The sequence below is a fragment of the Nocardia jiangxiensis NBRC 101359 genome, from assembly GCF_000308615.1.
GTDB classification, from domain to species: Bacteria; Actinomycetota; Actinomycetes; order Mycobacteriales; family Mycobacteriaceae; genus Nocardia; species Nocardia jiangxiensis.
In genome coordinates this window covers 1-47200 of the sequence record NZ_BAGB01000073.1, presented here as the reverse complement: position 1 = coordinate 47200, position 47200 = coordinate 1, and the positions used below count along the sequence as shown (strand labels likewise).

Below are 47200 nucleotides of genomic sequence, written 5' to 3'. Positions count from 1 at the left end.
TCGTGGTCGGCTGGCTCGTCGGGGTGAGATCCGAACGGGCGTCGGGCACCGTCGGCGTCGGCGTCGAATCGCCGCCGCCCAGCAGCAGCGCCACCGCGATGCCGCCGAGCAGCAGGCCGATGGCGGCGGCCGCGGCGATCAGCAGCGGGATGCGTTTGGCGTCGGCGGGGGCGGGGGGTGTGACGACGGCCGGAGCCACCTTGGTCGCGGTCGGCTCCGCGGCCGGGGCGGGCGGCGGTACGGCCGCGGCCGACCGGTCGACCGGGATGGCCGCGGAATACGCCTGCGCCATCGGATCGGGAGTGCGGATCGCGGGCAGCACGTCGGTGGCCTCGAGCGGGTTCTCCGCGTGACTGGGATCCGGCGGGGTGGTGCCCGCCGGGGTGGACAGCACCGCGTCCAGCGCACCCTGCGCGGCCGCGGCCGCGATCTCCCGGCCGGTCTGCGTGCCGGGCAGGATCGCCTCGCTGATCAGCACCACCGACCGCAGGCCCAGATAGTCCAGGGCATCACGCAGCGCCAGGACCTGCGCGGCGGGCCAGTCCGCGGGATGGACGGCGTAGAACTCGGCGGGACCGCTCAGATGCTCGGCCGCCAGATCGATCAGGCAGAACAGGGCCGTGGCCATCAGGTCCTCGCCCCGATAGGCCTCGCCGTCGTCGACGCTGATACCCGCCGGATCGCCGACCGCCGCGGTGAAACCGGTGATGGAGTGCGCCGGTCCGGCCGGGGGCTCACCGCCCAGCGCGGTATCGCCGTCCTCGGACATGTGCAGGACCGATTCACGCACCACGAAATACGGCTCGGACGGCTCGTCTCCGGGTTCGCCGCCTCCGCCTGTGACGATGGCCGCCAGGCATTCGTCGTCGGCGATTCGCAGGCCCACCCCTGTGGCCATCCTCGTTACCTCGCTCTGGTCCAATCCGGTTCGTACTCGCACCGCCTACACGAGCAGCGAACCGTGCCCCATGGCGCGAAGCATCGACAATAGCTCCGAACGCGACCCGGCCCCGATCCGACGTCGGATGCGCGCGACATGATGCTCCACCGTCTTCGCCGAGATGTACAGCCGAGCGCCGATCTCGCGGTAGGTCATCCCGAGCAGGACCAGCTCGGCGACCTCGCGTTCCCGGTCGCTCAACACCGGACCCGGGGTGGTGGTCACGGGTTCGGGGCGTTCGGTCCGGGCCGGGACCGCCGGATCGATCGGGCGTTGCGGCGGACGGGCGTCGGCGCGGATGGTGCGGGCCAGTTTGAGCAGTGCGGTGGAGGCCGCCGGATCACTGCCCGCCAGCGCCGCCTCGCTGGCCAGCCGGGCGGCATCCCAGCTCAACCCGATCTCGGCGAGTCTGCGCACCGCGGCGGTGACCCGGTCGCGGTCGACTTCCCCGCGCAGCACCAGGATCCAGGTGCGGCCCGCGTCGGCCAGGATGGCGGCGTGCGGATCGCCGGTCTCGGCAGCGGCCTTGAGCTGCTGGGCCGGGGGCAGCAACTCGTCGGGGCACATCCGGGCGATCGCCGCCTGAATCGCGTACCAGTGGAAGGCATTCGCCCACGCGGGCGGATTCCCCGAGCGGCACAACAACTCCCGCGCCCCCTCGACCAGTGCGGCGATCCGGCCCTCGTCGTTCAGCCGGATACCGGCCAGCCACAGTTCGCCGATCGGCAACAGCGCCAACAGATCCGCGCCGACGTCGTCGAACAGCGGGTGGGCGGCCTGCCAGGCGAGCGTCAGGGCGGTGTGATCGCCGCCGCGACGGGCCAATCCGACCCGAACGCCGTGTGCGAGCAGACGTTCCCGCGGCGGGAGTGCGGTGAGGTCCACCTGGGCGATCAGCGTCGCGGCGGTTTGTTCGTCGCCGCCGAGCATCGCGGTCCACGCCGCGAGGACCGGGTAGGCGTGGGCGGTGTTGCTCAGCGCGTCCGCCGCGCGCTGCGGTTCGCCCATGCTCAGGCACAGCAGGGTGGCGATGGATGTCGCAGTATAGGGGACCAAGCGGTCGGGGTCGGGGGAGGCGTTGTCCGCGCGGGCGGCCTGGATCAGTGACGATGCGGCGGAAACCGCTGCGGCGCGGCCGGAGTCGCTGATCGTGCGGGACAGGGCGTCGGCGATCAGGCTCGAGCGGGCGGTGGCCTCGGTCGGCGGCCACTGATCCGCCGAGGCCGAGAGTGCCCCGGCGGCTTCGGGATCGCCGGACAGGTACTGCACGCTCGCGCCGAGCGCCCAGTCGACGCCCACCCGGTCCGGTCCGAGCCAGCTGTACAGCCGGGCGGCGCGTGCGGCCAGGCCGCGGCGGGTCCACACTCCGGCGCAGATCCGCACCGCCGCAGCCAGATCCGTGCGCGGCACGGCCGGATCGGCCAGGATCGGTTCGGCCAGTCGCAGTGCGGTGTCACCGTCGCCGGTGCGGGCGGCGGCCTCGGCCCAGCGGATCGCGATGGATCGCCGGTCCGCGCCGCTGCGTTCGGCCGCGGTGTAATAGCGGACCGCCTCGTCGCCCGCCTTTTCCGCTGCGGTGCAGAGGAATTCGGTGAGCCGGGGGTCGTGGACGCCGGATTCGGCGAGCAGCAGGGCGGTGTGATCGCGCAGCAGACCGGCATCCAGACGGGCCTGCAGCAACCGTCGCTGTACGGTGAGGTAGCGGCGGTCGCCGACCAGCGTGCGCAGCGGGGCCTCCGCCGCGGCCAGCAGCAGATCGGCGTCGGTCACCAGTGCCGTCGCCCGTGCTCGATCGATGAGATCCCTTGCGGTGGAATAGTTCTTGCCCAGGATCTCGGAGAGTTCGTCGGGGTCCAGGCCGGTGCCGGTGGTGGCGACGACGAAGACGTCCAGCAGATCCGGATCGGCGTCCTCGAGCATCGAGCGCGCCCAGGCGGCGACGGCCCGGTCCACCGCGGCGATCCCCGCGTCGAGCCGGGTGGCGCTGGCCGCGGACAGCGTGGCGACCACGCCGCCGTGGATTCCGGCGGTCCGGCGATGCACGTGTTCGACGATCGCGCGCGGGGCCATCATGCCCAGCTCGCGGGCGAACGGCGCGATATCGCTCACGCCGAGCGGGCGCAGGTCGGTCACCCGGCCACGACGGGACACCGCGTCGGCGAGTGTGCGCAGGGCGGTGTCGTGCGGACGCGGGCGGGTCGCGACGATGATCGTGCCGCAGTCCGAACCTATTGCCGCGCTGAGCTTTTCCAGCTCGATCGGATCGAGGGTGTGCGCGTCGTCGAGGATCAGCACGGGCCGGGCGCCGGGCGCCAGTGCCTCGGCGACGGTGTCGCAGGTGGGGATGCCGCGGGCGCGTAGGCGCGTGCGCACCGCGCCGAGCAGAGTGGATTTGCCCGTCGCCGCGCGTCCGCGGATCAGGTGGACGAACCCCTCGTCGTCACCGGATTCCAGTTCGCGCAGGATATCTCGTGCCCCGGGCAGCGACTCGATCGCGACGGGGGGATTTCCGACCACCTGTTGACCGCCTTTCACTTGCCCGTCTGTGGAAGTATTCGACTCGGTGCCTGCAGGACGGTGCCGAGCGTGCTGCCCGCCTGGTTCAGCGGGTTGGTACCGGAATTGCCCAGCGGTGCACTGGGAACGGTCGGTGCGGCCGGGACCGTCGGTGCGGCCGGCGGCTGGATCGCCGGGACGGTGATCACCGTGACCGGTTGTTGCGCAGCGGTACTCGGCGACTGGGCCGAATTCGCCGGGGCCGCCGGGGATTGCGATCGGGGAGCGGCCGTGCCTGCCACCGGTGCGGCGTTCGCGGAGGCAGGGGCTCCGATTCGGGTGGTGGCCGAATTCGCCGCCGGTGCCGCGGAGGCGACTGCTCCCCCGGATGCCACGCTGGGCGCCGAGCTGCCCGCGGGGGCGTTGGTGCTGGTCGTGCTGCTCACGGTGGCAGGGGAACTCGTCGTCGGGGTGGTGGTGCCCAGTGCCAGCGTCCCGGTGGCCAGCGCCGCTGCCGCGATCGCCGCGACGGCGATCAGGATCACCCGACGTCGCGAGCCGGATCGGTCGTCGGTGGTGTCTTGCGGAAGTGCGGGTAGGACGGGGGTTTTCGTTGCCGCGGGGAGGTCGGGGACGGCATCGACCGATCCCTCGGGTGTGGGCCGCGCCGCTGCCGCGCTGTGCAGGACCGCATCGCCCGAGGCCAGGGCGATGGTCTGCGGAGCCGCCGACTCGGCGAGCAGTTCGGCCGCCAGCAGCGCCGCGCCCGACGCACTGGTGTGTGCCGGATCGTCGGCGGCGACCACCGGGATGCCGAATTCGGTCGAGATCAGCTCGGTGACCAGAGGAATCGCTGCGCCGCCGCCGGTCAGCAGAATCCGGCCGACCGAATCGCGATCCACCCCGGCCCGGTGCAGCACCTCGTGGATCAACTCCAGCGAGGTCGACAGGGGGCGGCGGAGCAGATCCTCGAGTTCGTCGCGGACCAGGCGGACGTCGCGGGCGATGCCCGGCAACCGGACCGGGATCGATGTGGCGGTATTTCCGGACAGTACTTCTTTGGCATTTCTGCTGCGCTGCCGGACAATGGCCAATTCCTGCTCGGCCGCCGGATCGAACGGATCGAAATCGTTATCACCCACGGCATTTGCCAGCACGTAGCGCATGATCAACTGATCGAATTCGTCGCCGCCGACCGCGGTGGAACGCACCGATTCCGCGCGCGGTCCGCCACCCGGGCCGGTATCGGCCACCGAGACGGTCAGGCCGGTCGCGCCCAGGTCGTAGACCACCACGATCGTGCCATCGGCGAGATCGTGTGCGGTCTCGAGCCAGCGCACGGCCGCCGCGGGTTCGGGAACCAGGACGACATCGCTGCGGCCCGCGCGGTCGAGCGCCTCGCGCTGGGTCCGCACCGCGTGCGGCGACCACCAGGCCGGAAATGCGGCCACCGTGCCGGCGGGGTCGATATCGCGCACCGCCGCGCCGATGGCCTCGGCGAGCAGATCGGCCGGGGCGAGGGCCCGCCCGTCGTCGGTGCGGATGTCCACCGGATCCCCGACCCGCGCGGGCAGGGTGCGTGCCAGATCCGGCGCCAGCCCGGGGGCCGTGGGCCGGGTGCGGGCGGTGAATCCGCTCGTCCGGCCGGAAGCCGCCACTGTCACGGCGACCGTCTGTGACGACCCGGCGGTGAGGCCGAGCGTCAGGTCCTGAGTCATCGGAGAACCCCTGTCGTTCTGAGCACGTTGTGCGGTGAATCGGCGAGTTCTGCGGTCTGCCGACCTAACGAGCCTTTCGGCCGCCGGGGAGCCCCCGTTACCGGTGTTCGGGGGATTGCGGGGAAATTCCCCTAATCGGCGACATACCCCCAACGCGACCGGTGTCGATATGAGGGGGTTTCACCCCGTTTCGCGTTGTCGCGGGGGTTTCTAGCGTCGAAGGCAATTCGACTACCGCGGATCACCAGGGTCCGCCGATCCAGGAGACGCGATGACCCCGAACGCCATTCTCGAATTCATCCTCGCCCTACTCCGCGACCACGAGGCCGCCACAGGCTACTGCATCAACCCCACCGAGGCCCTCAGCGCCGCCGGACTCGGCGCGGTCACCCCCGAGGACATCGCCGCCGTCGCGCCCATGGTCGCCGAATCGGCCCTGGTTTCCGGGGGCGATCAGCTCGCGGCGATCATCGCGGCAGGTTCCGGCGCGCAGGTTGGTGGGAGCGTGGGTGCCGGTGCCGGTGTTGGGGCTGGTGCTGGTGTCGGGCTCGGCACTGGTGTCGGAGTCGGCGCGGGACTCGGTGGAGCTCTCGGCACCGGTGCTGACCTCGGTGCGGGACTTGGTGCCGAAATCGGTGCAGGCCTCGGAGCAGCCGCAGGTCTGGGCACCGAAGCCGCCGCCGGACTCGGTGCTGCCGCTGGACTCGGCACAGAAGCCGCACTCGAGGTTGGCGCAGCTCTGGGCGCAGCCGCCGCCGGCCTCGGTTCGGGCCTCGGAGCAGGTGCCGGTCTCGGGGCTGGTGCTGCTGCCGGTCTGGGCGCTGAAGCTGCTGCCGGACTCGGTGCGGTCGCCGGTCTCGGGGCTGAAGCTGCTGCCGGACTCAGCGCCGAAGCCGCACTCGCCGCGAACGCCGCCGCGCAGTCCGCCACCGCCCTGCAACTGGGCCTCGGCGTCGACACCGCCCTCGGAACCGCCGCCGACCTCGGCACGCAAGCAGCGGCCGGCCTGACCTCGGCAACCAACCTGGTCTCCACCGGAGATCTGACCGCTGCCGTCGACACCGGCCTCGAGTCGGCTGCGAACCTGGGCACTGAGCTGGGTGCCGGGTTGGGGTCGGTTGCGAACCTGGGCACTGAGTTGGGTGCCGGGTTGGAGTCGGCCGCGAACCTCGGCGGTGCGCTGGGTGCCGGTCTCGGGACGGCCGAGAATCTCGGTGCCGGGTTGGATTCCGCCGCGGGTCTCGGCGGCGAGTTGAGCACCGAGCTGGGCGCCGGTTTGGAGTCGGCTGCCGGAGCGGATGCGACTGCGGCGCTCGCAACCGGTCCGACCGGCGGAATCGGTGCTCTGGCAGGTGGCGCGGCAGCACTCGGCGGTGCGGTGAACGGAACCACCGGTGCGCTGGCCGATCTGCGGGGAGCGGCCGATACCGCGGCTCAGATCGGTGCAGGCGCGAATGCGACTCTCGACGCGGCGAATGCATTGAACATGGGACTCGGTGCGGACGCGACCGCATCGACCACCGGCCTGACCACAGCCGCGGGTGATATCGCCGAGCTGGGCGCGCAGGTCGGAACGGGACTGGCGAGCGGGCTCGCATCGCAGGTCGGCGGTGCTGTGAACGTCGGAAGCGAGCTGTCCACAGGTCTGTCGGCTGCGGCGAATTCGGTACTGCAGGCTGGGGATGATCTGTCCACAACCTTGTCGTCGAGTGCGGATTCGGCATTGTCGGCGGGGACCGGGTTGTCCACCAGCCTGTCGACCGGTGTGGATGCTGCGGTGCAGGCGGGGACGGAGTTGTCGTCCGGAGTGGATTCCGCTCTTTCTGCCGGGAGTGATCTGTCCGCAGCGTTGTCGGCGGGCGCGAATTCCGCGGTTGCCGCCGGTACGGATCTGTCGACGGCGGCCGAATCCGCGGTGCAGGCCGGTGGTGGACTCTCCACGGCGCTGTCGGGTGGCGCTCACTCCGCGCTGCACGCCGAGAGTGGGCTTTCCGCAGCGTTGACGGGGGCCGGCGATTCGGGATTGCAGGTCGGCAATGGGCTTTCCGAGTCCCTGTCGTCCGGGGTGGGCTCTGCGGTGCAGATCGGAAGCGGTCTGTCCACAACGTTGTCGACCGGTGCGGACTCGGTGCTGCACGCGGGTGATGGCCTTTCGGCCACGTTGTCGGCTGGTGCCGAGTCGGCCGCGGACGCGGGTGGCGGGCTTTCGACGACGTTGTCGTCGGGCGCGGATTCGGCGTTGCATGTGGGCAGTGGATTGTCCACGACGTTGTCGACGGGTGTGGATTCTGCGGCGCACGTTGGAAGTGGTTTGTCCACAACGCTTTCGACCGGTGCGGATTCGGCTGTGCATGCCGGGAGTGATCTGTCCACAGTTGTGTCGTCGGGAATGAATTCGGCGGTTTCGGCTGGGACGGGGTTGTCCACAGGGCTGTCGGGTGCGGGTGGGGCGACTGTGCACAGCGGTGGAGATCTGGGGGTGTCCGATACGGCGGGGACGGCGCTGCATGCGGGGACCGGGCTCGGGGCGACCGTGGGCGGCGCGACCGACAGTGCGGTGCACAGTGCGTTGGGAGTCGGTGGAACCACCACTGCCGCGGCGAATCCCTGGACGAGTGTGGATGTTTCGCATGCGTTCGGGAACGGCGTCGATTCGGCTCTGGGCGCCGCGACGCACAGCACGATCGACAGCACGCTGAGTGCCGGTGGGAACGGCTCCCTCGGTGGCGGGCTGGATTCCACGCATACCGCGGGCACGGGGTTGTTCGGCGATACCACCGCCGCGACGACGACCGAGACGCATCCGGGTGTGGATATCACCGGCGGATTGCTGCACTGAGCGGAATACGGCGAGGAGAGCGGGCAGCAGATATGGGAACTGTGGTGGTGGACGAATCAGCATCCGGCACAACGGCATTGCCGTTGCGGAACCTACTGGCGGAGACGATCGCGGCCGCGCGGGCCGCGGATCGGGGCGATCTGGTCGGACGGCTGGAGACGCTGGCCGAGCGGGTGCGCGATCCGCGGCGCCGGATCGTGGTGGCGGGCCTGGGAAATCAGGGCAAGAGCCAGTTCGTCAACGCGCTGTTGAATCTCGAGATCAGCCCGGTGGGTGATGACGCCACCACCACGGTTCCGCTGCTGTTCGCGCACGGGCCGCAACCGCAGGCCGAGGTCGTTCTGACCGGGCCGGACGGGAGTCCCGCGCAGGAACAGCGAGTTCCGGTGCCGCTCAGCGAAATTCACACCGTCACTCCGCATTCGCACGGACGGGCGGCGAGGCTGGAGGTTCAGGCGCCCAATCCGCTGCTCGCGGAGGGCATCGTCCTGGTGGACACCCCGGCCGTCGGCGGCCACGGAAGCTTCGGCGCGGCAGCGGTACTCGCGATGGCCCCGGCCGCCGACGCGGTACTGGTCATCTCGGACGCGTCCACCGAACTCACCGAACCCGAGGCCGACCTGCTGCGGCAGGTCGCCGAGCTGTGTCCGGCCACGGCCCTGCTGCTGGGCAAGATCGATCTGTATCCGCACTGGCGGCAGATTCTCGAGGCCGATCGGGAACACCTGCAGCGCAACGGTATCGACGTGCCGATTCTCCCGGTGTCCGCGCTGCTGCGCAGCCACGCCCTGCGCCTGCAGGACGAACAGCTCGGCCGCGAGTCGGGTTTCGGTGAGCTCTACGACTTCCTGCGCGAACAGGTGGTCGCGCGCGGACGCGAAGCCACCCGGCGGGCCGTCGCGCTCGACATCTCCGCTGCCGCAGAGCATCTGGCCCTGGCCCTGAGCAGTGAACTGGTCACGCTGAAGGATCCCGAGCGCGGCGAACTGGCCGTGCGCGAACTGCGCACGGCCAGGACCCAGGCCGAGGAACTCTATCGACGCACCGCGGCCTGGCAGCAGACCCTCGGCGACGGCATCACCGATCTGACCGGCGATATCGACCACGACCTGCGCGAACGTCTCCGGAATATCGGCCGCACCGCCGAGGACTGGATCGACGAGAACGATCCGGCCCGGCACTGGGACCGCATCGAGGAGTGGCTCACCGCGACGACCGATACCGCCATCGGTGACAATCTGCTGTGGACGCACGCGCGGGCGGTCCAGCTGGCCGAACGGGTCGGCGAACATTTCCTCGAATTCGGCGGCGTGGAACTGCCCGCCTTGCGTCAGGGCCTGAATCCCACGGACGCGGGATCGGTGACGCTCGCGGATCTCGAACCCGACCTCGGCCTGGGCCACAAACTCCTGGTCGGCATGCGCGGCTCCTACGGCGGCATGGTGATGATCGGCCTGGCCAGCACGGTCGCCGGGCTGGCGCTGATCAACCCGTTCTCCCTCGGTGCGGGTGTTCTGCTGGGCGGCAAGGCATTCCGGGACGACAAGCGCGAACGCCTGACCCGCCGCCGAGGCGAGGCGAAGACGGCCGTGCGCCGCTACCTCGACGACGTCAGCTTCGAGGCGGGCAAACAGTCGCGCGACCGCCTGCACCGCATTCACCGCCTGCTGCGCGACCACTTCACCGGGATCGCCGACCGCAGCCTCCGCTCGATCAACGACTCCCTGCAGGCCACCCAGGACGCTGCGGGCATGGAGAACGCCCGCCGCGCCGCCCGCTGCACCGAATTGGAACAACAATTGCGGACCGTCGCACAGTTGCGCCGCAATGCCGACGCGCTGCTCCCGCCGGGATGACCTACCTGCTGCCGCGCTCGGGACCGCGACAGCGGCTCGGGTGCGGGTACGCCGGTGTGATCCCTAGGATGATTTGTGTGGTTCGTAGCGAATTCACAGCGGCGCTGGTTACTGTGACCGCGTGAATGACGAGGTCGAAGGCGTGCGGCAGGGGATCGTGCCGGAGGCGCGGGCACTGCTGGCGGCCGCGCGACGGGCGTTCGGGGGGCAACCGCACGTGGCGGGGCTGTTGGACGACTGTGCGCGGCGGCTGGATCAGCCGTTGCGGGTGGCGTTGGCGGGACAGCTGAAGGCGGGCAAGTCGACGTTGCTCAATGCCCTTGTGGGACAGGACATCGCGCCGACCGACGCGACCGAGTGCACCCGCATGGTCACCTGGTATCGGCACGGTTCCACGCCGCGGGTGGGCGCGATATCCGCGGACGGGGCCCGTGCCGACGTCGTGGTGCGCCGCCGGCCCGGCGCGGACGGGCTGCCGGGCGCACACGGCCTGACCTTCGATCTGTCCGCACTGCGCTGGCCCGCCGGTGCGCAGCGCGAGGTCGACCATCTCGCGGTCGAGTGGCCCGCCGCAACGCTGGCTCGCACCACGATCATCGACACCCCGGGCATCTCCTCGCTCTCCCGGGCGGTCTCGCGCCGGACAGAACGACTGCTCGCCGACGAGACGGCCGATGACACGCTGCCCGCCGCGGACGCCGTGGTCTATCTGCTGCGTCGGCTCGACGCCGCGGATATCGGTTTCCTGGAGCAGATCGGCACGGGCGAACACGGCCCGCTGGGCGTGATCGGCGTGGTCTCGCGCGCCGACGAGATCGGTTCCGGCCGCATCGACGCGCTGCATTCCGCGCGTGACGTGGCGTCCCGATTCGCCGGTGAGCTGGAGCGAACGGGCTTGTGCCAGGAGGTCATTCCGGTCGCCGGGCTGCTCGCCTTCGCCGCGGCCACCTTGCGTCAGCGCGAGTTCGACGCGTTCGAGGCATTGGCCGCGGTTCCGGCGGACGATCTCGGACTCGCCCTGCTGTCCGCGGACCGATTCGCCGGTTCGGATCTGCCGCTGCCCGTGCCGCCCCCGCTGCGCGCCCACCTGGCCGCGCGATTCGGACTGTTCGGAATTCGCCTGGCGGTCACATTGATTCGTCTCGGCGCACGCGACTCATCGTCACTGGCAACGGAATTGACCAAACGAAGTGGTCTCGAAGAACTACGCACCGTACTCGATGTGCAATTCGCCCAGCGCGCAGATCAATTGAAGGCGCATTCGGCCTTGACCGGACTGGCTCGAGTGCTGACCGCACATCCGGGCACCGCCGCCGATCAACTCCTGCCCCGCGTCCGCACACTGCTCGCCGACGTGCACGGCTTCGCCGAACTCCGCCTCCTGGGTCACCTCCGCACCGACGAATTACCCTTGCCCCCAGAGGATCTCACCGAACTCCACCGCCTCATCGGCGGCACCGGCGTCGCCGCCCACCTCCGCCTCGGCCTCCCCCCGGATGCGACCTCCCGCCAACTCCGCGACCAAGCCCTGTCCGCGGTCCGCAAGTGGCGATCCCGCGCTGCCCACCCCCTCGCCGACCAATTCACCGCCACCGCTTGCCGCACCGCCGCCCGCAGCGCAGAGGGCCTACTCGACCTCCTGCAAGATCCGCCCACCACCCCGTTCGCCCGAATCACCCCACCCCGCTGATCCGAACACGCTCACGAAGCGGCGGGGTCGATCAGGATCTTGGCGTGCTGGTCCGGGTGGGCGAGGGCGGTGAAGGCGTCCTGGACGCCGTGCAGGCCGACGGTTCCGGTGATCAGGGGCGCCGGATCGACCTTGCCGTCGGCGATCATGTGCAGGGTGTCGCGGAATTCGCCGGGGTCGTAGCCGAAGGCGAACTGCAGGTCGAGTTCCTTGTTGATGGCCATGGCGGGGCGGAAGTGGTCGGTCTGCATGCAGACGCCGACGACGACGATCCGGGAGCGCGGCGGGGCGGCGGTGACGATCTGCTCGATCATGCCGGGAACGCCGACGCATTCGAACACCACCGGACCGGCCGGGTCCAGACGGAGTGTGTGCGCCATCCGGAACAGGTGCCACCAGGGCAGATTCGGGACGCGACGCAGTTTCCCCATGGCGTCGAAACCGAGGTTCAGAATATCGGTGACGCCCTCGATCCGGCCGGTGCGCGGGCCCGCGGTCCAGGGCTGTTCTATCTTGGGATCGACCACCGCGTCCGCACCGCAGCGCGCGGCCAGTTCGCGGCGGCGCGCGGAGAAGTCGCTGGCGACGACGGTGTGCACGCCCGCCGTCTTCAGCATCGAGATCACCGCGAGACCGATTGGACCGCAACCGATCACGAAGGCAATTTGCTTCCTGCCGATCCGGCTGCGGCGCACCGCGTGCCAGGCCACGGCCATGGGTTCGGTGAGGGCTGCCAAGTCGTCGGACAGGCCGTTCGGGATCGGGAAGGCCATCGATTCCTGTACCAGAACCTGTTCGGCGTAACCGCCGGGCGCGGCCTCGGACAGTCCGGTCAGCTGCGGCTGCCGCCCGGTGCGCAGGATCGGCAGGGCGACCATCCGGGTGCCCGGCTTCCAGCGATTGCGGCAACCGCGACCGTAATCGACTATCTCCCCGCAGAATTCGTGCCCGAGCACGACCCGCTGATCGGACCGCATGAACCCGTCGTACCCGGTCGCGACGGCCAGGTCCGCGAGTTCGTCGCAGTGCACCCGAGCATGCAGATCCGATCCGCAGATCCCACACCGCCGCACGGCGATCACGGCTTGCCCCGGACCGGGTTCGGGCGCGGGGATTTCGGCGACTTCGAGCTCGCCTCGGGAACAGACCACCGCCTTCATACCCGAACCGTACCGCGCAGCCGCGCGGGCGAGGTCGACTTCGCGCTACCCGCGGACCGATCCGCTGCCGGTGCAGCTCATCGACGTTCTACCATCCAATGGTGAGTTCGCGATCGTCCGAGATGCCGGAAACGCCGAATGCGGCCTCGGGTGCGATGCGAGCTCGCGATGTGGACCGGGTTCGGGCCCGCACGCTGCTCGACGCGGCCTATGAAGAAGGTCAGCTCTGGGCGGAGGAGTATCACGATCGTTCCGACCGCGCCGGGACCGCTCGCACCATCGGACAGTTGCGGGGACTGGTCGCGGATCTGCAGCCCCCGGCGGGTGTGGCGGGCTGGTCCGATCCGCCCCGGCCGAATCCGGCACACCGGATCGGACGGTATCCGGACCACATCCGGGCTCGCGACGAGGATCGTGATCTGACCTGGCGCGCCCTGGACGTGGCCTTGGCCGACGGGCAGCTCTCGACCGAGGAACACCGCACCCTCACCGAGCTGACCGCCGAGGCCAAGACCCTGGGCGACCTCGCCGGACTGACCGAAGACCTGCAGAAACCCGCGCCCGCCCCGATCGATCCGCGATCGAAGATCCGCCCGCGGGCGGCCTGGTTCGCCGGTGCGATGGTCGTCGTCGCCATCGCCGCGGCGGTCGGCGGTTATCGGCTGACCCATCGATCCTCGCCGCCGCTCGCGCCGGTGTCGGCTCCGGTGCCGCAGGCCGTGCAGCCGCTGGTGATCGAGACTCCTGATCTGACCACCGCTGCCGGATTCGACAAGTTCCGGAGCCTCTACCGGGCGAAATTCGGCGATACCGCGGTCGACCAGGTGAGCTTGTTCCCCGAGTACGCCTCGATCGATCGCACCACCCTCGCGCAGCCGAATCGGGTTGCCGACTACGACTATCGGGGCGGCTTCCTGGCCACGAGCGCGATGACGACTCGGGAGAAGGACAAGCCGATCCTCGATCTGGCCACGGTGAACGTGGCCGCGCTGGGTGATCTGATCAACCGCTCGGTCGCGCTGACGAAGGTCGAGGGCGGCGCCGTGAGCCACATCATCATGGATATCGACAGCATCACCGAGGCGCCGACGATCAGCGTCTACGTCGGCAACAAGTTCAACGAGCGCGGATATGTCGAGGCCACGCCCGCCGGGCAGCTCATCCGCGTGTCCCCCTTCGGCGATTAGGCGAAGCTGATGCAAACCTCCCGTTCCGCGACGTCCGGGCGTACCGGTTCGTCTTCGGGAACCGTGAACGGCGCACTGCGCGTTCGCGATTCGGATCGTGTGGATGCCTGTGCGGTCCTGGATGCCGCGCGTGCGGACGGTCAGTTGACCGAGTCCGAACACGCCGAGCGCACCCGATCCGCGATGCGCGCACGCACCTTCGCCCAGTTGGACGCCGTACTCCACGATCTGCAGATCCCGGCGAATCTGGTCGATACGCCGGTGGCCAGTCCGGCCCGACGCCGCTCCTCGCGACGATGGCTGCCGGCGACCGCCGTGGTGGTGGCCGCGGCGCTGATCGGCATGCTGTGCGGCTGGGCGAGCAGCGACGACGGACCCGTCGCGAGTCACAAGACGCCGGATATGACGACCGCCGCCGGAATCGAAGCCTTCCTCGCCGCCTACCGCGCCCATTTCGGCGACCTGCGCGCGGACGAGATAGTCCTGCACGCGAACACCGCGTCGATCGAGCGGCCTGCCGCGAACGACCCGTCGAAGTCCGAAAGGATCTCGTACCGAGGGAATTTCGACAGCTGGACGACCACCGGACGCGAGCCGGATCTGCAGCCGATCGATCTGGGCAAGCTCGACACTCCGAAGCTGGCCGCCCTGCTGGCCGGTGCGGCGCAGTCGGTCGGCGCGCCCGGGGCATCGATCAGCCACGTGATGATCGACCGAACCACGCTCGGCGAGGGGAAACAGCCGGCCGTGACCATCTACATCCAGGGCCCGCACAGCGGATTTCTCATGGTCGACCTCACCGGCGAGCCGCTGTACATCTCCAAGGCGCACGCCTAGAGGGCGGTCCATCGCGGCCTAGCAATATGTGATGTACATCACTTGAAAGCTCTGTCACGACGACGTCGGAGGACGTGTCCAACCCGGTGTAAGCACTTCTACCGGAAGGATCCGCGATGCCTGCCATCGACGTTCTCGACTCGTTCATGAACTACTCCGACACCGGCGAGGGTGGCGTGCCGGTGGTTTTCCTGCACGGCAATCCCACGTCTTCGTACTTGTGGCGCAATGTGATTCCGCATGTGAGCGGTGCGGTGCGGACGCTGGCGCCGGATCTGATCGGGATGGGGGAATCGGGTAAGCCCGATATCGACTATCGGTTCGCCGACCACGTGCGCTATCTGGACGCCTGGTTCGATGCGCTGGGGCTGGACGAGGTCGTGCTCGTCGGGCACGACTGGGGTGGGGCGCTGGCCATGGATCGGCTGGCGCGGTATCCGGAGCGGGTGCGCGGGATCGCGGTGATCGAGACCTTCCTGCGCCCGCTGAGCTGGGCGGAGATGCCGCCGCAGGGCGCGGAGCTGTTCCGCCGGTTCCGCTCGCCGGAGGGTGAGCAGCTGATCCTGCAGGAGAACATGTTCATCGAATTCAACCTGCCCTTCGGCGCGAAGAGTCTGACCCCGGCCGATCTGGACGTCTACCGCGCGCCCTACCCGACGCCCGAGTCCCGTCGTCCGATGCTGATGTGGCCCAGGGAGATTCCGTTCGACGGCGAGCCCGCTGACGTCGCCGAGATCATGGTGAACTACGGCCGTGCGATGGCCGACACCCCGCAGATCCCGAAACTGCTGATGGCCGTCGAGAACGGCATCGGTATGGGCGGGAACGAGACTATCGACTGGGCGAGAACCACATTCGCCAACATCGAGACGGTCGGCATCGGCCCCGCGGGACACCACGCGCCCGAGGATCAGCCCGATGCGATCGGCACGGCGGTGGCGCGGTGGCTGCGCGCGCACGACCTGTCCGGAGCTGCCACATCGGCCGAGGTGATTTCGCACTGAGTGGGCGTCCCCGTGCTTGCGTGACCGGCCGATCCGTCGAACCATGGTGGGGTGAGCATCGGATCGGCCGCAGCGCCGTTCACGCAGGAGCCCGTCCCCGGCGAGGCGGATCTGGTCGCGCGGGCGGTCGCCGGTGACGCGGCCGCGGTCACCGAGGTGGTCCGGCTGTTGCAGGATCCGCTGTACCGGCTGGCGCTGCGGATGACCGGCCGCCCGCCCGACGGCGAGGACGCCACCCAGGAGATCCTGCTGCGCGTGCTGGACAATCTGTCCACTTGGCGCGCCGAGGCCCGGCTGCTGACCTGGGCGTATCGCATCGGCGTGAACCATCTGCTGAATCTGCGCCGCCGCAGCCCGCAGGAACGCGCCCAGCTCTCCCTGGACGAATTCGCCACCGATCTGCGTGACGGCCTCGCCGAACAGGATCACCGCGGCCCCGAGGCGACCCTGCTGACCCGCGAGGTCCGCCTGACCTGCAGCCAGGCCATGCTGCAGTGCCTGAGCCGGGACGAACGCGTCGCCTTCGTGCTGAGCGAGGTCTTCGAATTCGACTCGTCCGCGGCGGCGTGGATTCTCGGCACGACACCGGTCGCCTATCGAAAACGTCTGCAGCGAGCCAAGAAACGCCTCGGCGACTTCCTGAACTCCACCTGCGGCCTGGCGAATCCGAAGGCCGCGTGCCGTTGCGCCCGCCGGGTCGACAAGGCCGTCGAACTCGGGCGCGTCGACCCGCGCCGCCCCGCCTACGCCACCCACTCGATCACCCCCGGCGGTCGCACGGCCGCCGCGGCCGAACAACAGATGGTCGGCCTGCACGACGCCGCGGCCGTATTGCGCGCGCATCCGGACTATGCCGCGCCCGAGGTGCGCAGGGATGTGGTCGCCGCCCTGCTCGATTCGGGACGTTTCCCGATGCTGGAACCTCCACGCGACTGAGTCGACGCGCGGTGGTGAGTGCCACGGTTCCGGGTAGGCCGATCGAAGGAAAGGCAGGTACACCCGATGAGCAGAACGGATATCGTGCGGGCGCTGCTGGATCGCGCCGGTACCAGCTATGCCCGGCAGGCCGGGATCGAACCGGCCGACGAACCCGCGCCGCTGTTCCAGCTGCTGATGCTCGCGGAATTGCTGAGTACCCGCATCGCCGCGGATATCGCGGTGGCCGCGACCCGGGAGCTGATCGACTCCGGCTTCACCACCCCGCGACTCGTCGCCGAGGCGGACTGGCAGGACCTGGTCGATGCGCTGGGGCGCGGGCACTACCGGCGCTACGACGAATCCACGGCCACCCGTCTCGGCGGCAACGCCACCTTCCTGCTCGAGCGCTATCACGGTGATCTGCGCCGTCTGGCGAGCGACGCGGACGAGGATCCGGGTCGGCTGGCCGAGCTGCTACAGCAGTTCAAGGGCATCGGCCCGGTCGGCGCGGATATCTTCCTGCGGGAGATCCAGGACGTGTGGACCTGGGTGCGGCCGCATTTCGACGATCGGGCCAGGCAGGGGGCCGAGCGGCTGGGCCTGCCGGTCGATCCGGCGAGTCTGGATCGGCTGAGTCCGTCGGGTCGCGATGCGGAGTTCGCCGCCGCACTGGTGCGCGTCACCCTCGACCGCGATCTCGCCGATGCGGTGCTCGCCGAGGCCGGGTAGTCCGGAACCTCGTCTACCAGGTGGTTTCGGTCGCCGAGGCGGTCTGGGAAAATAATTCGGCCGGGCGGGAATGGATGAGGCGGGCCGCTCGTTGGACTGGATCGACGCAAAGTTGAGCGCCTAAGACTCAAGTTACTGGTTGACTCGGACCCCGAGTGGATGCAAGATTGAGTCGACCACGCTCAGTATTGCTGAGGACCGTGCTCCAGGCGGTGTCGGGGTGAGGTCCGGTGGTTGCCGTCCGGCAGCCGCGGCAGGCGTCTGCCCTGCATCGCCACATATAGGTACGTCACATAGGAGGAACACAATGGCTCGTGCGGTCGGTATCGACCTCGGGACCACGAACTCTGTCGTCGCCGTTCTCGAAGGCGGCGAACCGGTCGTCGTCGCCAACTCGGAAGGATCGCGGACGACTCCGTCGATCGTCGCGTTCGCGAAGAACGGCGAGGTGCTCGTCGGCCAGCCAGCCAAGAACCAGGCCGTCACCAACGTCGATCGCACCATCCGCTCGGTCAAGCGCCACATCGGCACCGACTGGAGCGTGGACATCGATGGCAAGAAATACACCCCGCAGGAGATCAGCGCGCGCGTGCTGATGAAGCTCAAGCGCGACGCGGAGTCCTACCTCGGTGAGGAGATCACCGACGCGGTCATCACCGTCCCGGCGTACTTCGAGGACGCACAGCGCCAGGCCACCAAGGAAGCCGGCCAGATCGCCGGTCTGAACGTGCTGCGCATCGTCAACGAGCCCACCGCCGCGGCTCTGGCCTACGGCCTGGACAAGGGCGACAAGGAACAGACCATCCTGGTCTTCGACCTCGGTGGCGGCACCTTCGACGTCTCGCTGCTGGAAATCGGCGAGGGCGTCGTCGAGGTCCGCGCCACCTCCGGTGACAACCACCTCGGTGGTGACGACTGGGACGAGCGCGTCGTGCAGTGGCTGGTCGACAAGTTCAAGGGCTCCAGCGGCATCGACCTGACCAAGGACAAGATGGCGATGCAGCGGCTGCGTGAGGCCGCGGAGAAGGCCAAGATCGAGTTGAGCTCCTCGCAGAGCACCTCGATCAACCTGCCCTACATCACCGTGGACGCGGACAAGAACCCGCTGTTCCTGGACGAGCAGCTGACCCGCTCGGAGTTCCAGAAGATCACCTCCGATCTGCTGGACCGCACCCGTCAGCCGTTCCAGTCGGTCATCAAGGACGCCGGCATCTCGGTCTCCAATATCGATCACGTTGTGCTCGTTGGCGGTTCGACCCGTATGCCCGCCGTTTCCGAGCTGGTCAAGGAACTGACCGGCGGCCAGGAGCCCAACAAGGGCGTGAACCCGGACGAGGTCGTCGCCGTCGGCGCCGCACTGCAGGCCGGTGTGCTCAAGGGTGAGGTCAAGGACGTCCTGCTGCTCGATGTGACCCCGCTGTCGCTGGGCATCGAGACCAAGGGCGGGGTGATGACCAAGCTCATCGAGCGCAACACCACCATCCCGACCAAGCGCTCGGAGACCTTCACCACCGCCGACGACAACCAGCCGTCGGTGCAGATCCAGGTGTTCCAGGGTGAGCGCGAGATCGCTTCGCACAACAAGCTGCTGGGCTCCTTCGAGCTGACCGGCCTCCCGCCGGCCCCGCGCGGCGTGCCGCAGATCGAGGTCACCTTCGACATCGACGCCAACGGCATCGTGCACGTGACCGCGAAGGACAAGGGCACCGGCAAGGAGAACAAGATCAAGATCCAGGACGGCTCCGGCCTGTCCAAGGAGGAGATCGACCGGATGGTCAAGGACGCCGAGGCGCACGCGGCCGAGGACAAGACGCGTCGCGAGGAGGCCGAGACCCGCAACCAGGCCGAGTCCCTGGTGCACCAGACCGAGAAGTTCATCAAGGACAACGAGGACAAGGTGCCCGCGGATATCAAGGGCAAGGTCGAGTCGGCCATCACCGAGGCGAACGAGGCCCTGAAGGGCACCGACATCGCGGCCGTCAAGACCGCGGTGGAGAAGTTGGCCGCCGAGTCGCAGGCCCTGGGTCAGGCGATCTACGAGGCGTCGTCGGCCGATGCGGCAGCATCGGGCAACGGTGCTGCTCCCGAATCCGATGACACGGTCGTCGACGCGGAGGTCGTGGAAGAGCCGGAGAAGAAGTGACGGAAAACAATCCGGAATCCGAACCGGTCACGATCGTGGACAACCGCAAGGTCGATCCGGTCACTGGTGAGGTTCGCCAGGCCGCGGCGTCGCAGGACGCCGCGGCCGAGGGTGGAGCCGAATCGGCGGCCGAGGCCGAGGTGCACGCCGATCCGGTCCATGCCGAATTGGCCGAGCGCACGGCCGATCTGCAGCGCCTGACCGCCGAATACGCCAACTATCGGCGGCGGACCGAACGCGACCGCAAGGCCGCGATCGACACCGCCAAGGCGTCGGTCGTCACCGAACTACTCGGTGTGCTGGACGATCTGGATCGCGCTCGCGCACACGGCGACCTGGAATCCGGGCCGCTGAAGTCCGTGGCGGACAAGCTGTCCGAGGCGCTGCAGAAGCAGGGCCTCGAGCAGTTCGGCACGGAGGGCGAGTCGTTCGACCCGACCCTGCACGAGGCCGTGCAGCACGAGGGCGAGGGCCACGATCCGGTGATCGGTGTCGTGATGCGCAAGGGGTACCGCTTCGGCGACCGGGTGCTGCGGCACGCGCTTGTCGGGGTGACCGATGGGGTAACAGATCTGGTGACAGGAAATGCTGGCACCGATGACGACGACCATTGAGCAGCGGACATCTGAGCTGAGGAAAGGAGGAGATGCCTGGTGAATCGTGAGTGGCTCGAGAAGGACTTCTACAAGGAGCTGGGTATTTCCTCCGGCGCCACCCAGGACGAGATCAAGAAGGCCTATCGCAAACTGGCCCGGGACCTGCATCCGGACAAGAATCCGGGTGACGCGAAGGCCGAGGAGCGGTTCAAGGCCGTCAGCGAGGCGCATGCCGTGCTGTCCGATCCGGAGAAGCGCACGGAGTACGACGAGGCCCGGAAGTTGTTCGCCAGCGGCGGTTTCGGTCGTGGCGGCTTCTCACCCGGTGGTGGCGGCGGCTACGGACAGGGTGGATTCAACGAGTTCAACCTGGGCGACATCTTCGGTGGCGCAGCCGGTTCCACCGCGGACGGCGGGCTCGGCGATATTCTCGGCGGCCTGTTCAACCGCGGCCCCGGCGGTACGACGCGCACCTCGACCCGGCCGCGGCGCGGCAGTGATGTGGAGACCGAGACCAATCTCGGCTTCCGCGAGGCCGCGCAGGGCGTCACCGTGCCTCTGCGGATGACCAGCCCGTCGCCGTGTACGACCTGTCACGGCAGCGGCGCGAAGCCCGGTACGAGTCCGCGAGTCTGCCCGCACTGCAACGGAACCGGCGTCATCAGCCGGAACCAGGGTGCGTTCGGATTCAGCGAACCGTGCGAGGACTGCCGCGGCACGGGGTCGATCATCGACGATCCGTGTGTGGACTGCCGCGGTACCGGCATCCAGAACCGGACCCGCACCATCACGGTGCGGATTCCGCCGGGTGTGCGGGACGGTCAGCGAATTCGCCTGGCGGGCCAGGGCGAAGCAGGTCTGCGCGGTGCGCCCGCGGGTGATCTGTTCGTCACCGTGCACGTCAGCCAGGACAAGGTCTTCGGCCGCAACGGCGACGATCTGACCCTGGTGCTGCCGGTCAGCTACAGCGAATTGGTGCTCGGCACAACGGTGTCCGTGCCCACGCTGGAGGGCCGGGTCGGCGTGAAGGTGCCCGCGGGCACCGCCGACGGCCGTACCCTGAGAGTGCGCGGGCGCGGTGTGCCCAAGCGCTCCGGTGGTGCGGGCGATCTGCTGGTGACGGTCAAGGTCGCGGTTCCGCCGAAGCTGGACGACGAGGCCTCCGAGGCGCTGCGGCGTTACGCGGAGGCGGAGAAGGCCGGTGGGTTCGACCCGCGAGCTGGATGGGCAGGTGCGTAATGTCCGGTCATGCAGGGGCTTCACCCCCACAGCCGCCCGGTAACGACCGGGGTGGAGCAGGCGCCGAGTACTTCGTGATCTCGGTTGCCGCCCAGCTGGCCGGTATGCACGCGCAAACGCTGCGCACCTACGACCGGCTGGGTCTGGTCACCCCGCACCGCACCTCGGGCGGGGGCCGGCGCTATTCGAACCGGGATGTGGAGTTGCTCCGCGAGGTGCAGCGCCTGTCCCAGGACGAGGGCGTCAACCTGGCCGGTATCAAGCGCATCATCGAACTGACCAACCAGGTCGAGGCGCTGCAGCAGCGGGTCGGCGAGCTCTCCGACGAGGTCGAGCGCCTGCGTTCGGCCTACCGCCCCGATCTGACTCCGCCGCAACGCAGCACCGCACTCGTGGTCTGGCAGCCGCGCAACAAGCGCCGCTAGATCGCGAAATATCCACCGAGACAGCGCCCCTGGTGACAGGGGCGCTGTTTTCGTAGCTGGGGGAGCGGCCTCCCGGCAGTGCACCGCACGGTGATTGGTTGCGAGAGGTGTGCTGTGTCCGCGGGGCGAGCATTGTGTGATGTGGCACTGGGGCGGCTGCGCCGGAATCCGCGATCGGGTGGCGAGAATGTTGCCGGAGCGGTGAACCCGGGCGGTCCGGTGGTCGAGATCGAGTGGTGATCGATTGCAGGGAGATCGCTGTAGAAGTGAGTCTTTCAAAATGAATCATGTTGATTCGGTGACGACCGGGCGGGGAATGACCGAATTTACTGGGCAAACGGTTGGTTTATCGGTGGCGACACCTGCGTTGAGCAGGTTCGGGGGGAATTACACGTGGGTTGTTCGGGCGGTTTGGTCCGTTGCTGGCAAACCTCGCCTACACTCTGATCGCATCGGCTGCTGCCGGGTTTCTGGACGGCGTGCTACTCGTGGCCGTGCTCGTATTCGAGTGCGAAATGGGGTTGTGAGACAGATGGATTCGCGTGCCGCCGCCTTGGTCAGGACGACGTTCAAAGCGGTTGCTGCGGAGGAGGCGGGGCCTGAGGAAGTGGCGGGATCGTTCTTCGCGATCCTGTTCAGCGCGCAACCGCAGCTGCGCGAGTTCTTTCCCGCATCCCTGGACACTCAGCGTGAGCGCCTGGTCTCCGCGCTCGCCCATGTGGTGGATCGGCTCGAGGAGCCCGACGAGCTGCTGCCGTTCCTCGCGCAGCTCGGACGCGATCACCGCAAGTTCGGCATCGCGCCGGAACATTATCCGGCCGTGGGGAAATCGCTGATCACGGCGGTGCGTGCGCATGCGCGCACGGAATTGTGGACCGAGGAGGTGGAGCACGCCTGGCAGGAGTGCATCACCCTGATCACGCGCACCATGATCGTGGGGGCGCAGGATTGCGGCACGCCCGCGGTGTGGACCGGCACGGTGGTCGAACATCACCGGGTGCTGGACGATCTCGCCGTCGTGCGGGTGCGGTTGGATCAGCCGATGCGGTACGCCGCCGGTCAGTACCTGAGCGTGCAGGTCCCGTCCCGGCTGCGGATGTGGCGGTATCTGTCCCCGGCCGGTCCGTCGAATGCCGAGGGGGAGATCGAATTCCACGTGCGCGCCCGCACCGGCGGCTGGGTCAGCCCGGCCCTGGTCGGGCACACCGCGGTCGGCGACCAGTGGCTGTTGAGTGCGCCGATGGGCGGGCTCGGCATCCCCCGCAACACCCGGCGCAAACTGCTGATGATCGGCTGCGGCACCGGAATCGCCCCGCTGCGAGCGCAACTCGTGGCGATGGCGCGTCGCCGGTCCAATCCGCGGGTGCATCTGTTCGTCGGCGGGCATCACCCGTGCGACCTGTACGACCTCGTGACATTGAGTGAATTGGCCGCGGCCAACAAATGGCTGACCGTCACGCCGATCGTCGAGAGCGAGGAAAACCCTTGGTGGTACTTCGATTCCGGTGATCCGACCCCGGACCTGCCGGGTCTGGACCCGCGCCGCACCGGCCAGATCGGCGCTGTCGTAGCGGGTTACGGCCCGTGGGCCGATCGTGACGTGCAGATCTCGGGCTCCCCGTCGATGGTGCAGACCACCAAATTCCGCCTGATGGCCGCGGGTACACCTGCCGTCAACATCCGCCACGACCCGTTGTTCTGAGAGACCTCAAACCCCTTCGTAGCGAATGGCTTCCGCGGGGGTGCCGGTCTGGATCAGGCGATCGATGGTCGCCGTGGTCATCCCCGGCGAACCGCACACCAGGATCTGGTGGTGCTCCAGCGGCCCCATCTCCCCGACGACGTCCGCGAGAGTGCCCTCCAGCATCTCGTCCACATCGAACCCCACGTCCACCCGGCAGCTCTCGTACCAGGGGTCTTCCCAGGTCGGATCGTCGGGACTCTCCACCACGGGAACGACCGTCAGCCAGGGCAGTTCGCCGGTCAGCAGGTAGAGCATGTCCGAGGCGTACAGGTCGCGGGGTGAGCGGCCGCCGATGAACAGGTGGGTGCGGGGCGGTTCCGGGCGACGGGAGATCTCCAGCAGGATCGAGCGCAGCGGCGCCAGACCCGTACCGCCGGCCAGCATCACCACATCGGTCGCGTCGTTGTCGACCGACAGCCAGCCCGCCGGATCGGTGATCCGCCATTCGTCGCCCGGCTGGGTGTCCGCGACGATCGATCCGCTGCACCACCCGCCCGGCACGGTCCGGACGTGGAACTCCAGCTTGCCGTCCCGGGAGGGCGCCAGGGCGGGCGACAGGCGCCGCCGCAACCCGGGATGCTGCGGAATCTGCACCTCGACCGACTGGCCCGCGACGAACGGCACGTAGTCACCGATCAGCCGCACCACCGCGATGTCGTGCCGCAGACGGTGGTGCCCGACCACCGTCGCGGCCCATTCGGTGGGCGCGCCGAGGTGGATCTCGCCGGTCTCATCGGGGCCGAGGGTCATACACCATCCCTGTTCGTCGAAATACCTTGTCCTGCGGTCGAATCGATCGGCTGCGGATCACACCGGATCCGCGGTGATGGCCCATTCCGGTGTGCCGACCGCCACCAGTGCCCGGGTGGTGGCCGCGATCATCCGGGGCGATCCGGCGATCTGGATCTGCCGATCGGACCAGGAACCGAAGCTCGCCACCACCGCACCCAGATTACCGATCAACCTGCGGTGCATGCCGAACGGCGGGTCGGCCGGGGGATGCGGATACCACCAGGGGTTGGATGCGTTCTCGCACACCGGAATCACGGTCAGCCACGGATTGCTCAGCGACAGCTGCCACATGTTCTCCACGTCGTACAGATCGCACGGATACTGCCCGCCCATGAAGAAGTGCACCCGCGGATTGTCACCGCGCCTGCCCATCTCGATGAGCTGCGCGCGCAGCGGTGCGATACCGGTGCCCGAACCGATCATCAGCACATCGGTGCCGCTGTCGCGGTCCACGTGCAGCCCGCCCAGCGGCCCGGCGATCTGCCAGACGTCCCCCGCCTCGGTCTCGGCGACGATGGCCGGGCTCACCCAGCCGTTCTCCACCTTGCGGACGTGGAATTCGATCTCCCCGTAGGGATTCGTCGGAATCGCGGGCGAGAGGTACCGCCACATCTTGGGCCGCTGCGGAACCGACACCGGGACGTACTGTCCGGCCTGATAGGGAATCGGCGTCTCGGATTGCAGCCGCACGATCGCCAGATCCTCCAGCACCTGCCGGTGTCCGACCACCGTCGCCTCCCAGAAGGGCTGGGAGGTATCGGAATTCGCGCCGATGGCCATCGAGGCGGAGACCAGGATGCCGATATCGCGCCAGCCCTCCTCGAGTTCGCGGGACCAGCCGCCGATGCCGAAGTAGGTGCGGAACGCGGCCACCAGTGCGCGGCCGGCGATATCGTAATGTGCCGCCTCGACCCCGTACTTGCGGTGGTCGCGGGCGAGTTGTTCGAGGAAGTGCTGGGCGCGGTCCCAGTCCTCGAGATGGTCGAGCACGAACTGCACGGCGGTCATCACGCGTTTGGGCTGCATGTCCATGGCGGGCGGGAACAGCTCCCGCAGCCGAGGATTCTCCCCGAACATATGGCCGTAGAACGCGCTGACCAGCCGTTCCGGCCCGTTCGGCGCTTCGATGACGGACCGGAAATTGGCGCGGACCAGCGCAGCCGAACGCGCATCCACGACTCGAGCTTCCTTTCTCATAGAACGGTCCGGACCGCAGGCCCGGACCGGCTCGGGTTCCAGTATCCCCGAAAAAACCGTGGTCGCACGGTTATGAGGTCTTGACGGTACCCAACCTCGCTGAGGGCGAAACGCCGTGGTCGGGTGGTTCGCGGGGCTAGCGTGGGGGAAGCGGTCCCCGGTGGCATTGCGTGAGCCGCCGAAAAGAATCAAACTTGAGCGGAACAGACTCAACTTCTACTGCGTTGAACTGATCGGAAGCAGCCGGACGAGGCTGCGCAGAGACGACAAGTAGGAAGGTGATCGTGGACTCGTTCAATCCCACCACCAAGACCCAGGCGGCGATGACCGCCGCACTGCAGTCCGCATCGGCCGCGGGCAATCCGGAGATCCGTCCGGCGCACTTGCTGGTGGCGTTGCTGGATCAGACCGACGGCATCGCCGCCCCGCTGCTCGAGGCCGTCGCCGTCGATCCGGCCACGGTCCGGCGCGAGGCCCAGGACATCGTGGACCGGCTGCCGCGCGCCAGCGGCGCCACCACCACACCTCAGCTGGGGCGCGAGGCCCTCGCGGCCATCACCGCCGCACAGCAGCTGGCCACCGAACTCGGCGACGAGTACGTCTCCACCGAACATCTGATGGTCGGCCTGGCGCGCGGCGATTCCGATGTGTCCCAACTACTTCTGAAGTACGGCGCGACCGCGGACGGGCTGCGGGAGGCGTTCACCGCGGTGCGCGGCAGCGCCCGCGTCACCTCGCCGGACCCCGAGGGCAGCTATCAGGCGCTGGAGAAGTACTCCACCGATCTGACCGCCGCCGCCCGCGAGGGCAAACTGGACCCGGTCATCGGCCGCGATACCGAGATCCGGCGCGTGGTACAGGTTCTGAGCCGCCGCACCAAGAACAATCCGGTGCTGATCGGTGAGCCCGGCGTCGGCAAGACCGCGATCGTGGAGGGCCTGGCCCAGCGCATCATCGCCGGTGACGTGCCGGAGTCGTTGCGCGGCAAGCGCTTGGTCTCGCTCGACCTGGGCGCGATGGTCGCCGGGGCCAAGTACCGAGGTGAATTCGAGGAGCGGCTCAAGGCCGTGCTCGAGGAGATCAAGCAGAGCGCCGGGCAGATCGTCACCTTCATCGATGAGCTGCACACCATCGTCGGCGCGGGCGCGACCGGCGAGTCGGCCATGGACGCGGGCAACATGATCAAGCCGATGCTCGCGCGCGGCGAGCTGCGTCTGGTCGGCGCGACCACGCTGGACGAATACCGCCAGCACATCGAGAAGGATCCGGCGCTGGAGCGGCGGTTCCAGCAGGTGCTGGTCGGCGAGCCGTCGGTGGAGGACACCGTCGGCATCCTGCGCGGGCTCAAGGAGCGGTACGAAGTGCACCACGGTGTGCGCATCACCGACTCCGCGCTGGTCGCCGCGGCCACGTTGTCGGATCGGTACATCACCTCCCGGTTCCTGCCGGACAAGGCGATCGACCTGGTCGACGAGTCGGCCTCGCGGCTGCGGATGGAGATCGACTCGCGTCCGGTGGAGATCGACGAGGTCGAACGCGCGGTGCGACGGCTCGAGATCGAAGAGGTCGCCCTGGCCAAGGAGACCGACGCGGCATCCAAGCAGCGCCTGGAGAAATTGCGTCAGGAACTGGCCGACGACCGCGAGAAGCTCAACCAGCTGATGGCCCGCTGGCAGAACGAGAAGCAGGCCATCGATGGTGTGCGCGTGATCAAGGAGGAACTCGAATCGCTGCGCGGCGAATCCGAGCGCGCCGAACGCGACGGTGATCTGGGCAAGGCCGCCGAACTGCGCTACGGGCGCATCCCGCAGTTGGAGAAGCAGCTGGCCGAGGCCGAGGAGAAGGCCGGGACCGCCGGCAGCGGCTCCGACGGCGAGGTGATGCTCAAGGAGGAGGTCGGCCCGGACGATATCGCCGAGGTGGTCTCGTCGTGGACCGGAATTCCGGTCGGGCGGATGCTCGAGGGCGAGACGCAGAAGCTGCTGCGCATGGAGGAGGAGCTGCGCGGCCGGGTGGTCGGGCAGGCCGAACCGGTGCGGGCGGTGTCCGATGCGGTGCGCCGCGCGCGTGCCGGGGTCGCGGATCCGAATCGGCCGACGGGATCGTTCCTGTTCGTCGGACCGACCGGCGTGGGCAAGACCGAATTGGCGAAGGCGTTGGCGGACTTCCTGTTCGACGACGAACGCGCCATGATCCGGATCGATATGAGCGAGTACTCCGAGAAGCACGCGGTGGCTCGCCTGGTCGGCGCGCCGCCCGGATACGTCGGCTACGACCAGGGCGGTCAGTTGACCGAGGCGGTGCGACGCCGGCCGTACACGGTGGTGCTGTTCGACGAGATCGAGAAGGCGCACCCGGACGTGTTCGACATCCTGCTGCAGGTGCTCGACGAGGGCCGGTTGACCGACGGCCAGGGCCGCACGGTCGACTTCCGCAACACCATCCTCATCCTCACCTCCAACCTGGGTGCGGGCGGCGACAAGGAGTTCGTGATGAATGCGGTGCGCGCCGCGTTCAAGCCGGAATTCCTCAACCGCCTGGACGATGTGGTGATGTTCCACGCGCTCGACGAGGAGGAACTCGAGGAGATCGTCGGCATCCAGCTGAACCAACTGCAGAAGCGTCTGGCGCAGCGGCGGCTCACCCTGGAGGTCAGCGATTCGGCGCGGTTCTGGCTGGCGGTGCGGGGCTACGACCCGGCGTACGGCGCCCGCCCGCTGCGTCGGCTGATCCAGCAGTCCATCGGCGATTCCCTGGCCAAGGAACTGCTGGCCGGCGAGATCACCGACGGCGATCTGGTGAAGGTCAACGTCTCCCCGGACGGTGACGGCCTGATTGTCGGCAGGTGAACAGGGCCATACGGCTGATCCTCGGATGTGGTCTGGATCTCCCCTAATCTGGAATGTATGACCACTCCGAGCGATCCGTGGGCACAGCGGCCGGATTCGCCCGACGCGCCGACCGAACATCTCGGAGCGCCGGGCGAGCCTGAGGGTATGCGTACGCCGGAGTACTCGGACGCATACGGGTCGACCGAGCCCTATCAGTACTTCGACCAGGCTCCCGGGCCGAATCCGACTCGGGAGCTGCCGCCGTATCAGAGTCAGTGGGGCGTCTACGAGGGGCCCGGTCCGGGCGAGGCCGCGTACGACACCCAGTGGATCGGTCCGGCCCGCACGACGCCGGTTCAGAACGGCCCGCAGCCGACGCTGGTCGGCCCGCCCGATCTGCCGCCGGACCAGCCCCCGCCGCACCGCGACCGGCGCGGCATGTGGGTGGGGTTGACGCTGGTGGCCTTCGCGGTGGTGGTGCTCGGCGCGGTCGCGGTCGGGTTGTTCCTGGGCAGTGATTCCTCGTCGTCCTCGACCGCCGGGGGCACCACGTACCGCAGCGCTCCCACCGGACTGCCGCTGTTCCCGCAGTCGCCCGATACGCCCGGCACCGGGACGACCACCGCGCCGCAGCTGCCCGGCCTGGGCGGCACCGCCGACGGCCTCGGCGCGACGATGGGCACCATCAGCGCCAACGACGGATCCACGCTGACCGTCGATTCGCTGTCCGGTTCGACCATCACCGTGCACACCGATGCCAAGACCGAGGTGATCGCGCTGGGTTCGAGCACCATCGCCGATCTGCATCCCGGCGATATGGTCGTGGTCCAGGGCGACAAGAACGCCGACGGTTCGATTCAGGCCAAGATCGTCATCGGCACCGCACTGCCCTCGCAGGGCACTCCCACGCCCACGCCGACCCGCTGATCCGCGGGCGGCCACGCACAACACGCAGTGCGCACACCACGCGCGGTGCGCGTGGCAACTAGACTTGTCCGCGATGACGGCAATGTGGTTCGGACTCGCGGCGATCGCACTGGTTGGTGCGATCGTGCTGCTGTATTTCGATCGGCTCCAGCGGCAGCGGACCGGTCACGTGCGTCAGGTCTGGGCGAAAGCTCAGGGCTACACCTATGTTTCGGTCGAACCGGCACTGGCGGCGACGTGGCGTCGCGGTGCGATGGCCAAACTCGGGTACCTGTCCGCGGTCGACGTGGTCTCCGGTAATCGCAAGGGCGAGAAGTTCGTTCTGTTCGATCTGGAGGACGCCGCGACGCTGGTCGCCGTGCGTCGGCAGATCGGCTCCGATATCGATATCGACCTGCGCCTCAAGACCGCCGCCCCGCCCAAGGACGCGGATCTGGAACTGCTCGGCGCCATCGGTGACCGAGTGGTGTTCGCGACCAATCCGGATATCGCCCGGCACGCGGTGGATCAGCGGATGGTCGCCTTCATCGAAACCCTTTCCGGCAGCGTGCAACAGCTGTGGAGTGAGGGCAACTGGACGCTCGGCGTGCTGCCGGTGGGCCTGTCCTCGCGGGAGTGGGAGGGCGCGGTCGACGCGGTGCTGCGACTGTCCGGTCTGCTGCACGTGCTGCCGCCGGTGGCCGGTGGCGCCGACTCCGGGGATCCCGATGTGCGTGATCCGGGACGTCCGCTTCCGCGCGCTCGCGACGAGGGCGAGGATCCGGAGGCGGACTATGACCAGGATCGGCCGGGCCCACGCGGTTACGGCGACTACGACCAGGACCGTCGCTACGACGACGAGCGCCGGTACGCCGAACGCCCCGATGCGGACCGCCGCTACGACGAGCGCCCCTACGAGCGCGACTTCGACGATCCGGACGACCGTGCCCACCCGTCCGCGCAACTCGGCGAATTCGATTCCGAGCGACGCGATTACGAGATTCCCGCCGACGAGTCCGACAGCGGGTACGCCTCGCTGGTGAACGATATCGCCGGGGAATCCGAACCGCCGCAACGTCGCCCGGCGCTGGCCGTGGTGCCCGATCCGCGCACCCGCGTCCGGCGCAACTGGCCCCCGGCCGAGGAGTCCTCGCCCGAGGACTCCGAACACCAGCCCGAGGAACCCGAATTCGCCGAGGACCTGCCCGAGGAGGAGTCCGACCGGCCCGGCGGCCCGTTCCACCCCGGCTTCCGCCCGTATCAGGGCCCCGCGCCGAGCTGAGCATCCGCGGTGCGTACCGCTGGTGAACGGTGGTCGGCACGGGTGCGCGATGATTAGGGCATGACCGAAACACCCGCCGCCCGCCTACCCGGCGCGAGCAGGCCCGTAGCCATGGTCACCGGTCCGACGTCCGGAATCGGCCACGCCTACGCGACGCGACTGGCCTCGCTCGGCTACGACCTGGTGCTGGTCGCCCGCGACGAGCAGCGTCTGGTCGCCCTGGGCGAGGAGATGAGCAGGCGTTTCGACACCCGGTCCCAGGTGCTGGCGGCGGATCTGGCCGACCGTGCCGACCGCGAGCGGGTCGCCGAGCGGCTGGGCGAGGGTGTCGAGTTCCTGGTCAACAATGCGGGCCTGGGCATCTCCGGCGAATTCTGGTCCAACGACTGGGAAAAGTTGCGGGCGCAACTGGACGTCAACGTCACCGCGGTCACGCAGCTGACCCACGCGGCCCTGCCGCCGATGATCGCCGCGGCGAAGGGCGCGATCGTGAACGTCGCCAGTGTCGCGGGTCTGATTCCGGGACGTGGATCGACGTATTCGGCGTCCAAGGCCTACGTCGTATCCTTGTCCGAAGGGCTGGCGGGCGGACTCGCAGGAACGGGAGTTCGAGTGCAGGCGCTGTGCCCCGGATTCGTCCACACCGAATTCCACGATCGGGCCGGTATCGATATGTCGTCGCTGCCGAAGCCGATGTGGCTCGATGTCGAGCAGGTAGTGGCGGGTTCACTGCGTGATCTGGAATCCAACCAGGTGGTCAGCGTGCCCGGCGCCCAGTACAAGGTGCTCACCACGGTGGCCGGGATGATCCCGCGCTCCCTGCTGGTCCGCGCCAGTCGGACCCTGTTCAACGCACGCGGTAGGACTTAGAGCGGCCAGGCCCGCAGCGGCCGGTCGACAGAAAGGACACGGCACACAAGATGATCGAATCGACCACCGACCGGGACAGACTGGCCGGGCTGGTACGGGAGCTGGCCGTCGTGCACGGCCGAGTCACCCTGTCTTCGGGCAAGGAAGCCGACTACTACGTCGACCTGCGCCGCGCGACGCTACATCACCAGGCCGCGCCGCTGATCGGAGCGTTGTTGCGCGAGTTGGTATCGGACTGGGAATTCGATGCGGTCGGCGGGCTCACCATGGGCGCCGATCCGGTGGCGGTCGCGGTGATGCACGCCCCCGGACGTCCGGTGGACGCGTTCGTGGTGCGCAAGGCCGCCAAGACGCACGGCATGCAGCGGCAGATCGAGGGACCGGACATCGTCGGTAAGCGGGTGCTGGTGGTCGAGGACACCACCACGACCGGCAATTCCCCGCTCACCGCGGTGCGCGCGTTGCGCGAGGCCGGGGCGACGGTGGTCGGCGTGGCGACCGTGGTGGACCGGGAGACCGGGGCGGATCAAGTGATCGCCGCGGAGGGTCTGGAATACCGTTCGATCCTCGGGCTCAAGGATCTCGCCCTCGGGTGACTGGGACGTCCGACGCTGTTGGCACTGGGTTAGCCTGGACGCTGGTCTCCTGTCGAACAGTGTTGTCGTGAAGGGTCGTGTGAGTCGCCTGTGGTGAGCATTGCGGTGAACAAAGGGCGTGAGAATGTCGCGATGCTCGGCATCGGCGCTTACCGGCCCACCCGGATCGTCAGCAACGCCGAAGTGTGCGAGGTGCTCGATTCGACCCCGGAGTGGATCTACGAGCGCACCGGAATTCACAACCGGCGCTGGATCAGCGGTGACGAGACGCTGCGTACGATGGCGGCCGCCGCGGGGGAGCGCGCGATCGCCAACAGCGGTATCGACCGGTCTCTGATCGGCGCGCTGGTGCTGGCCAGCTCGAGCTGGTTGAAACTGACCCCGCACGGTGCGCCGACCATCGCGCACGACATGGGGATGAACGGCATCCCGGCGTTCGATCTGACCTCGGGCTGCGGCGGTTTCGGCTACGGGCTCGGCGTGGCCGCGGATATGATCCGCGCCGGTTCGGCCGATTACATCCTGGTGATCGGGGCCGAGACGATGACCGTCGGCCTGGATCCGACCGACCGCGGCACCGCGATGATCTTCGGCGACGGCGCCGGTGCGGTGGTGGTCGGGCCCAGCGACGAGAACGGCATCTCTCCGACGGTGTGGGGCAGTGACGGCGAGAATGCCGAGGCCATCGCCCAGAACGTCGATTTTCTCGCGTACATGGACAAGGCGCAGGCGTTGCAGGGCGCGGATCCCGATGCCGAGCCGGTGGGCCGGATGTCGCTGCGGATGGAGGGACCGCGGGTGTTCCGGTGGGCCGCGGTGACGCTGCCGCGGGCGTTGTCCTCGGCGCTGGAGATGTCCGGGGTGGCCAAGGAGGACATCGAGGTCTTCGTCCCGCATCAGGCCAATGCCCGGATCAACGAGCTGATGCGCAAGAATCTCGGTCTGGCCGACGATATTCCGATGGCCAACGACATCGAGAACACCGGTAACACCTCGGCGGCATCGATTCCGCTGGCGATCGAGGAGATGCTGGTCAGCGGGCGGGCCAAGGGCGGTCAGCTGGCCTTGCTGCTCGGTTTCGGGGCCGGCCTGAGCTATGCCGGTCAGGTGGTTCGGCTGCCACCCGTACCGCTCGAGCCCAGTTTCTGATGCGCCCGTTCCGGATTGCCTATGCGGCGGCGGCCGCCTTGACCGTGGCCGGTGCGCTCACCGGACGCGAGCGGCTGCAGTGGATCGGCAAGCCCGCGATGATGCCGCTGCTGGCCGCCGACGTGGTGCGCGCGGGCGATGCGCTCGCTCCCGCGGATCGACGGTTGCTGCTCGGCTCGCTGGCCGCCGCGACGGTGGGCGATGTGCTGCTGATCGATCCGGACGACGATCGTCGCCTGGTCGCGGGTGCGAGCGCGTTCGCGGTGATGCAGACGGGCTATTCGGCGCTGTGGTGGCGGCGTGGGGCGCGGCCGCGGGTCGTGGTGGCGCTGCCCCGGATCGCGGCCTGGGCGGGAGCCGGTGCGCTGCTGCGGGTTCGGGCGCCCCGGATCGCGATTCCGTTGAGCGCGTACGGCGCCACGCTCGGTACGGCCGCGGTACTCGCCTCGGATCCCGGGCTGGCTCCCGAGGCCGAAACCGTTGCGGGGATGACCGTTCCGTCGTCCGATCCGCGTAGCCGGCTGGGACTGGGCGCGCTGCTGTTCACCGTCTCGGACGGGCTGATCGTGGTGCGCCGCCTGTTCGCCCGGACCTCGCGGGCTCGCCGGATCAGCGAGGGCGTCGTCCTGGGGACGTATGCCGCGGCCCAGTACCTGCTGGCCGATCCCGAAGTCCACCGGCGGTGATCCTCACAGGCACAGGATGATTCGGTCGCGGTCGGACGGGTCGACGCGGATCGAGATCGTCTCGCCGACCGCGATTCTGGGGCGGTCGATCGGAGCGACGTCGAAAACGATGGTGCCGCGGTAGGTTTCGGATCCGGGCACGTTCAGCTCGAGATCCAGTTCGGTGAGTTCGGTGTGATGGTCGGTGTGTGCGAGCGGATGCACGCCCTCGATCACCGCCCACCCTTCCAGGCCGTGCCGCAACAACTTCCGATCACTGTGCGAGGGACGCTGTGCGTAGAGCATCCCGAGACCGACACAGGATCCGAACATCCCCACCAACGCCACCAGCTGGAATGCCACCGTCCCCGGCGGCGTGCGATGCACCACCCACCCCAGCCACAGGCCGAGAAGGATCAGGTACCCGGCTGTCACACCGAGCACAGTGCGAAGTATCCGAGAGTGGTTCATGACCCACCTCCACCACCACTTACCAGGGTAGTGCCCGCGCGGCACCCCGCGCAGTAAATGCGTTCTCGGTTGTGTGATCATCCATCGGTGTTTTCCACCAGCGCGCGGTCGGCATCGTGAGTGCGGGCGACCAGGAACTACCCGGGCCCACCGAATGGGGTGAGCATCCGTACGGGGTGGGGCCCTGGGTGCAGGAGTTCGGGACGGAGCCGCCGCAGGATCCGCGGCTGGATCCGGAGTTGCTCGCCGAGGGCGATCGGCGCAACGTCGTGGACGCGTACCGGTACTGGACGCGGGAGGCGATCATCGCCGACATCGATGAGCGCAGGCACGAATTCCATGTCGCCATCGAGAATTTCGGGCACGACGCGAATATCGGCACCGTGGTCCGCACGGCCAACGCGTTCGCCGCGGCGGCGGTGCACATCGTCGGTCGTCGGCGCTGGAATCGGCGCGGCGCGATGGTGACCGACCGGTATCAGCACATCGAACATCACGCCGATATCGCCGGACTGCTGGAATTCGCCGAACGCGCGAATCTGGTCGTCGTCGCGGTCGACAACGTGCCCGGCGCCGTGCCACTGGAGACGGTGCGGCTGCCGCGCAACTGCCTGCTGCTGTTCGGGCAGGAGGGTCCGGGGGTGACCGAGCAGGCGAAGTCGGCGGCGGTCATGACGGTCTCGATCGCACAGTTCGGTTCCACGCGCAGTATCAATGCCGGGGTCGCGGCCGGGATCGCCATGCACACCTGGATCGCGCAGCATGCCGATCCGAGCCGAGCCTGGTGAACCGGGTCGATCGCGGACGCGAGACGGTTGGGTAACAAATCGGGCGCGAAAACCGCGGTTCTGCTGGCACCATGGATGCCATGAGTGCGTCCAGCGACGATGTGCCCACCCCACAGCACGCCCGTGCCGCGGCCGGTGGGGCGGCCGATCCGACGGCCGCGGAGTGGTCGCGCCGCGCGGATATGGCCGAATCCGCGATCGTGTCGCGCAGTCTGCTCAGGTTGTGGGGGATTCCGGGAACCGAACTGGGTGTGGTCGGCTGGCCCGCGGTCCTGCGCGAGCGGCTGTTCTTCACCTGGAACTACTGGTGGCAGGCGCATCTGATCGACTGCGCGGTCGACGCCGCCAACCGCGAGCCCACCGCGGCCCGGGTGCGCCGCGTCGCGGCGCTGGCCCGCGGGCATCGCCTGCGCAACCTCACCGGCTGGACCAACAACTACTACGACGATATGGCCTGGTTGGCCCTGGCGCTGCAGCGCGCCGACCGCATCCGCGGCGTCACCGATGTGCGCGGCGGGCTGGTCGCCCTGGAGAAGGCGCTGACCACCGGCTGGCAGCCGCAGATCGGCGCACTCCCGTGGCGCAAGGGCGCGGATTACTACAACACCCCGGCCAACGGTCCGGCCGCCATCGCCCTGGCCCGGTTCGGTCGCTACACGCGGGCGGCGGAGATCGCGGACTGGCTGGACAAAAATCTGCGTGATGGTGAGACGGGCCTGATCCTGGACGGCGTGCACCTGCCGTCGAATCGGATGGAGCGCAACGTCTTCAGCTACTGCCAGGGCGTGGTCCTCGGTCTGGAAACCGAATTGGCCGTGCACACAGGCGAATCCGTGCATGTGGACCGGGTGCGGCGGCTGGTCGCCGCGGTCGCGGAGCAGATGACCGACCACGGCGTCGTCACCGGCGGCAGCGGCGGCGACGGTGGACTGTTCAACGGGATTCTGGTGCGTTATCTGGCGCTGGTGGCCCTGTTGCTGCCGGGCGAGGACGCCGACCGGGCGCAGATCCGGCGGCAGGCCGCCTCCATCGTCACGGCCTCGGCCCGCGCGGCCTGGGATCATCGGCTCGAGGTGGAGGGCGAACCGCTGTTCGGCGACGTCTGGTCCGATCCGGCGCACCTGCCCGTCGGCACCGCGGGCGCGGCGAAATTCACCGCGAACGGATCGGTCACACCGTCTCGCACCCCGGAGCGGGATCTGTCGGTGCAATTGTCGGGATGGCTGCTGATGGAGGCCGCGTACACGGTGACCGCCGCCGGATTCTGAGTCCGCGGACCGTCAGAGGGCTTCGCCTTCGGTGCACATGGATTCGGGCCGATCGAGGTCGAAATCCTCGGTCGGGCGCGACATCTCCAACCGGTACTGCCGAATGCCCAGCGCGGTCCCGATGATCAGGCAGGCGACCAGCGTCCCGATCACCGTCGGCATCAGCCAGGACACCTTGCCCAGGAATCCGCCCGCGTAGAAGCCGATCAGCAACAGCACCGGAGCCCAGATGATCGCGCCGATCGTGCTGGCGAGGGTGTAGCGCCGGTGATCCATCTGCGCGGCCCCGGCCACCAGCGGGCACAGCGTGCGCACCCAGGGAATCCAGCGTGCCACCAGCACCGCCAGGAATCCGTGCCGATGCAGCATCTCGGTGACTCGCGTGAGATTTCTGGTGTTGATATATCGCCCGTCACGGCGGGCCACCAGCCGGTGTCCGGTGCGATGCCCGATGACGTACCCCACCTGATTACCCGCGATCGCGGCGATCATGGTGCCCACGGCCAGCGCCCACACCTGGGTGCCGCCGGTCTCGTGGGAAGCGAGCACGATTCCGGCGGTGAGCAACATCGAGTCGCCCGGCAGGAACAGGCCGATGATCAGGGCACATTCCAGGAACACGAAGATCAGGACAACGGTCCATACCAGCAGCGGCCCGGCAGAATCCAGCGGTTCCATACCGCCGAGTGCGAGGGTTACAGGGGTGTTCGGCAAGGTGTCAGCGCAAGGATTCGTTCGTCGGAACTACGTCGGGTTCGGTCTCGAGCACGGGCTCGTGGTTGCGGAGCTTCTTGGCGACCGAGATGATGCCCGGCAGGATCGAGATGAGCACGATCAGGATGAAGATCGCCTCGATGTGGTTGCGGATGAACGACACGTTGCCCAGCCAGTAGCCCAGGATCGTGATGCCGCCGCCCCACGCGATACCGCCGACGATGTCGAAGGTCAGGAATTTGCGGTAGTCCATCTGGGACACACCCGCCAACACCGGCATGAAGGTACGCACGATCGGCACGAACCGGCCCAGAATGATGGTCTTGGGCCCGTGCTTTTCGAAGAACGCGTGCGTTTCGGTGATGTAGCGCTGTTTGAAGAAGCGCCCGTCCTCCTTGTGGAACAGCGCCGGCCCGATGGCCCGCCCGATCCAATACGCACACTGATCGCCCACGATGGCCGTGACCGCCGCGGCGGGCAGCAGCACGAAAATGGAGACGGGGGGGTTCTCGTGCGCGGCGAGCAGACCGCCGGTGAACAGCAGCGAATCGCCCGGCAGGATCGGGAACAGCAGCCCTGTCTCGATGAAGACGATGACCAGGATCGCCGGCAGCACCGCATTGCTCAGCCAGGTCTCGGTGAGCAGATGCATCGGGTCGAGCAGCCCCTTTATTCCGGAGCTGCTCGCAAGAACGTCGGTAATGGCCAGCGCGGTCACGGCCCCCACAGTACCGGCCCCCGAGCTATCACACCGACCTGTGCCGAATTTGCGGTGGTGGACCGGGTGCGGGTACGGCGGTACCACCTTCCGGAGCGCGGACGCGGCACCTTAGGGTGAGAGGGGACAGATCTGTTTCTTCCCACCACGGAGGTCCTAGTGCCCATTGCGACTCCGGAGGTCTACGCCGAGATGCTCGGTCGGGCCAAAGAGAACTCCTTCGCATTCCCCGCGATCAACTGCACGTCGTCGGAGACGATCAACGCAGCGATCCGCGGTTTCGCCGAGGCCGGCAGTGACGGCATCATCCAGTTCTCCACCGGCGGAGCCGAATTCGGTTCCGGTCAGGGCGTGAAGGATATGGTCGTCGGCGCCACCGCGCTGGCGGAGTTCGCGCACGTGATCGCCGCCCGGTACGACGTGACCATCGCGCTGCACACCGACCACTGCCCCAAGGACAAGCTGGACGGCTTCGTCCGCCCGCTGCTGGCCATCTCCCAGGAGCGGGTGAAGGCCGGGCAGAACCCGCTGTTCCAGTCGCACATGTGGGACGGTTCGGCCATCCCGATCGATGAGAACCTCGAGATCGCCAAGGAACTGCTCAAGCAGGCCGCCGCGGCGAACATCATCCTCGAGGTCGAGATCGGCGTCGTCGGCGGTGAGGAGGACGGCGTCGAGGCCGAGATCAACGAGAAGCTCTACACCTCGTCCGAGGACTTCGTGAAGACCATCGACGCGCTGGGCTCCGGGGAGAACGGCAAGTACCTGCTCGCCGCGACCTTCGGCAACGTGCACGGTGTGTACAAGCCGGGCAACGTGGTGCTCAAGCCCGAGGTGCTCGCCGAGGGCCAGAAGGTGGCCTCGGCCAAGCTGGGTCTGGCCGAGGGTTCCAAGCCGTTCGACTTCGTCTTCCACGGCGGTTCGGGCTCGCTGAAGTCCGAGATCGACGATTCGCTGAAGTATGGCGTGGTGAAGATGAACGTCGACACCGACACCCAGTACGCGTTCACCCGTCCGATCGCGGGCCACATGTTCGCCAACTACGACGGTGTGCTGAAGATCGACGGCGAGGTCGGCAACAAGAAGACCTACGATCCGCGCAGCTACCTCAAGAAGGCCGAGACCTCGATGGCCGAGCGCGTCGTCGAGGCCTGCAACGACCTGAAGTCCGCGGGCAAGTCCGTCAGCGCGAAGTAACTCCCCCGCCTCCCCGGGACTTCAGCGTGTCGCTGGGGGCCCGGGGACTTGCGCGTCGGGCCGACGGATGGGTGCGTGGCGGCTTCCGGGTGACGGATGGGAGCGTGGTCTGGTCTTGGGTGTGCCCATGCGGGTGCCCAGGTGAATGCGAGAGCGGTTGTTGCGCAGGGCCGTCGGGGCGCGGGTGTACCGTGACTGCGACGGGGCGGCGCGTCCTTGACGGCTAGGCGGGGTGAAGTGTCACACAGCTTGGATGTTCGGGTTCTCGGGCCCGTTCGGTTGATGATCGATGGTGCGGCCGTTGCGGTGGGTGGGCCAAAGCCGCGGGCGCTGTTGGCCGCGCTGACGGTGAATCGGCGGCGGGCGGTGTCCTCGCAGGCGCTGGCCGATATCGTCTGGAACGAGGAGCCGCCGGACTCGTATCAGGCGAGTCTGCAGGTGTTCGTCTCGAATATCCGTAAGACGCTGCGTAATTCGGGGCTGGATGCGGCGTCGGTACTGCGCACCGAGTCGGCGGGGTATCGGCTCGAGATCCCGGACGTCGGATGTGATCTGGGGCGGTTCGACGCGGCGCGGCGGGCCGGTTCGGAGGCCGTCGCGGCCGGTGATCCGCGCGGAGCCGCGGAACTGTTCGGCGCGGCGCTGGCCGAATGGAGCGGTAAGGCGCTGGACGACTTGTCCGGTCTGCATTTCGCCGAAAGTTTCGCCACCGCCATGGACGAGGAGCGGCTACTGGTCGCCTCGGCCCGGATCGATGCCGAAATCGCTTGTGGCCGAGCCTCTTCGGTTGTCGGCGAGCTGGTGTCGATGACCAGCGAGCATCCGCTGCGCGAGCCGCTGTGGGTGCAGTTGATCACCGCGCTGTACCTGTCCGGGCGCCAAGCCGATGCGCTCGAGGCGTGTCGTCGGGTCCGCACGGTCCTGGCCGACGAACTGGGTATCGATCCGGGTCCGGCGCTGACCGAGCTGGAGCAGCGGGTGCTGCGGCAGGAGCCGCTGAACACCGCCGATATCGCCAAGGTCGAGCGGATGGCGCAGGCGATGACCGAGACGGTCACCGAGACGCCGCGGATGGCGCGCTCCGGGCAGCTGCGTCTACCCGACGGGCGTGCGGTCTCGATTCCCAAGGGCGGCTTGAAGATCGGCCGCATGACCGACAACGACCTGGTGCTGGACGATCCGAAGGTCAGCCGGTATCACGCGCACATCCTGCCGAGCCGGGCCGGACTGCTGATCAAGGATCTGCATTCGGCGAACGGCCTCTACATCAACGAGGAGCTGATCGACAGCGGTTCGGTGCTCGCCGACGGCGATGCCGTGCGGATCGGGTCGACGATCCTGCGCTTCGAGGGCTCCTCGGATGCGCCGCCGACCTCGGCGCTGGCGCCGGTCTCGCCGTAGGTCAGGGCGTGGTGCTGCCGGGGCCGCAGGCCACGCCGGTGCCCTTCGGATCGAGCAACGCGCTGTAACCGGGCTGCGAGGAGTACAGCGGGGCCTTGCCCGCGGCGCGTACCGAGGCGCAGTTCGGATACCAGACCGGAGTGTTCTGATCGCCGGAATCGTTCTGCGGCGGGCTGATCGTGCCCTGATCGTTCACGGTGAATCCGCTGCCACCGGCGCTCGAACCACCGGTCCCGGCGCCCGAGCCCGGTGCGGCCAGCGCCGCGCCGGGTGCGGCCAGGCCGAGCAGCCCGGCTGCGGCGACGACGGGAATCATGCGGCGCAATACTGAAATGTTCACGGCGGCAATCCTGAACGCTGCTATCGGATGAATGCTTCGCGTCAACTCTAGGCGGCTTTCCTGAGAGTTCGACGTTCACTGTGCTCCGTGACCGCGGAAAAATACAGTAAGGTCTGGTCCGGGCGATAAGGGCAAGTGGGGGAGCGAGGGGTTGGACCATGGCCATGCGGCTGCTTGCTGCCGTCGGGACGCTCGTCATCGGGGTATCGGTCGTGCCGGTCGTGGGGCATGCGGATCCCGCGCCGGCACCCGGAATCGGGCCGTGCGCAACCGATCCGGTGCCGACGCACGTCTCACTGGTGCCCAAGACGCTCGAGGTTCCGGTGCCCTATCCGGTGGTGACCGTGGATCCGGGTCCGTCGGTGTCCGCGCCGGTCAAACGCACCACGATGACATTGCCGACCAACCCCTGCACCAATCCGTGCCCGGATCTGACCGATACGCCCGCACCCCCGCCGAGTCTGCTGGAGCGCCTGGGCCTGCCCGATGTACTGGTGAGTCCCAAGCCGTTCTATTTCGCACTGCCTCCGGGGCCGTCCCCGCACACCGGTCCGCCGCCGCCCGCACAACAGCATCCGCCGACCGAACCGGGACCGCAGTCGACGGTGCGCGCCGCGCCGCGGATCGGGGAGGTGCGCGAGGTGGCCAAGGAGACCGGTGCGAATTCGGTCAATCGCACCGACAAACGCTGGCAGGTGTACGGCACCGATCTGGGTATCTCGTGGGAGAGTGCGCCCGGTGAGGTCGCCATGGCCTTCGGTGACACCGTGGGTGTCGGCTTCCATCCGCCCGGCGGCATGGGGCAGGACTGGCGCAGTAATGTGCTGGCGTTCAGCAGGAATCACGATCTGAGTCACGGCGCGATCTTCGATCGCATGGTCACCGACGACCGGTGTCACGCCGCCGAGGTGCTGGACAGTCGCAAGAAGGACAACATCGAGATCACCACGATCCCGACCTCGGGTTTCGCGGTCGGATCGCGACAGTACCTGAGCTACATGTCGATTCGCACGTGGAACAGCGCGCCGGGCACCTTCTTCACCAACTACGGCGGTATCGCCTACTCCGACGATCACGGCCGGACCTGGACCAAGGACCCCTACGCGCACTGGGACGACATCTTCGGACTGGCGAATTTCCAAGTGGCGGCGATGGTTCCGCAGGGTGACTACGTCTACATGTTCGGCACGCCCAATACCCGCCTGGGCTCGGTGGGCCTGGCGCGGGTGCGTAAATCCCAGGTGCTCAACACATCCGCGTATCAGTACTGGCACGAGGGTTCGTGGACGCCGGTCGGCGGATCCGCTTCCGCCACACCGATAGTCCAGGGTCCGGCCGGTGAACTGTCGGTGCGCTACGACGCCGCGCGCAACCTGTGGCAGATGAGTTATCTGGACACCACCAAGGCCGCAATCGTTCTGCGCGAAGCGAATTCACCCCAAGGCGTCTGGTCCGAGAGCACGCCCACGGTCAGCGTCTCCCGGTATCCGGAGCTCTACGGCGGTTTCATCCACCCCTGGTCCACCGGCTCGGACCTCTACTTCACCATCAGCACCTGGAGCGACTACAACGTCTACCTGATGCACGCACAGTTGGAAGACTGACTCTCCTAGCTCAGCTGGACCACGGCGATGGCTCGGCCGAAGAGTTTCTTTCCGGCGGAGGTGCCCGAGAGGAGCAGGGTCGCCGTGCGGCGTTCGGGGTCCAGGGATTTGACCTTGGCGGTGAATTCGATCCGGGCGGGCGCGGTGGCCTCGACCGGGACCAGGCCGGCGAAGCGCACGCTGTAGGACTCGACGGCGGTCGGGTCGCCCAGCCACGAGCTCAGGTATTCCGCGCCCAGACCCATGGTGAGCAGGCCGTGTGCCACCACGGTCGGCAGTCCGGCCAGCTCGGCGGCGCGGTCGCTGTAGTGGATCGGGTTCGGATCGGCGGCGACGCCGGCGTAGTTCACCAGATCGCCACGGGTGAGCTGCATCCGGCCGATCGGCAGCTCATCGCCGACGGCCAGTTCCTCGAAGCGCGGGATCGTGTGCACCTCGGTGTTCCGGCGCGATCGTGCCAGCGGCGGCACGATGACGGCCTGCTCCTCGGTGATCGGGATGAGCACCTCGGGGTCGGCCTCGGTGCTCTCGCGGCGCTGCATCACCAGGCCCTCGACCAGCCGGACGATATCGGAGTCGACCTCCTGGCCCAATCGCGCCACGATCGTCACCGTCGCGACGACCGCGACCTCGCCGTCCTCGTCGATCAGGGTGGCCCGCACGGTGACGAAGTCGTTGCCGCGCACCTGGCGGATCGATTCGATCTTCGCCTGACTGGTCGTGCACCGGCCGACCACGAGCGGGCGGTGGATCTCGAAAAGCTGGTCGGTCTGCAGGATTTGGGACAGATCGTATTGCGTGAGCGTCGAATCCAGCAGTGCCTGCGTGATCGTCATGCCGATGACGGCGGCGAAGGTCGGCGGCGCCAGGATGTTCCGGTGGCCGAGTTTTGCTGCCTCGTCCTCGAAGCGGTGTGCCGGGTGGTTGTTCTGGACCGCGCGGGCGAATTCCCGGACCTTCTCACGACCGACGTCGTAATGATCCCTGATGCGGAAGTTCTGCCCGACCAGTTCCGTGGTTGCCGACGCTTCGGGTGCCAGCTGCGGCATATTCCCTGTGCTCCCTGCTTGTCTTCACCCTGTAAAAGGCGATCATGGCGCGAAATGCGTGGGCCACACCCGGGCTGTGGGCGCGGCCGGATAACTCAATTACTCTACCGATGAGTAGGACCGATGACCAGGTGTCTGTGAGGGGTATCGCCCGACGACGTGAAAGCGTCACAGCACACGGGAAATCGCCTCGTCACACCGTGGACGAGGCGATCCCGGAACTACTGCGCGGCGTTCGGCAGATCACACACCTTCCAGCCGTCGGCGGTGTTCTGCAGGTCGAAGGTGCGCGAGGTGCGGGTGGCATCGGCGTCGGTGTAGACGCTGGCCTGCGCCACCGCCTTGTCGCCGGTGATCTGGACCGAGTTCACGCTGTCGACCTTGGGGATCTTGCGCTGGTCGACCGCGAGTTTGTGCACGCTCGCGTACTGGTCGGGCGACTTCGCCATGCCCTTGTAGAAATCGTTCTGCGCACCACAGGTCGCGGCCTGTAGATCGGGCAGACTGCCCGAATCCAGGGCCTTGGTGTAGGCGGTGATGGCCGTCTTGACCTTCGCCTCGGGCGAATTGTCGCCACCGCCGACCACGGCGATGATCACGCCGACCACCACCACGATCAGCGCGACCGCCGCACCCGCGATCAGCAGGCCGCGCCGGTTGCGGCGCTTGGGCTCGCCCGGCGATTCGTCCGGTGCGCCGGGGATGCGCTGCGGGGTGGCGATGGTGCGCAGCTCGGCCGGGGATTGCTGTTGTGCCGCAAAGGATTGCGATCCCGACGGGGCCTGCGTTCCGCCCGGGGCCGAGGGTGGCCGCGGCTGTCCCGGGTCGGTGGGTTGCGCATCCGCCGGTGAGGGGGCGCTGGTCCCGGCCTTGCCGTCCATCCGCATCTTCTCGGTGGCCTGCTCGCCCGAGCCCTGGATCGGCAGCACGGTCGTCTTGTCGCCGGAAGTATCCGGGACCATCGGAATGACAGCGGTTTTCGGATCGATCGGCTTCGCGCCGCCCTGGTCCGGATCGGTACCCGATCCGGATTTCGCTGTGCCGGAAGGTTTTCCGCCCGGCAGTGCGGACTTGGGGATGACCGTGGTCTTGCCGCTCGCGCCCGGTGTGCCGGACTGCTCCGAATTCTCTTCCCGCGCATCGGAATCGGGCTTCCCGGCCGTTCCGGGCTTCCCGCCGCCCTTGGTCATGGCCTGGGTGACGGCCTCGGATGTCCCCGCCGCGTCCTTTGCCGACGAATCCTGGGCCTTCGAGGATCCGGCAGGTGCGGAAGGACCCGGCAGCGACACCGCCGGTGTGGTCGATCCCGTCCCGCCCGGCTTCGGAGGCGGCACGCTGCCGGGCCGCGGCACCGCCGAGGGGCCCGCGCCCGGCCCGGTCGCCGGATTCGCGGATCCCCCTGCGGGCCGGGGAGGGGGCCCCGAGCCGGGGCGGGCTGCCGGATTCCCACTCCCGGAACCCGATGCGGGATTCGTGGGCGCGGGTATCACACGAGTCGGCCCGTCGCCGGGGCTCGGTGCTGACGTCCCGGTCTTCGGTCGGTCCGCAGGGTTGTCGGTCTTGGATCGGCCCTGCGCCGGTCCGTTGCCGGGCCGCGAGGACTCGGTCCCGGGCCGGGGCGCCGGATTCGCGGGAGTGCCCTGATCGGACCCGTTACCGGAATCCGACCCGGCCGACTTTCCGGGCGGAGTCGAATCCGCCCCTCCCGTCGATCCGCCGGGTTGCTGCTTTCCGGATGCCTCGTCCCCGGGCCGTCCGGTCGAACCCATGAGTACCCCCTCTCCGGTCCCGCCGAAGCGCGGTCCCATAGCCGACACCGCCCCGCGATCCACCGAATCGGCGGCTGCGGGCGGCCGTTGTGCCGGTCCGTTGCCAGGGCGTGTGGGTGCCCCACCGCCGGACCGGGCTGTCGAGTCTGCTGCGGCCGGTCGTTGCGCCGGTCCACCGAGTCGCGATGTCGCGGAGGGATCCGCACCGAGTCGTCCGGCCGGATTCGCGGGTGCGTCCTGGCCGGATCCGCCGCCGGGACGCGGTGCCCCGGATCGTGCTGTCGAATCCGGCGAGCCGGGTAGCCGTTGTGCCGGTCCGTTGCCGAGTCGCGCGGTCGGATTGGCGGGTGCGTCCCGACCGGGGCCGCCGCCGGGGCGCGGTCCCTCGGATGCCCCCGGACCGGACCATGCTGTCGAATCGGCGGATGCCGGTGGCCGTTGTGCCGGTCCGCCCGGTCGGGTGGTTCCGGGGGTCTCGCCGAGTCTCGGCCCGGCGGGTGCGCCCACGTTGGACCGTGCCGTCGAATCGGCCGGCGTGGGTGGCCACTGGGCCGGTCCGCGTGTGGTCCCGGAGGTCTCGGCGTCGGGCCGTCCGGCCGGATTCGCGGGCGTGTTCCGGGCGGGTTCGTCGCCTGGCCGCGCTGCTCCCGGACCGGACCGGCCCGGCGGGTTCACCAGATCGCGGGAGGCGCGCAGGGCGCCGAACAGCCCCGGGCCCGGCCGGGCCGGATTGGTCGGTGGCGGTGTGCTCTGGCCCGATCGATCGCCGGACTGAGGTCCGGCCGGGGTCGGCGCACTTCGGGTGGATTCGTTGCCTGGACGCGGGGGAGTCGATCCTGCCGAGCCCGGCCGGTCCGCCGGTGTCGGCGAGCCCTGCGCGGGGCCGTTGCCGGTCCGCGCATCGGGCCGGACCGGATCGCCCGAGGCGGGCGCACCCTGGGCCGGTCTGCTGCCCGGCCATCCCGCGGGCTGTCCGCCACCCGGACGTCGGCTGTCCGATGGCGCGGCAGCCGATCGGGGGTCGCGACCACCCGGAGGCGTCGACCCGCCCGCGAACTTCAGCGTCTGCGCATCGCCGGGCCGCGGCGCGGCGGGCGAATTCGAAGCAGGGGCACTCCCAGGGGATCCCGGCGGATTGCTGCCGAACATCGCCGTAGGTCCTTCGCCGGGACGTGGTGTGCCGGGCGAATCCGAAGCACTGCCAGGTGATCCCGCCTGATTGGCGCCGAATTTCGCCGTCGGTCCCTCGCCGCGGCGTGGTTGACCGGGTGTGCCGCCGGGAGTCGGTCCGGGTGTGCCCGCCGGTCCGCCGGGCCGTGCGGTCCCCGAGGCCGGGGCGGGCCCGGCGCCGGGACGTGCTGCGGCAGGCGGATTCGAGGCCGGTGCGTCGCCGGGCTGTCTCGACCGGACCGGCCAACCTGCGAATTTCGCGGTCGGCCCTTCGCCCGGCCGCTGCGCATTCGACGACGTGTCGCCAGCCGGAGTTGTCGACCCGGTCGTGGACTTCGCGGACCGGTCATCGCCCGGGTGCTGTGGCGTGCGCGGGCAGCCGGGCGAGTCCGGTGTGCGTTGGTTGCCGAGGGAGCCAGGTGTGCGTTCGTTCCCCGGACGTGCCGCGCCGGGAGTCGAGACGGGCCCGTTGCCGGGGCGCGTCGATGCGGGTGCGCCTCCGTCGCCCGGACGTCCTACGCCGCCCGGCGACGCCGGTCCGGCCGAGCCGCCCGCGAATTTCGCCGTCGGCCCGTCGCCGGGCGGATTCGAGGCGGATCCGCCACCCGGACGTGACGTGCCGGGGGTCGGCCCGTTGCCGGGAGGGTTCCCTGCCGGACTGCCGCCGGGGCGTGGTGCGCCAGGTCCCGGGAGCGGTCCGCTGCCCGGACGGGGTGCGGCGGGGGCGCCCCCCGGACGTCCGGGAGCGCCGGAGACCAGTGGTGGCCTCGGTGCGTTGCCCGGACGTGGTGCGCCCGGTGTGGCCGGATTGCCCGGACGCGGGCCCGCGTTCGCCGAGCGGGGATCCGGCGGATCGGCTTGTCCCGAGCCGGGGTTCGCGCCCAGGGGAGCGCCCGGCGGAC

At 68.7% G+C, this 47200-nt stretch carries 38 protein-coding genes and 1 pseudogene; 27 read left to right on the top strand and 12 right to left on the bottom strand.

Features of this window, described 5'->3' with window-relative positions:
* The 3 genes from ON40_RS52210 to ON40_RS31610 all read right to left on the bottom strand — a co-directional run.
* On the bottom strand, positions 1 to 898 hold an 898-nt coding region (locus ON40_RS52210; protein WP_040828712.1), incomplete at its 3' end, for a hypothetical protein.
* A gap of 45 nt (positions 899 to 943) precedes the next feature.
* A complete protein-coding gene (locus ON40_RS31615; RefSeq protein WP_040828711.1) occupies positions 944 to 3457 on the bottom strand; it encodes a LuxR C-terminal-related transcriptional regulator in 2514 nt (837 codons plus the stop codon).
* A 14-nt stretch (positions 3458 to 3471) separates the two neighbouring features.
* Positions 3472 to 5154: an Hsp70 family protein gene (locus tag ON40_RS31610; protein ID WP_051193805.1), complete on the bottom strand. Its 1683-nt coding sequence runs from the start codon at positions 5152 to 5154 to the stop codon at positions 3472 to 3474.
* Between the two features lie 271 nt (positions 5155 to 5425).
* On the opposite strand from ON40_RS31610, the gene ON40_RS31600 reads away from it, so the two are divergent.
* The 3 genes from ON40_RS31600 to ON40_RS31590 all read left to right on the top strand — a co-directional run bounded on the left by ON40_RS31600 (position 5426) and on the right by ON40_RS31590 (position 11539).
* Entirely contained in the window at positions 5426 to 7993 is a 2568-nt protein-coding gene (locus ON40_RS31600) for an IniB N-terminal domain-containing protein (RefSeq protein WP_157186484.1), read from the top strand.
* Between the two features lie 32 nt (positions 7994 to 8025).
* Positions 8026 to 9849 (top strand): dynamin family protein, encoded by a 1824-nt coding sequence (locus ON40_RS31595; RefSeq protein ID WP_040828689.1) that lies wholly within the window; start codon positions 8026 to 8028, stop codon positions 9847 to 9849.
* Positions 9850 to 9970: 121 nt separating this feature from the next.
* Positions 9971 to 11539, top strand: a complete 1569-nt coding sequence (locus ON40_RS31590; protein ID WP_281033083.1) for a dynamin family protein — start codon at positions 9971 to 9973, stop codon at positions 11537 to 11539.
* Between the two features lie 11 nt (positions 11540 to 11550).
* Here the strand turns inward: ON40_RS31590 and ON40_RS31585 are convergent, their stop codons facing one another.
* A complete protein-coding gene (locus ON40_RS31585; RefSeq protein ID WP_040828688.1) occupies positions 11551 to 12699 on the bottom strand; it encodes a zinc-binding dehydrogenase in 1149 nt (382 codons plus the stop codon).
* A gap of 101 nt (positions 12700 to 12800) precedes the next feature.
* Between ON40_RS31585 and ON40_RS31580 the strand changes: the two genes are divergently transcribed.
* From ON40_RS31580 to ON40_RS31535, 10 genes are all read left to right on the top strand, one after another.
* A complete protein-coding gene (locus ON40_RS31580; protein WP_169541928.1) occupies positions 12801 to 13886 on the top strand; it encodes a DUF1707 SHOCT-like domain-containing protein in 1086 nt (361 codons plus the stop codon).
* A gap of 9 nt (positions 13887 to 13895) precedes the next feature.
* Entirely contained in the window at positions 13896 to 14723 is an 828-nt protein-coding gene (locus tag ON40_RS31575) for a DUF1707 SHOCT-like domain-containing protein (protein ID WP_083896065.1), read from the top strand.
* A gap of 116 nt (positions 14724 to 14839) precedes the next feature.
* Positions 14840 to 15727, top strand: coding sequence for a haloalkane dehalogenase (locus tag ON40_RS31570; RefSeq protein ID WP_040828686.1), 888 nt, complete (start codon positions 14840 to 14842; stop codon positions 15725 to 15727).
* Between the two features lie 51 nt (positions 15728 to 15778).
* The gene (locus ON40_RS31565) at positions 15779 to 16663 is read left to right on the top strand and encodes an RNA polymerase sigma factor (RefSeq protein WP_245568077.1); all 885 of its coding nucleotides are present in this window, start codon (positions 15779 to 15781) and stop codon (positions 16661 to 16663) included.
* Between the two features lie 66 nt (positions 16664 to 16729).
* Positions 16730 to 17374 (top strand): HhH-GDP family DNA glycosylase, encoded by a 645-nt coding sequence (locus tag ON40_RS31560; protein ID WP_040828684.1) that lies wholly within the window; start codon positions 16730 to 16732, stop codon positions 17372 to 17374.
* A 307-nt stretch (positions 17375 to 17681) separates the two neighbouring features.
* On the top strand, positions 17682 to 19517 hold the full coding sequence (gene dnaK / locus ON40_RS31555) for a molecular chaperone DnaK (protein WP_040828683.1): 1836 nt from the start codon (positions 17682 to 17684) through the stop codon (positions 19515 to 19517).
* The gene (gene grpE / locus ON40_RS31550) at positions 19514 to 20131 is read left to right on the top strand and encodes a nucleotide exchange factor GrpE (protein ID WP_040828682.1); all 618 of its coding nucleotides are present in this window, start codon (positions 19514 to 19516) and stop codon (positions 20129 to 20131) included. The genes dnaK and grpE overlap by 4 nt, the downstream gene beginning before the upstream one ends.
* 36 nt (positions 20132 to 20167) lie before the next feature.
* Entirely contained in the window at positions 20168 to 21352 is a 1185-nt protein-coding gene (gene dnaJ, locus ON40_RS31545) for a molecular chaperone DnaJ (protein ID WP_040828681.1), read from the top strand.
* Positions 21352 to 21777 carry a heat shock protein transcriptional repressor HspR gene (locus ON40_RS31540; protein WP_040828680.1) on the top strand — a complete coding sequence of 142 codons (426 nt, stop codon included), beginning with the start codon at positions 21352 to 21354 and terminating at the stop codon, positions 21775 to 21777. The genes dnaJ and ON40_RS31540 overlap by 1 nt, the downstream gene beginning before the upstream one ends.
* A gap of 532 nt (positions 21778 to 22309) precedes the next feature.
* On the top strand, positions 22310 to 23479 hold the full coding sequence (locus ON40_RS31535) for a globin domain-containing protein (RefSeq protein ID WP_040828679.1): 1170 nt from the start codon (positions 22310 to 22312) through the stop codon (positions 23477 to 23479).
* Between the two features lie 6 nt (positions 23480 to 23485).
* On the opposite strand, the gene ON40_RS31530 is transcribed toward ON40_RS31535, so the two are convergent.
* Positions 23486 to 24271, bottom strand: coding sequence for an FAD-binding oxidoreductase (locus ON40_RS31530; protein ID WP_051193801.1), 786 nt, complete (start codon positions 24269 to 24271; stop codon positions 23486 to 23488).
* A gap of 57 nt (positions 24272 to 24328) precedes the next feature.
* Complete coding sequence (locus ON40_RS31525) at positions 24329 to 25489, bottom strand: FAD-binding oxidoreductase (protein WP_040828677.1); 1161 nt, start codon at positions 25487 to 25489, stop codon at positions 24329 to 24331.
* 305 nt (positions 25490 to 25794) lie between these two features.
* On the opposite strand from ON40_RS31525, the gene clpB reads away from it, so the two are divergent.
* From clpB to ON40_RS31490, 7 genes are all read left to right on the top strand, one after another.
* Complete coding sequence (gene clpB, locus ON40_RS31520) at positions 25795 to 28359, top strand: ATP-dependent chaperone ClpB (RefSeq protein WP_040828700.1); 2565 nt, start codon at positions 25795 to 25797, stop codon at positions 28357 to 28359.
* Positions 28360 to 28416: 57 nt separating this feature from the next.
* A complete protein-coding gene (locus tag ON40_RS31515; protein WP_040828675.1) occupies positions 28417 to 29268 on the top strand; it encodes a DUF5666 domain-containing protein in 852 nt (283 codons plus the stop codon).
* A 73-nt stretch (positions 29269 to 29341) separates the two neighbouring features.
* Positions 29342 to 30529 (top strand): TtfA family protein, encoded by a 1188-nt coding sequence (locus tag ON40_RS31510; RefSeq protein ID WP_245568076.1) that lies wholly within the window; start codon positions 29342 to 29344, stop codon positions 30527 to 30529.
* Between the two features lie 60 nt (positions 30530 to 30589).
* Positions 30590 to 31399, top strand: a complete 810-nt coding sequence (locus tag ON40_RS31505; protein WP_040828672.1) for an SDR family NAD(P)-dependent oxidoreductase — start codon at positions 30590 to 30592, stop codon at positions 31397 to 31399.
* 50 nt (positions 31400 to 31449) lie between these two features.
* Complete coding sequence (gene pyrE / locus ON40_RS31500; protein ID WP_040828671.1) at positions 31450 to 31995, top strand: orotate phosphoribosyltransferase; 546 nt, start codon at positions 31450 to 31452, stop codon at positions 31993 to 31995.
* 90 nt (positions 31996 to 32085) lie between these two features.
* A complete protein-coding gene (locus ON40_RS31495; RefSeq protein ID WP_040828670.1) occupies positions 32086 to 33144 on the top strand; it encodes a beta-ketoacyl-ACP synthase 3 in 1059 nt (352 codons plus the stop codon).
* Positions 33144 to 33830 (top strand): lysoplasmalogenase, encoded by a 687-nt coding sequence (locus ON40_RS31490; RefSeq protein ID WP_040828668.1) that lies wholly within the window; start codon positions 33144 to 33146, stop codon positions 33828 to 33830. Before ON40_RS31495 ends, ON40_RS31490 begins: the two co-directional genes overlap by 1 nt.
* Positions 33831 to 33833: 3 nt before the next feature.
* Here ON40_RS31490 and ON40_RS31485 read toward each other — a convergent pair whose 3' ends face one another.
* Entirely contained in the window at positions 33834 to 34253 is a 420-nt protein-coding gene (locus ON40_RS31485) for a hypothetical protein (RefSeq protein WP_373282002.1), read from the bottom strand.
* 143 nt (positions 34254 to 34396) lie between these two features.
* On the opposite strand from ON40_RS31485, the gene ON40_RS31480 reads away from it, so the two are divergent.
* Together ON40_RS31480 and ON40_RS31475 are read left to right on the top strand one after the other, a co-directional pair.
* On the top strand, positions 34397 to 35068 hold the full coding sequence (locus ON40_RS31480; protein ID WP_245568075.1) for a TrmH family RNA methyltransferase: 672 nt from the start codon (positions 34397 to 34399) through the stop codon (positions 35066 to 35068).
* A 182-nt stretch (positions 35069 to 35250) separates the two neighbouring features.
* On the top strand, positions 35251 to 36336 hold the full coding sequence (locus ON40_RS31475) for a glycoside hydrolase family 76 protein (protein WP_040828698.1): 1086 nt from the start codon (positions 35251 to 35253) through the stop codon (positions 36334 to 36336).
* 12 nt (positions 36337 to 36348) lie between these two features.
* Here ON40_RS31475 and ON40_RS31470 read toward each other — a convergent pair whose 3' ends face one another.
* Positions 36349 to 37014 carry a DedA family protein gene (locus ON40_RS31470; protein WP_040828665.1) on the bottom strand — a complete coding sequence of 222 codons (666 nt, stop codon included), beginning with the start codon at positions 37012 to 37014 and terminating at the stop codon, positions 36349 to 36351.
* A gap of 40 nt (positions 37015 to 37054) precedes the next feature.
* A complete protein-coding gene (locus ON40_RS31465) occupies positions 37055 to 37702 on the bottom strand; it encodes a DedA family protein (RefSeq protein ID WP_051193807.1) in 648 nt (215 codons plus the stop codon).
* A 225-nt stretch (positions 37703 to 37927) separates the two neighbouring features.
* Here ON40_RS31465 and fbaA point away from each other — a divergent pair, with 225 nt between their 5' ends.
* Positions 37928 to 38965 carry a class II fructose-bisphosphate aldolase gene (gene fbaA / locus ON40_RS31460; protein ID WP_040828664.1) on the top strand — a complete coding sequence of 346 codons (1038 nt, stop codon included), beginning with the start codon at positions 37928 to 37930 and terminating at the stop codon, positions 38963 to 38965.
* Positions 38966 to 39247: 282 nt separating this feature from the next.
* A complete protein-coding gene (locus tag ON40_RS31455; RefSeq protein ID WP_051193800.1) occupies positions 39248 to 40366 on the top strand; it encodes a BTAD domain-containing putative transcriptional regulator in 1119 nt (372 codons plus the stop codon).
* 1 nt (position 40367) lies between these two features.
* On the opposite strand, the gene ON40_RS31450 is transcribed toward ON40_RS31455, so the two are convergent.
* Entirely contained in the window at positions 40368 to 40706 is a 339-nt protein-coding gene (locus ON40_RS31450) for an excalibur calcium-binding domain-containing protein (RefSeq protein ID WP_051193799.1), read from the bottom strand.
* A 158-nt stretch (positions 40707 to 40864) separates the two neighbouring features.
* Here ON40_RS31450 and ON40_RS31445 point away from each other — a divergent pair, with 158 nt between their 5' ends.
* Positions 40865 to 42310, top strand: coding sequence for a glycoside hydrolase family 183 protein (locus ON40_RS31445; RefSeq protein WP_040828662.1), 1446 nt, complete (start codon positions 40865 to 40867; stop codon positions 42308 to 42310).
* A 5-nt stretch (positions 42311 to 42315) separates the two neighbouring features.
* On the opposite strand, the gene ON40_RS31440 is transcribed toward ON40_RS31445, so the two are convergent.
* Both ON40_RS31440 and ON40_RS31435 read right to left on the bottom strand, forming a co-directional pair.
* Positions 42316 to 43359: a fused (3R)-hydroxyacyl-ACP dehydratase subunits HadA/HadB gene (locus ON40_RS31440; protein WP_040828660.1), complete on the bottom strand. Its 1044-nt coding sequence runs from the start codon at positions 43357 to 43359 to the stop codon at positions 42316 to 42318.
* Between the two features lie 221 nt (positions 43360 to 43580).
* Positions 43581 to 44549, bottom strand: coding sequence for an Rv0361 family membrane protein (locus ON40_RS31435; RefSeq protein ID WP_051193798.1), 969 nt, complete (start codon positions 44547 to 44549; stop codon positions 43581 to 43583).
* Between ON40_RS31435 and ON40_RS31430 the strand changes: the two genes are divergently transcribed.
* A complete protein-coding gene (locus ON40_RS31430) occupies positions 44548 to 45003 on the top strand; it encodes a hypothetical protein (RefSeq protein WP_040828658.1) in 456 nt (151 codons plus the stop codon). The genes ON40_RS31435 and ON40_RS31430 overlap by 2 nt on opposite strands.
* 1716 nt (positions 45004 to 46719) lie before the next feature.
* A pseudogene (locus ON40_RS52205) lies at positions 46720 to 47200 on the top strand (hypothetical protein); the annotation flags it as partial.

Excerpts from the sequence above, each read along its gene's own strand:
- ON40_RS31610 (WP_051193805.1), bottom strand. The coding sequence starts at position 5,154 with ATGACTCAGGACCTGACGCTCGGCCTCACCGCCGGGTCGTCACAGACG.
- ON40_RS31600 (WP_157186484.1), top strand. The coding sequence starts at position 5,426 with ATGACCCCGAACGCCATTCTCGAATTCATCCTCGCCCTACTCCGCGAC.
- ON40_RS31595 (WP_040828689.1), top strand. The coding sequence starts at position 8,026 with ATGGGAACTGTGGTGGTGGACGAATCAGCATCCGGCACAACGGCATTG.
- ON40_RS31585 (WP_040828688.1), bottom strand. The coding sequence starts at position 12,699 with ATGAAGGCGGTGGTCTGTTCCCGAGGCGAGCTCGAAGTCGCCGAAATC.
- ON40_RS31575 (WP_083896065.1), top strand. The coding sequence starts at position 13,896 with ATGCAAACCTCCCGTTCCGCGACGTCCGGGCGTACCGGTTCGTCTTCG.
- ON40_RS31570 (WP_040828686.1), top strand. The coding sequence starts at position 14,840 with ATGCCTGCCATCGACGTTCTCGACTCGTTCATGAACTACTCCGACACC.
- ON40_RS31560 (WP_040828684.1), top strand. The coding sequence starts at position 16,730 with ATGAGCAGAACGGATATCGTGCGGGCGCTGCTGGATCGCGCCGGTACC.
- dnaK (WP_040828683.1), top strand. The coding sequence starts at position 17,682 with ATGGCTCGTGCGGTCGGTATCGACCTCGGGACCACGAACTCTGTCGTC.
- ON40_RS31540 (WP_040828680.1), top strand. The coding sequence starts at position 21,352 with ATGTCCGGTCATGCAGGGGCTTCACCCCCACAGCCGCCCGGTAACGAC.
- ON40_RS31535 (WP_040828679.1), top strand. The coding sequence starts at position 22,310 with ATGGATTCGCGTGCCGCCGCCTTGGTCAGGACGACGTTCAAAGCGGTT.
- ON40_RS31530 (WP_051193801.1), bottom strand. The coding sequence starts at position 24,271 with ATGACCCTCGGCCCCGATGAGACCGGCGAGATCCACCTCGGCGCGCCC.
- ON40_RS31515 (WP_040828675.1), top strand. The coding sequence starts at position 28,417 with ATGACCACTCCGAGCGATCCGTGGGCACAGCGGCCGGATTCGCCCGAC.
- ON40_RS31510 (WP_245568076.1), top strand. The coding sequence starts at position 29,342 with ATGACGGCAATGTGGTTCGGACTCGCGGCGATCGCACTGGTTGGTGCG.
- ON40_RS31505 (WP_040828672.1), top strand. The coding sequence starts at position 30,590 with ATGACCGAAACACCCGCCGCCCGCCTACCCGGCGCGAGCAGGCCCGTA.
- pyrE (WP_040828671.1), top strand. The coding sequence starts at position 31,450 with ATGATCGAATCGACCACCGACCGGGACAGACTGGCCGGGCTGGTACGG.
- ON40_RS31490 (WP_040828668.1), top strand. The coding sequence starts at position 33,144 with ATGCGCCCGTTCCGGATTGCCTATGCGGCGGCGGCCGCCTTGACCGTG.
- ON40_RS31475 (WP_040828698.1), top strand. The coding sequence starts at position 35,251 with ATGGCCGAATCCGCGATCGTGTCGCGCAGTCTGCTCAGGTTGTGGGGG.
- ON40_RS31470 (WP_040828665.1), bottom strand. The coding sequence starts at position 37,014 with ATGGAACCGCTGGATTCTGCCGGGCCGCTGCTGGTATGGACCGTTGTC.
- ON40_RS31465 (WP_051193807.1), bottom strand. The coding sequence starts at position 37,702 with ATGCATCTGCTCACCGAGACCTGGCTGAGCAATGCGGTGCTGCCGGCG.
- ON40_RS31455 (WP_051193800.1), top strand. The coding sequence starts at position 39,248 with ATGATCGATGGTGCGGCCGTTGCGGTGGGTGGGCCAAAGCCGCGGGCG.
- ON40_RS31445 (WP_040828662.1), top strand. The coding sequence starts at position 40,865 with ATGGCCATGCGGCTGCTTGCTGCCGTCGGGACGCTCGTCATCGGGGTA.
- ON40_RS31440 (WP_040828660.1), bottom strand. The coding sequence starts at position 43,359 with ATGCCGCAGCTGGCACCCGAAGCGTCGGCAACCACGGAACTGGTCGGG.
- ON40_RS31430 (WP_040828658.1), top strand. The coding sequence starts at position 44,548 with ATGGCCTGGGTGACGGCCTCGGATGTCCCCGCCGCGTCCTTTGCCGAC.
- ON40_RS31435 (WP_051193798.1), bottom strand. The coding sequence starts at position 44,549 with ATGACCAAGGGCGGCGGGAAGCCCGGAACGGCCGGGAAGCCCGATTCC.